The organism is Streptomyces sp. NPDC051738 (genome assembly GCF_044453205.1).
Lineage (GTDB): Bacteria > Actinomycetota > Actinomycetes > Streptomycetales > Streptomycetaceae > Streptomyces.
The window spans coordinates 57,672-115,018 of sequence record NZ_JBITCM010000027.1 but is presented as its reverse complement, the minus strand read 5'-3'; the positions used below and the strand labels follow the sequence as shown (position 1 = coordinate 115,018).

Annotated in this window: 49 protein-coding genes, 3 tRNA genes and 1 pseudogene (2 of these 53 cut by a window edge); 19 read left to right on the top strand and 34 right to left on the bottom strand. The window is 70.1% G+C overall.

Annotated elements, in window-relative coordinates; genetic code table 11:
- Both ACIA8X_RS41610 and ACIA8X_RS41605 read right to left on the bottom strand, forming a co-directional pair.
- Positions 1-617, bottom strand: partial view of an ATP-binding protein gene (locus ACIA8X_RS41610; protein WP_399460491.1) — the start only. 868 nt of this gene lie to the left of the window's left edge; 617 of the gene's 1,485 nt are visible here — the first part of the coding sequence; the start codon lies at positions 615-617; its stop codon lies off the left edge, out of view.
- The gene (locus ACIA8X_RS41605) at positions 614-1,486 is read right to left on the bottom strand and encodes a winged helix-turn-helix domain-containing protein (protein ID WP_399460490.1); all 873 of its coding nucleotides are present in this window, start codon (positions 1,484-1,486) and stop codon (positions 614-616) included. The genes ACIA8X_RS41610 and ACIA8X_RS41605 overlap by 4 nt, the downstream gene beginning before the upstream one ends.
- A gap of 209 nt (positions 1,487-1,695) precedes the next feature.
- Here ACIA8X_RS41605 and ACIA8X_RS41600 point away from each other — a divergent pair, with 209 nt between their 5' ends.
- From ACIA8X_RS41600 to ACIA8X_RS41590, 3 genes are all read left to right on the top strand, one after another.
- Positions 1,696-2,301 carry a carbonic anhydrase gene (locus ACIA8X_RS41600; RefSeq protein ID WP_393460998.1) on the top strand — a complete coding sequence of 202 codons (606 nt, stop codon included), beginning with the start codon at positions 1,696-1,698 and terminating at the stop codon, positions 2,299-2,301.
- Positions 2,298-4,049 (top strand): SulP family inorganic anion transporter, encoded by a 1,752-nt coding sequence (locus tag ACIA8X_RS41595; RefSeq protein WP_393461001.1) that lies wholly within the window; start codon positions 2,298-2,300, stop codon positions 4,047-4,049. The genes ACIA8X_RS41600 and ACIA8X_RS41595 overlap by 4 nt, the downstream gene beginning before the upstream one ends.
- Before the next feature lie 102 nt (positions 4,050-4,151).
- The gene (locus ACIA8X_RS41590) at positions 4,152-5,084 is read left to right on the top strand and encodes an oxidoreductase (RefSeq protein ID WP_393461004.1); all 933 of its coding nucleotides are present in this window, start codon (positions 4,152-4,154) and stop codon (positions 5,082-5,084) included.
- A 71-nt stretch (positions 5,085-5,155) separates the two neighbouring features.
- On the opposite strand, the gene ACIA8X_RS41585 is transcribed toward ACIA8X_RS41590, so the two are convergent.
- The 13 genes from ACIA8X_RS41585 to ACIA8X_RS41525 all read right to left on the bottom strand — a co-directional run bounded on the left by ACIA8X_RS41585 (position 5,156) and on the right by ACIA8X_RS41525 (position 19,810).
- Positions 5,156-6,130, bottom strand: a complete 975-nt coding sequence (locus ACIA8X_RS41585; protein ID WP_393461007.1) for a WXG100 family type VII secretion target — start codon at positions 6,128-6,130, stop codon at positions 5,156-5,158.
- 10 nt (positions 6,131-6,140) lie between these two features.
- Positions 6,141-6,425, bottom strand: coding sequence for a hypothetical protein (locus tag ACIA8X_RS41580; RefSeq protein ID WP_393461010.1), 285 nt, complete (start codon positions 6,423-6,425; stop codon positions 6,141-6,143).
- 84 nt (positions 6,426-6,509) lie between these two features.
- A complete protein-coding gene (locus ACIA8X_RS41575) occupies positions 6,510-9,587 on the bottom strand; it encodes an NACHT domain-containing protein (RefSeq protein WP_399460489.1) in 3,078 nt (1,025 codons plus the stop codon).
- Between the two features lie 41 nt (positions 9,588-9,628).
- Positions 9,629-9,961, bottom strand: coding sequence for a trypco2 family protein (locus tag ACIA8X_RS41570; RefSeq protein WP_399460488.1), 333 nt, complete (start codon positions 9,959-9,961; stop codon positions 9,629-9,631).
- A gap of 216 nt (positions 9,962-10,177) precedes the next feature.
- Entirely contained in the window at positions 10,178-10,528 is a 351-nt protein-coding gene (nirD, locus tag ACIA8X_RS41565; protein ID WP_393461019.1) for a nitrite reductase small subunit NirD, read from the bottom strand.
- A complete protein-coding gene (gene nirB, locus ACIA8X_RS41560) occupies positions 10,525-13,128 on the bottom strand; it encodes a nitrite reductase large subunit NirB (protein ID WP_393461022.1) in 2,604 nt (867 codons plus the stop codon). The genes nirD and nirB overlap by 4 nt, the downstream gene beginning before the upstream one ends.
- Positions 13,129-14,361, bottom strand: a complete 1,233-nt coding sequence (locus ACIA8X_RS41555) for an NAD(P)/FAD-dependent oxidoreductase (protein WP_393461025.1) — start codon at positions 14,359-14,361, stop codon at positions 13,129-13,131. It lies immediately after the preceding gene.
- Positions 14,362-15,183: 822 nt separating this feature from the next.
- Entirely contained in the window at positions 15,184-16,323 is a 1,140-nt protein-coding gene (locus ACIA8X_RS41550; protein WP_393461028.1) for a polyprenyl synthetase family protein, read from the bottom strand.
- 90 nt (positions 16,324-16,413) lie between these two features.
- Positions 16,414-17,481 carry a S1C family serine protease gene (locus ACIA8X_RS41545; RefSeq protein WP_393461031.1) on the bottom strand — a complete coding sequence of 356 codons (1,068 nt, stop codon included), beginning with the start codon at positions 17,479-17,481 and terminating at the stop codon, positions 16,414-16,416.
- Positions 17,482-17,672: 191 nt separating this feature from the next.
- Positions 17,673-17,855 (bottom strand): hypothetical protein, encoded by a 183-nt coding sequence (locus tag ACIA8X_RS41540; protein ID WP_393461034.1) that lies wholly within the window; start codon positions 17,853-17,855, stop codon positions 17,673-17,675.
- A gap of 105 nt (positions 17,856-17,960) precedes the next feature.
- Positions 17,961-18,428, bottom strand: coding sequence for a glycoside hydrolase family 97 N-terminal domain-containing protein (locus ACIA8X_RS41535; protein WP_393461037.1), 468 nt, complete (start codon positions 18,426-18,428; stop codon positions 17,961-17,963).
- A complete protein-coding gene (locus ACIA8X_RS41530) occupies positions 18,392-18,628 on the bottom strand; it encodes a hypothetical protein (protein WP_393461040.1) in 237 nt (78 codons plus the stop codon). Before ACIA8X_RS41530 ends, ACIA8X_RS41535 begins: the two co-directional genes overlap by 37 nt.
- A 237-nt stretch (positions 18,629-18,865) precedes the next feature.
- Complete coding sequence (locus ACIA8X_RS41525; protein ID WP_399460487.1) at positions 18,866-19,810, bottom strand: NAD(P)-dependent oxidoreductase; 945 nt, start codon at positions 19,808-19,810, stop codon at positions 18,866-18,868.
- A gap of 97 nt (positions 19,811-19,907) precedes the next feature.
- Between ACIA8X_RS41525 and ACIA8X_RS41520 the strand changes: the two genes are divergently transcribed.
- Positions 19,908-20,309, top strand: coding sequence for a winged helix-turn-helix transcriptional regulator (locus tag ACIA8X_RS41520; protein ID WP_393461044.1), 402 nt, complete (start codon positions 19,908-19,910; stop codon positions 20,307-20,309).
- Here the strand turns inward: ACIA8X_RS41520 and ACIA8X_RS41515 are convergent.
- The 3 genes from ACIA8X_RS41515 to ACIA8X_RS41505 all read right to left on the bottom strand — a co-directional run bounded on the left by ACIA8X_RS41515 (position 20,247) and on the right by ACIA8X_RS41505 (position 23,704).
- Entirely contained in the window at positions 20,247-20,873 is a 627-nt protein-coding gene (locus tag ACIA8X_RS41515) for a class F sortase (RefSeq protein ID WP_399460486.1), read from the bottom strand. The genes ACIA8X_RS41520 and ACIA8X_RS41515 overlap by 63 nt on opposite strands.
- Positions 20,874-20,989: 116 nt before the next feature.
- Positions 20,990-21,508, bottom strand: a complete 519-nt coding sequence (locus ACIA8X_RS41510; protein ID WP_393461048.1) for a hypothetical protein — start codon at positions 21,506-21,508, stop codon at positions 20,990-20,992.
- A 549-nt stretch (positions 21,509-22,057) separates the two neighbouring features.
- Positions 22,058-23,704, bottom strand: a complete 1,647-nt coding sequence (locus tag ACIA8X_RS41505) for a M4 family metallopeptidase (RefSeq protein ID WP_399460485.1) — start codon at positions 23,702-23,704, stop codon at positions 22,058-22,060.
- Between the two features lie 111 nt (positions 23,705-23,815).
- On the opposite strand from ACIA8X_RS41505, the gene ACIA8X_RS41500 reads away from it, so the two are divergent.
- Entirely contained in the window at positions 23,816-24,250 is a 435-nt protein-coding gene (locus ACIA8X_RS41500) for a gamma-glutamylcyclotransferase family protein (protein ID WP_399460484.1), read from the top strand.
- Positions 24,251-24,286: 36 nt separating this feature from the next.
- On the opposite strand, the gene ACIA8X_RS41495 is transcribed toward ACIA8X_RS41500, so the two are convergent.
- The 3 genes from ACIA8X_RS41495 to ACIA8X_RS41485 form a co-directional block, all read right to left on the bottom strand.
- Complete coding sequence (locus ACIA8X_RS41495) at positions 24,287-26,470, bottom strand: molybdopterin oxidoreductase family protein (RefSeq protein WP_399460483.1); 2,184 nt, start codon at positions 26,468-26,470, stop codon at positions 24,287-24,289.
- Positions 26,471-26,654: 184 nt separating this feature from the next.
- A complete protein-coding gene (locus tag ACIA8X_RS41490) occupies positions 26,655-26,951 on the bottom strand; it encodes a hypothetical protein (protein ID WP_399460482.1) in 297 nt (98 codons plus the stop codon).
- A 176-nt stretch (positions 26,952-27,127) separates the two neighbouring features.
- Entirely contained in the window at positions 27,128-27,814 is a 687-nt protein-coding gene (locus ACIA8X_RS41485; protein WP_393461058.1) for a vancomycin high temperature exclusion protein, read from the bottom strand.
- A gap of 223 nt (positions 27,815-28,037) precedes the next feature.
- Between ACIA8X_RS41485 and ACIA8X_RS41480 the strand changes: the two genes are divergently transcribed.
- On the top strand, positions 28,038-28,934 hold the full coding sequence (locus ACIA8X_RS41480; RefSeq protein ID WP_399460481.1) for a sirohydrochlorin chelatase: 897 nt from the start codon (positions 28,038-28,040) through the stop codon (positions 28,932-28,934).
- Positions 28,935-29,081: 147 nt separating this feature from the next.
- Positions 29,082-30,335, top strand: a complete 1,254-nt coding sequence (locus ACIA8X_RS41475) for a deoxyguanosinetriphosphate triphosphohydrolase (protein ID WP_399460480.1) — start codon at positions 29,082-29,084, stop codon at positions 30,333-30,335.
- A 44-nt stretch (positions 30,336-30,379) separates the two neighbouring features.
- Here the strand turns inward: ACIA8X_RS41475 and ACIA8X_RS41470 are convergent, their stop codons facing one another.
- Positions 30,380-31,366 carry an ArsR/SmtB family transcription factor gene (locus ACIA8X_RS41470; protein WP_399460479.1) on the bottom strand — a complete coding sequence of 329 codons (987 nt, stop codon included), beginning with the start codon at positions 31,364-31,366 and terminating at the stop codon, positions 30,380-30,382.
- 349 nt (positions 31,367-31,715) lie between these two features.
- Between ACIA8X_RS41470 and ACIA8X_RS41465 the strand changes: the two genes are divergently transcribed.
- The 3 genes from ACIA8X_RS41465 to ACIA8X_RS41455 all read left to right on the top strand — a co-directional run bounded on the left by ACIA8X_RS41465 (position 31,716) and on the right by ACIA8X_RS41455 (position 36,375).
- On the top strand, positions 31,716-32,981 hold the full coding sequence (locus ACIA8X_RS41465; protein WP_399460478.1) for an NAD(P)/FAD-dependent oxidoreductase: 1,266 nt from the start codon (positions 31,716-31,718) through the stop codon (positions 32,979-32,981).
- Between the two features lie 61 nt (positions 32,982-33,042).
- Complete coding sequence (gene dnaG / locus ACIA8X_RS41460) at positions 33,043-34,944, top strand: DNA primase (RefSeq protein WP_393461068.1); 1,902 nt, start codon at positions 33,043-33,045, stop codon at positions 34,942-34,944.
- Positions 34,945-35,058: 114 nt separating this feature from the next.
- Positions 35,059-36,375, top strand: a complete 1,317-nt coding sequence (locus ACIA8X_RS41455) for an RNA polymerase sigma factor (protein ID WP_393461070.1) — start codon at positions 35,059-35,061, stop codon at positions 36,373-36,375.
- Positions 36,376-36,531: 156 nt separating this feature from the next.
- On the opposite strand, the gene ACIA8X_RS41450 is transcribed toward ACIA8X_RS41455, so the two are convergent.
- The 4 genes from ACIA8X_RS41450 to ACIA8X_RS41435 form a co-directional block, all read right to left on the bottom strand.
- On the bottom strand, positions 36,532-38,460 hold the full coding sequence (locus ACIA8X_RS41450) for an ABC transporter ATP-binding protein (protein ID WP_393461072.1): 1,929 nt from the start codon (positions 38,458-38,460) through the stop codon (positions 36,532-36,534).
- Positions 38,460-40,193: an ABC transporter ATP-binding protein gene (locus ACIA8X_RS41445; protein WP_399460477.1), complete on the bottom strand. Its 1,734-nt coding sequence runs from the start codon at positions 40,191-40,193 to the stop codon at positions 38,460-38,462. The genes ACIA8X_RS41450 and ACIA8X_RS41445 overlap by 1 nt, the downstream gene beginning before the upstream one ends.
- Before the next feature lie 163 nt (positions 40,194-40,356).
- On the bottom strand, positions 40,357-41,814 hold the full coding sequence (locus tag ACIA8X_RS41440; RefSeq protein ID WP_393461076.1) for an FGGY family carbohydrate kinase: 1,458 nt from the start codon (positions 41,812-41,814) through the stop codon (positions 40,357-40,359).
- Positions 41,815-41,989: 175 nt separating this feature from the next.
- Entirely contained in the window at positions 41,990-42,298 is a 309-nt protein-coding gene (locus ACIA8X_RS41435; protein ID WP_093909530.1) for a YtxH domain-containing protein, read from the bottom strand.
- Between the two features lie 158 nt (positions 42,299-42,456).
- On the opposite strand from ACIA8X_RS41435, the gene ACIA8X_RS41430 reads away from it, so the two are divergent.
- The 5 genes from ACIA8X_RS41430 (at position 42,457) to ACIA8X_RS41410 (ending at position 47,381) form a co-directional block, all read left to right on the top strand.
- Positions 42,457-42,529, top strand: a tRNA-Asn gene (locus ACIA8X_RS41430).
- Between the two features lie 5 nt (positions 42,530-42,534).
- A tRNA-Asn gene (locus ACIA8X_RS41425) sits at positions 42,535-42,607 on the top strand.
- 181 nt (positions 42,608-42,788) lie between these two features.
- A tRNA-Ile gene (locus ACIA8X_RS41420) sits at positions 42,789-42,865 on the top strand.
- A gap of 1,021 nt (positions 42,866-43,886) precedes the next feature.
- The gene (locus tag ACIA8X_RS41415) at positions 43,887-45,329 is read left to right on the top strand and encodes a non-reducing end alpha-L-arabinofuranosidase family hydrolase (RefSeq protein ID WP_399460476.1); all 1,443 of its coding nucleotides are present in this window, start codon (positions 43,887-43,889) and stop codon (positions 45,327-45,329) included.
- A gap of 429 nt (positions 45,330-45,758) precedes the next feature.
- Positions 45,759-47,381: a glycoside hydrolase 43 family protein gene (locus ACIA8X_RS41410; protein ID WP_399460475.1), complete on the top strand. Its 1,623-nt coding sequence runs from the start codon at positions 45,759-45,761 to the stop codon at positions 47,379-47,381.
- A gap of 21 nt (positions 47,382-47,402) precedes the next feature.
- Here ACIA8X_RS41410 and ACIA8X_RS41405 read toward each other — a convergent pair whose 3' ends face one another.
- Positions 47,403-47,570 carry a hypothetical protein gene (locus ACIA8X_RS41405; RefSeq protein WP_399460474.1) on the bottom strand — a complete coding sequence of 56 codons (168 nt, stop codon included), beginning with the start codon at positions 47,568-47,570 and terminating at the stop codon, positions 47,403-47,405.
- A 29-nt stretch (positions 47,571-47,599) separates the two neighbouring features.
- Between ACIA8X_RS41405 and ACIA8X_RS41400 the strand changes: the two are divergent.
- Positions 47,600-47,728: pseudogene (locus ACIA8X_RS41400) on the top strand (IS3 family transposase); the annotation flags it as partial.
- 418 nt (positions 47,729-48,146) lie between these two features.
- Here ACIA8X_RS41400 and ACIA8X_RS41395 read toward each other — a convergent pair.
- Entirely contained in the window at positions 48,147-48,773 is a 627-nt protein-coding gene (locus ACIA8X_RS41395; RefSeq protein ID WP_399460473.1) for a hypothetical protein, read from the bottom strand.
- A gap of 180 nt (positions 48,774-48,953) precedes the next feature.
- Here ACIA8X_RS41395 and ACIA8X_RS41390 point away from each other — a divergent pair, with 180 nt between their 5' ends.
- The 3 genes from ACIA8X_RS41390 to istB are packed head-to-tail and all read left to right on the top strand — an operon-like array spanning position 48,954 to position 50,709.
- On the top strand, positions 48,954-49,814 hold the full coding sequence (locus tag ACIA8X_RS41390) for a Mu transposase domain-containing protein (RefSeq protein ID WP_399460472.1): 861 nt from the start codon (positions 48,954-48,956) through the stop codon (positions 49,812-49,814).
- Positions 49,811-49,942, top strand: coding sequence for a hypothetical protein (locus ACIA8X_RS41385; protein WP_393461087.1), 132 nt, complete (start codon positions 49,811-49,813; stop codon positions 49,940-49,942). The genes ACIA8X_RS41390 and ACIA8X_RS41385 overlap by 4 nt, the downstream gene beginning before the upstream one ends.
- Positions 49,939-50,709 (top strand): IS21-like element helper ATPase IstB, encoded by a 771-nt coding sequence (istB, locus tag ACIA8X_RS41380; RefSeq protein ID WP_393461089.1) that lies wholly within the window; start codon positions 49,939-49,941, stop codon positions 50,707-50,709. Before ACIA8X_RS41385 ends, istB begins: the two co-directional genes overlap by 4 nt.
- 356 nt (positions 50,710-51,065) lie before the next feature.
- Here the strand turns inward: istB and ACIA8X_RS41375 are convergent, their stop codons facing one another.
- From ACIA8X_RS41375 to ACIA8X_RS41350, 6 genes are all read right to left on the bottom strand, one after another.
- Positions 51,066-51,305: a hypothetical protein gene (locus ACIA8X_RS41375; protein WP_399460471.1), complete on the bottom strand. Its 240-nt coding sequence runs from the start codon at positions 51,303-51,305 to the stop codon at positions 51,066-51,068.
- Between the two features lie 62 nt (positions 51,306-51,367).
- Positions 51,368-52,651, bottom strand: a complete 1,284-nt coding sequence (locus ACIA8X_RS41370; RefSeq protein ID WP_393461093.1) for an acetyl-CoA carboxylase biotin carboxylase subunit family protein — start codon at positions 52,649-52,651, stop codon at positions 51,368-51,370.
- Positions 52,648-54,246: an aldehyde dehydrogenase family protein gene (locus tag ACIA8X_RS41365; RefSeq protein ID WP_393461095.1), complete on the bottom strand. Its 1,599-nt coding sequence runs from the start codon at positions 54,244-54,246 to the stop codon at positions 52,648-52,650. The genes ACIA8X_RS41370 and ACIA8X_RS41365 overlap by 4 nt, the downstream gene beginning before the upstream one ends.
- A 144-nt stretch (positions 54,247-54,390) precedes the next feature.
- A complete protein-coding gene (locus tag ACIA8X_RS41360; protein ID WP_399460470.1) occupies positions 54,391-55,119 on the bottom strand; it encodes a TauD/TfdA family dioxygenase in 729 nt (242 codons plus the stop codon).
- Positions 55,116-56,459 carry an L-lysine 6-transaminase gene (gene lat, locus ACIA8X_RS41355; RefSeq protein WP_399460469.1) on the bottom strand — a complete coding sequence of 448 codons (1,344 nt, stop codon included), beginning with the start codon at positions 56,457-56,459 and terminating at the stop codon, positions 55,116-55,118. The genes ACIA8X_RS41360 and lat overlap by 4 nt, the downstream gene beginning before the upstream one ends.
- Before the next feature lie 87 nt (positions 56,460-56,546).
- A protein-coding gene (locus tag ACIA8X_RS41350) for an MFS transporter (protein WP_399460468.1) crosses the window boundary here: on the bottom strand, positions 56,547-57,347 show its 3' portion. 672 nt of this gene lie beyond the right edge of the window; only the last 801 of its 1,473 coding nucleotides appear in the window; the start codon falls outside the window, past its right edge; it ends in the stop codon at positions 56,547-56,549.

Genomic DNA, 57,347 nt, shown 5'->3' with positions numbered 1-57,347 from the left:
TCCGCCAACTCGTCGGTGGCGCGCTCCAGTTCGCGGATCGGGCGGCCGGTCCAGCGGGCGATGGCGAAGCCGACCACCGCGACCGCGGTGAGGACGCCGAGCCCGCCGAGGCCGAGCAACAGCCAGACGTGATGGACGCGTTCGTGCACCGTCCGGGTCGGCAGCGTCAGCCAGACGGCACCCTGCAGCCCCGACGTGTGCCGGACGGGCGCGGCGACCGACAGATACTCCACCCCGCCGATGGTCGACGTCCGGACATCCACCGTGGAGGTGCCGTTGAGGGCGGCCGCGAGGCCGGGGCGGGAGGCGAGGTCGGCCGACATCACGGCGGCCATCGGGTGAGAGGCGGCGAGCAGGGTGCCCGCGGCGTCCACGATCACCACCTTCCCGCCGATGCGCTCGGCGCAGTGCGCCACCCGGCGGGGCAGGTCCCGCTCCGCCCGCCCCGCGCTGAGGGACAGCGAGGCGTACGCCGACACCGACTCGGCCTCGTCCTTCGCCGCGTTCACCACCCGCTCCCGCTCACTGCGCGAGTAGACGAAGCCCAGCGGGATCTCCAGGCAGGCCAGCACGAGCGCGGCGAGACTCAGATAGCTGAGCAGCAGCCGCCGGGTCATGGCGAGGACACCTGCGGTCCGCCCGGCTCGGTCTGCACCGCCAGCCGGAAGCCGACCCCGCGCAGCGTCTGGATCCACGCCGGGTCTCCCAACTTCCGCCGCAGCGAGGCGACATGGACGTCCAGGGTCTTGGTCGGACCCTCGTAGTGCGGATCCCACACCCGGTCCAGGATCTGCTGCCGGGAGCAGACCGCACCCGGATCCTCGGCCAGCAGCGCCAGCAGCTCGAACTCCTTCGGCGTGAGGCTCACCGGCACCTCGCCGACCCAGACCTGGCGGGTGCGGCGGTCGACGACGAGGGGGCCGGGGGCGTACGCGGGTTGGGGTGCGGTGTCGTCGTGCGGCGAGGGCGCCGCGGCCTCCGGCGACGGGAGCGGGGGCGGCACGGTCTCGTACGACGGTGACGGCGCGATCTCGTACGACCGGGGCGGCGCGATCTCGTACGACGGTGACGGCGCGGTCTCGTACGACCGGGGCGGCACGGCGGCCACCGGCTCCGCCACCGCCTCCGTGCGCTGGGTCCGCCTGGTCACCGCGCGCACCCGGGCCACCAACTCCCGCACGCTGAACGGCTTCGCCAGATAGTCGTCCGCCCCGAGCTCAAGCCCGAGCACCCGGTCGGCCTCCTCACCCCGCGCACTCAGGATGATGACCGGCACGTCCGAGACCTGTCGGATGCCGCGGCAGACGTCGATGCCGTCCATGTCCGGCAACCCGAGATCGAGCAGGACGACATCGCCGTACGGCCTTCTCAACCCCTCCGCGCCGGTCGTCACGTGATCCACCGTCAGACCGAAGTTGCCCAGTCCCTCGGCGAGCGGTTCGGCGATCGTCTCGTCGTCCTCTATGAGCAGCACTTGTATGCCCATGGGTCCTGTTGGGTCCTGTTCTCTCGAATTAACAATCTCTGCCCTGAAGTCAACACGCTACAGGGGACAAGCGCTTGCCCGGTCGTGCGACAAAGAATGGCCAATTTCTGGGCGCGCTCTGGCCTTCGCTTAACCTTCGTCTGGTGTGGCCCCTTCTACGGTGGGGTGACCTGGCAGAACGCAACGAACTTCCAGCCGAGGAGACACCGTTGAAGGCATTGCTGGACCGCGCCCGCTCGTTCAAACGACGGGTCGATTTCGAGAGCGGTGAATACCGGAAACTGGCCGAGGGGCAATATCCCGAGGCGCTCTTCATTACCTGCTCGGACTCACGGGTCATACCCGCGCTCATTACCGGCGCACGGCCCGGAGAGATATTCGAGCTGCGAAACGCGGGGAATATCGTGCCGCCGTACGGCAGTCCCGGCGCGTCCGGGGAGGCCGCCACCGTCGAGTACGCGTTGGAGGTGCTCGGCGTTCAGGACATCGTCGTGTGCGGTCACTCACACTGCGGCGCGATGGGCGCGCTGAAGTCCGGCGACAACCTCTCCGCGCTGCCCGGCGTGGACGCCTGGCTGCGACTGGCCCGCCCCGACCTGGCATCGGTCCTCACGGCCGCCTCCGACGACCCGTCGCTGCCCGACGTGGCGCAGGGCAACGTCGTCAACCAGCTCGCCGTACTGCGGACTTACCCCGTGGTGCGGCAGCGGCTGGAGGCGGGGCGGCTGCGGCTGCACGGCTGGTACTACGAGGTCGACACCGGGCAGGTGCACGAGCTGGAGGGCGACGGGCTGTTCCGGGTGCACGGCGGATGAGCGGGGCGCATGCGCGCGGGCGTACGCGCACCAAGGACAGTGCACGGGTCACCGGGAAGCCGCCGAAGAACGGGGCGGCCGGGGGGCCGAAACCGCCGAAGGCCGGGGGCGTCGGCGCTCCGGGGGGCAAGGTCGACCTCGCCAACGAGATCACCGCCTCCCTCGTCGTCTTCCTCGTCGCCCTGCCGCTGTGCATCGGCGTCGCCGTCGCCTCCGGTGTCCCCGCCGAGCTCGGGATCATCTCCGGGGTGATCGGCGGTCTGGTCGTCGGCGCGGTCCGGGGCAGCACGCTCCAGGTCAGCGGGCCGGCCGCCGGGCTCGCCGCGCTCGTCGCGGAGACGGTGCTGGAGCACGGCGTGGCGATGCTCGGGGTGATCGTCCTGTTCTCGGGCATCCTGCAGATCGTCCTCGGCGTCGTACGCCTCGGCCGGATGTTCCAGGCGATCTCCATCGCCGTGGTCCAGGGAATGCTGGCCGGCATCGGGCTGCCGCTGATGTTCAGCCAGGCCTACCCGATGGCCGACGCCAAGGCGCCGGGCGTGCCGATCGAGAACATGGCCGGGATACCGGGCCTGTTCGCCGACATCCTCACCGACCCGCAGGCGATGATCGCCACGTTGCTCGGCGTCGCCACGATCGTGCTGAGCTTCGTGTGGAAGAAGGTGCCGGGCCCGGTGAAGCGGATCCCGGCCGCGCTCGTCGCGGTCGGGATCGGCATCGCGGTCGCCGCGCTGCCCGGGGTGGACGTGAAGACGCTCCAGGTCGGGAACCTGCTGGCGTCGGTGCAGGTGCCGGGGGCCGAGCAGTTCGCGGGCCTCGCGGATACGGCGATCATCACCTCCGTCCTCACCTTCACGGTGATCGCCTCCGCGGAGAGCCTGTTCACCGCTGCCGCCGTGGACCGTATGCACAGCGGACCGCGTACCCGCTACAACACCGAACTCATCGCCCAGGGCGCCGGCAACACGATCGCGGGCGTCCTCGGCGCCCTCCCCATCACCGCGGTCGTCGCCCGCAGCTCGGCGAACGTCCAGGCCGGCGCGAAGACCCGGATCTCCCGCACCCTGCACGGCCTGTGGCTGCTGGCCTTCGCGCTGCTGCTGCCGCAGGTCCTGGCGCTGATCCCGATCTCGGTACTCGCGGGCGTCCTCGTGCACAGCGGCTGGAAGCTGTTCGCGCCGGAGGAGTTCCCGAAGATGTGGCGGCAGGACCGGGGCGAGTTCGCGGTGATGACGGTGACGACACTGGTCATCGTCGCGACCGCGCTGTTGGAAGGCGTCCTGATCGGCCTCGCGGCCGGAATCGTGCTGGCCGCCCTGCGCATGTCCCGGACGGTGATCCGGCAGCACGTCGAGGACGACACCGCGAAGGTCGTCATGGCGGGCAACGCGACCTTCCTGCGACTGCCGCAGGTGATCGACGCGCTGGAGTCCGCGGCGGCCTCGGGCAGGCCCCGCATCCGCCTGGACCTGACCGGCGTGACCCATCTGGACCACGCGTGCCGCAACCAGGTGGAGGAGTTCACGGCACAGCAGCGGGGGATGGGGCTGCGCGTGGAACTGCTGATGCCGGGACCTGCGAAGACGGAGGTCCCTGTCGCCACCTCACCGGCGCCCACCCCGACCCCAGCGTCGGCACCCGGCCCGGACGCCGAGTGGTTCTACCTGGACACACGGCCCCTGCCAGGCGGGTACGACGGCTATGACGGCTACGACGACTATGCGGGGCGCCCACCGCTGGTGGGCTGAGCGGGCCTGGGCCAGGGACGTACGGGGCGCACCTGCGGGCTGCGCCCGGCGGACCCCGCTCGTACGCTGAACCGGAGCCGTCCGCACCGGGAGGAGTTCGCCATGGCCGGATGGGGCGCGCACGACATCCCCGACCAGAGCGACCGGGTCGCCGTCGTCACCGGGGCCAACAGCGGGCTCGGGTACGTCACGGCTCGGGAGCTGGCGCGCAAGGGTGCGCGGATGGTGCTCGCGTGCCGGAGCGAGGCGCGGGGTGCGGCGGCCCGGGACCGGATGCTCGCCGAAGTACCGGGCGTGCACGTCGAGTTGAGGTTGCTCGATCTCGGAGACCTCGGCTCCGTGCGGGAGTTCGCCACGGCGTTCCCGTACGACCGCCTCGACCTGCTCGTGAACAACGCCGGGGTGATGGCCTTGCCGTACGGCACGACGGCGGACGGATTCGAGACACAGTTCGGCGTCAACCACCTCGGCCACTTCGCGCTCACCGGTCAGCTGCTTCCCGCGCTGCTCGGGACGCCGGGCGCGCGGGTGGTGACCGTCTCCAGCCCGCTGCACGCGATGGCCAACATCGACATCGACGACCTCAACAGCGAACACCGGTACCGGCGTTGGATCGCCTACGCCCGCTCCAAGACCGCCAACCTGCTCTTCACGCATGAGCTGGCGCGCAGGCTGGCGGCGCGGGGCTCGGAGGTCGTGGCGGCCGCGGCCCATCCGGGGTACGCGGACACCAACCTGCAGACGGAGGGGCCGCGCATGGCGGGCCGCAGGGTCGGCGTGTGGCTCATGCGCGTCGGCAACCGCGTCTTCGCCCAGCCCGCCGAGGCCGGCGCCCTGCCCACGCTCTACGCCGCCACCGCCCCGGACGTCCGCCCCGACTCCTTCACCGGCCCGTCCCTCGCCGGCTGGCGCGGCTCACCCGCCCCGTCCTGGAGGGCGCCGTGGACCCTCGACGACCGGGCGGGGACGCGGCTTTGGGCGGAATCGGAACGGCTGACGGGGGCGGATTACGACGGCCTTGACGAGCCCCTGTAGTGCGCTGCTGCACAGCAGGGGGGCGACGAACGGCCGGCCATGACGGGTGTCGTTGCTGTGTCGGCCCGATGTCAACGGCCTTGGCCGGGGCCCCGGTGCAGTCCGGAGCCGCCCTGCGAGGCCGCCGGGCCGGGGGTCGGGATGGGAAGGGCGGCGCCGAGGACGTCATTCTGTGCGGTCCGGTTCCTGCTGTGCGCGGAGTCCTGCCGCAGGACGCCGCCTGCTACGCCCGGGGCGGCATCGGCCTGTCGGCCGGTGGCGGAAGCGGCGTCGGTACTCGCCCCGAGGCCCCCCAGGACGCCACCCACCCCTGTCCGGTTCGGCGGCTCGGCGGGACGTGGGCGAGGGGGCAGCTGGGCATGGCGGGGCGACACCGAGTACGGGATCGGGCGCACCTCCGCCAGCGGTACGGTTCCGCCGGGCGTGCCTGGACAGCTTGGCGCGGTGAGCCGCTCCCGGTTCCAGGACCCCATGGCCTTGCCCTGCGAGTTGTACGCGGCCCCCAGTTGCTCCATCACAACCGCTGCTTCGAGAGCGTGCTGCTCAGTGGCGGACAGCCTGCCCCGGTCGGCGTTCAGCAGATCCTCGGCGTTCACCCTGCTCGTACGGTCCTCGCCGGTCAGCGCCCGGCTGCCCGGGGTGTCGTCGGCCGGGGTCATCGCGTCGATGTGGGTCTTGTACTCCTGCAACGCGTTCGCGGCGCCCTGCAGGGCGACGGAAATGTACCTGGCGTATTCGGCGGTGTCGGCGATCTTGTGACGGAAGCGGTCCGCCTCGCCGAGGAATGCCTCAGCCGCTTCACCCTGCCAGGTCTGCATGAGCCGGGCGACAAGGGCGTCGAGCACACCGAGGACGCCGCCGTCCTCTCCTCCGACGAGTTCTGCGCGGAACGCATCCCAGCCGTGGCCCGCGGTCCTGACCTGTTCAGGGTCGGCGTGCACGACCATTGCCTTCATCTGCGGCAGACTCCTGGCCGCGAACGCGGTGGAGTGCCTGCTCGCATAGCGCTGGCCCGGCGGCAGGTAGTCGTACTCCTTCTCTGCCATGCGGCTGTGCCTAGTAGTCCGCGTCTTGGTAGGCGTCCCGTGTCCACTTCATCTTGTGGGTGAACTCTTCGGCGAAGGCACAGAGATGGGCGGCGACATCCTCCAAGTAGGTCTTCACCAGGGCCTGTTCGGTGAAGAATTCGTACACTTCATCGAAGTCCGTGCCGAGTGATTCACGGGCCAGTCCGGTTTCGTGGCGGGCCTTCGATTCGGCGTCTTCCAAGCGTCGGATGACGCCGTACAGCTGGCGGAGTGCCAAGTCCATCTCGTCCAGATCGACTTGGTAGCGCTGCACAGCCAATGAGGCCCCTCCCCATCACTCAGGTCTCGTGTGGCGGAAGACTACTAGCCTTTTGACCATTCATTGCGGCGAGTTCACTTACGGGTCTTCGAAGATCTCCACGTCCAAGAGCCCGTCCTGGCCGGTCAGGGCGGCCGCGTTGGGGACGATCAGCTGCTTCAGAGCCGGAAACCGGGGGAAGCGGTGTACCCCGGCCGCCTCGTTGCGGATACCCCCGCCCAGGTGGAGGACGGACACATTCGGGAACTGCCACGGCATTGCCGCGAGGTGGCCGGAGGGCAGGGAGCCGACCAGGGTCAGGCGCCGGAGCCTGGTGATGGCCTGCCGCGGCGGGAGACTGGTCAGCGAATGCGCCGAAACCGTCAGGTCCTCCAGCGCCGGGTGACACTGGATCGCCGCCCAGTCCGCCATGCAGGAGGGGCTGTTGTCCTTTCCGAGAACGAGCGACCGCAACGCCGGCCACCGGCCGATGTCCTGAAGCACGGCCAGCCGGCCCGGCTCGGCCGCCGAGAAGTGCTCCAGGCCCGGCAGCAGCGCCAGAGCATCGACAGAGGTGAGGTTCGGGCAGTTCGACAGGGTGAGGCTGCGCAGCCCTGCCCACTCCTTGAGGAAGTCGAGGCTTCTGAGGGTGCTGTTCATGCTGAGCACCAGTTTGTACGGGCTGCCGGGCGGGTGCGGGCCCGCGGCGGTGAGCGAGGCTTCGTCGAAGTCGCCGCGCAGCCGGAGCTGCGGTCGGCTGCCGAGCTCCCGCAGGGCCGCCAGCTGCCCGGGAGTCCTGACGGTGATGATGTCGTCGGCCGGGAGGTGTGCGATCACCTCCTGCGCGTAGCGGGCGGCGTCGAAGGATCCCCAGGCGTCGGCGACCCGTTCCCGCACCCGGGGCCATGGTGCCTCGCAGAACCGCGCGAGCAGGGGCAGAGCCGCGTCGTGGGCGATTCCCGCGGCGGTCTCCAGTACGTATCCGGCCTCCCACTCGGTGAGCGATTCCGGGCCGGGCAGCAGTTCCAGGACGATCGGCCCGACCTTCATCAGCTCATCCGCCTCCCCGATGGTGCGGGGCGGAATGATGCGCGAGGCCCGGTCCTCCACCAACGTGCGGACGTCTTCGTCCAGTTCCGCCGCGTGCTCCAGACACGCCATGGCAAGAAGGTGGATACGGCGGTCGGGGAGCCGGTCACCGAGCTCGACCAGGTTCCTGAGCAGTGCGGCGCACTCCCGGGGACGGGCGTGGGCGACGGCCATCCGGATGACGTCCTCCCACTGGGTCTTGTCCGCGTTGTCGGCCAGCAGACCGAAGTCGCCCTCCTCCACGGCCGCCCGCGCGGCCAGGAAGTCCTGGAAGGTGCGGTGGACGAAGTCGATCGCGTCCATTGCCGGCTCGCGCAGCAGTCCACTGCGCAGCAGCAGATGGTCCAGAACCTGCCGCGCGTCGCCGAGTCGCGCCACCTGCGGTACGGAGGGCAGAGCGTCGGTGACGATCTGTTTGGCGCGGCTGCGATGGAGCTCGGTCTGCTGGTTGCGGATCATCCAGTACGCGAGCTTCTGGAGCAGCTTGATCTGCGGCTCCTTCGTCAGCTGGACGCCGATGGTCTCGGAGAGGCCCTTCTGCTGGTCCCGGCGCTCCAGCAGCATCGACAGCGCGGCGTCGTACAGCTCCTTGCGGCCGTGCGGCAGATAGCCCTGCCGGTCGCGGTGCAGGGCGCAGATCAGGGCGCACATCAGCGGATTGGTGGCCAGAGCGGCCAGGTCCTGCTTGGTGTGGACGGCGGTCAGCAGTCTGCGGGCGAGGGAGGTGTCGGCCCCCGTGGCGGTGTGCCAGCGTTCGACGAACTCCGTGACCGCGTCGCGGTTCATCGGGGCGAGGGACAGTTCGGCGAACCCGTCGCGAGCGAGCCAGTCGTCGCGTACGGCGGACGGTCGGGACGTGACCAGCCACAGGTTGTCCGGATAGGCGACGATCAGGTCACGCAACCAGTGGCGGGTGCGCTCGCGGTCCGGTTCCGGGATCTCGTCGATGCCGTCGACGAGGAGCAGGCCGCGCCCGCCGGCCAGCACGCGGTCCGTCCAGCACTTCGGCTGGGCCCCCGCGATGGTGCAGCCCACGGCGGTCAGGAAGCCCTCGGGCAGCGGCAGTTGGGCTCCACCCCGGGCGAGGTGGCGCAGGGGGAGGACGAACGGCACGCGCCCGTCGAGGTAGGCCAGGCCGCCCCTCGTCCGGCCGCCGGCGGCAGTGACCGCCAGCCACTGGACGAGGGTGGTCTTGCCGGACCCCGCGACTCCGCGCAACAGCACGCGGTCCCGGCTCGCCAGGGCCTGATCGGCCGGTAACGGGACGGCGCGGCTGGTCCAGCCGGCGGTTCCGGGGCGGCGCTGCGTCAACCTGGCCTCCAAACTCAAGTAGGAGGCGTCCAGCGGCCATTCGCGGTCGTGGTTCAGGTCGATGCCGTAGATCGTCAGGCGACTGTGCCGGGCCTGGACGTAGGCGGCATACCGCTCCTCGAACTCGGCATCCGGGTCGGGCGCCGGACCGGAGACATCGCGGATGTCCGGGGTGGGGCAGCCGTACTCGGCCAGGGCTGCGACGAAGGAGGCGTCGTCCAGTAACTCCCCGGCCGGTGTGGCCTTCATACGACTGTGCCGCCAGCCCTCAGGGTCAGCGCTGACCACCCCGGCCAGCAGGCCACGCGCGAAGAGGGCGGCACCCGAGAATCCGGCCCAGGGCGAGCCGCCGTCGGTGCGGGGTGCGGGCACCTGGTCGACGTCGATCGCGTACGCCTGGCTCAGCCACGCGGAGCCGCGCTTGACGGTGCCGGTTACGTGCTCGCTCTCCAGACGGCCTTTGCCGTCCCGTTGGACGTACGGATAGCCGATGGCCTCGCAACCGGGCAGGGGCGAGATGCCGCGGACCCTGCCCCAGCGGTTCCAGGCACGGTCAGGGTCGTCGTCGGTGAGCGGTTCCTCGGCCAGCAGCAAGGCGGCGTCGCAGGACGCGTCCTCGCGCTGCCAGACGCGCTCACAGCGCACCGGCCCACGTCCTCCGGGCACGACGACGCGGATGTCGGAGCCGTGCGCGACGACGTGAGCGGCGGTCAGGACGATGTGCGGGGAGAGCAGATAGCCACTGCCCTGGCGGCCCCCACAAAGGATCGCGGCCACCCGTTCCCTGACGGGGCCGCCCCGGTCGCCGGGCAGCACGATCAGTCGCCGACCGCGGCGGGGAAGCCGCTCACATCGCCTTCGTCATCAGCGGCGATGAGCCAGTCCTGACCCGTCGCCGTGTTCCTGGGTTTCAGAGTGAACGAGACCTTGTGCGTATGGGCCCTGGACACGCCGGCTTCCGCGCCCGCGTCGACGACCCATGCCTTGACGCCGCTTCTCGCCCGGGCGTCGCGGCGTACCTCGACCGTGAACTCCATCTGAATCTCGCCGAGTTCGAAGCGGAGCCCGTTGCCGGCGCCCCGGCTCGCGGCCGCCACCAGGCCGTCGCGCACGGACCCGACCACATCGGCAAGCTCGATCCTGTTGTCCACTGTCCCCCGTTCACCATCCGGCTCTCGCACCGCAATAAATCTATCTCGTTGCGAGACGGGGCGCAGGCGTACTGTGCCGCCGTACTTCCCGGAAGCCGGGTCGAGCAGCGGAATCGGCTACGTCGGCGTCGCCGGCCAGGGAAGGCCTGGCCCGGAGCGCCGCAGCTCCGGGCCATGAGGGAACGGGCTCGTCCCGCTATGTCCGTACGCCCGATGTCACCGCGCTCGCACCTCGTACGTAGCCACCCGCACCGCCTCATCATCCAGGCACTGCCCGGTCTCCAGGTCGAACCGCTGCTTCAGCAGGGGTGAGGCCACGAACGGGCGGCCCTGGTGGCTGCCGGTCAGGCCGCGGGAGAGGACCGCCGCGCCGCCGAAGGGGTCGCGGTTGTCGATGGCGTAGAGCTGTCCGGCGCGGTCGCGGAACAGGGCCACCTGGTTGCCGTTCGGCAGCAGGGCCGCCACGCCGCGGCCGGGGAGCAGCCGGGTCAGGTCGCAGACCGTCAGCCAGTCCTCGTCCAGCAGTACTTGGACCTTCAGGTCGGTCGTCTCGGGTGCCAGGGTCATCGCTGGGCGCTTCCTTCCAGGGGGCGGTGGCCGATGGTCAGCAGCGGCAGGTCGGGCTTGATCTGGTCGCGCTCGGGGACGAAGCCGACGACCGGGTCGGGGGTGTCGGGCGCGTTGATGAAGGAGACGAAGCGGGCCAGCTTCTCCGGGTCGTTGATGGTCTCCGCCCACTCGTCGCGGTAGTTCGCGACATGGGCCGACATCAGGGACTCCAGCTCCTCGCAGATGCCGAGGGAGTCCTCGACGACCACGTCACGGACGTGGTCCAGGCCGCCCGGGATCCGCTCCAGCCACACGCTCGTGCGCTCCAGGCGGTCGGCCGTACGGATGTAGAACATCAGGAAGCGGTCGATCAGACGGATCAGCTCGGCGTCGGACAGGTCCTGGGCGAGGAGGTCCGCGTGGCGCGGGGTGGCGCCGCCGTTGCCGCCGACGTAGAGGTTCCAGCCGCCCGCGGTGGCGATCACGCCGAAGTCCTTCGACTGGGCCTCCGCGCACTCCCGCTGGCAGCCGGAGACCGCCGACTTCAGCTTGTGCGGCGAGCGCAGGCCCCGGTAGCGCAGCTCCAGGTCGATCGCCATGCGGACCGAGTCCTGGACGCCGTAGCGGCACCAGGTCTGGCCCACGCAGGACTTCACCGTGCGCAGGGACTTGCCGTAGGCGTGCCCGGACTCGAAGCCCGCGTCCACCAACCGCGCCCAGATCAGCGGGAGTTGCTCGACGCGCGCGCCGAACATGTCGATCCGCTGGCCGCCGGTGATCTTCGTGTAGAGGCCGAAGTCGCGGGCGATCTCGCCGATCACGATCAGGCCCTCGGGGGTGATCTCACCACCGGCGATCCGCGGGACGACCGAGTACGAGCCGTTCTTCTGGATGTTGGCGAGGAAGTGGTCGTTGCTGTCCTGCAGCGACGCCTGCTCGCCGTCCAGGACATAGCCGCTCGCGCCGATCGTCGGGGCGAGGGAGGCGATGATCGAGGCGACCGCCGGCTTGCAGACCTCGCAGCCGTCGCCGCCCTTGGCGCCGTCGCGGCCGTAGCGGTCCAGCAGGTCCTGGTAGGTGTTGATGCGCAGGGCGAGGACGATCTCGTACAGCTCCTCGCGGGTCTGCGAGAAGCAGCCGCACAGGCCCTTGTCGACCTCGACGCCGGACGCCTCCAGCTCGGCGTTGATCAGCTGGCCGAGGACCTTGACGCAGCTTCCGCAGGTCGTACCGGCCTTGGTGCACTTCTTCACCTCGGGCACGGTCGTGCACTGGTGGTCGGTGACCGCGCCGCGGATCGTGCCCTTGGTGACGTTGTTGCAGGAGCAGATGATCGCCTCGTCCGGCAGTGCGGACGGGCCGAGCTGGGCGGGCGCCCCGGCACCGGCCGGCAGCACCAGCGACTCGGGCGAGACCGGCGGGACGGAGCCGGTGAACGCCTTCAGCGTGCCGTACGCCTCCGCGTCGCCGACCAGGATGCCGCCGAGCAGCGTGCCGTCGCGGCCGATGACCAGCTTCTTGTACAGGCCCGCGCGGGAGTCGGAGTACACGACGTCCAGGCAGTCCTCGGTGGCGCCGTGCGCGTCACCGAAGGACGCCACGTCGACGCCGAGGAGCTTCAGCTTGGTGGAGAGGTCGGCGCCGGTGAAGGTCAGCTGCTCCGACTCGTCGGCGGCGATCGTCGCGGCGGCCGTCTCGGCCTGCTCGTAACCCGGGGCCACCAGGCCGTACACCCGGCCGTCGGAGGCCAGTGCGCACTCGCCGATCGCGAAGACGTGCGGGTCGGCGACCGTACGGCACTGCTCGTCGACCGTGATGCCGCCGCGCTCGCCGACGGTCAGGCCGCAGTCGCGGGCCAGCTGGTCGCGGGGGCGGACACCGGCGGAGAACACCACCAGGTCGGTGGCGAGTTCGGAGCCGTCGGAAAGCCTCATGCCGGTGACGGCGTTGTCGGAGTCGACCACGATCTCCTGCGTGCCGACGCCCGTGTGCACCGTCAGGCCCATGTCCTCGATGGTGCGCAGCAGCGCGGCGCCGCCGCCCTCGTCGACCTGCACGGGCATCAGGCGCGGCGCGAACTCCACGATGTGGCTGGTGAGCCCGAGCCCCTTCAGCGCGCCCGCCGCCTCAAGGCCGAGCAGACCGCCGCCGACCACGGCACCGGTCGTGCGGGTCCTGGCGTACTCCTCGATGGCGAGGAGGTCCTCGATCGTGCGGTAGACGAAGCAGCCCTCGGCGTCCTTGTTCGGGACCGGCGGCACGAAGGGGTACGAGCCGGTGGCGAGGACGAGGGTGTCGTACTCGAAGACCTGGCCGGACCGGGCGGTGACCATCTTCGCCTCGCGGTCGACCGAGAGCGCCGGGTCACCGACGTACAGCTCGATGCCGTGCGTCTCGATGAACTCCATGTCCGTCATCGACAGGTCCTCGGGCGTCTTGCCCGAGAAGTACGAGGTCAGCGCCACGCGGTCGTACGCCGGACGCGGCTCCTCGCACAGCACGACCACGCGGTGCGTGGCGGTCAGGCCGCGCTCGGCGAGCGCTTCGAGGAAGCGCTGGCCGACCATGCCGTGGCCGACGAGCACGATCGTGGGGGTGGCCCCCAGGGTGGCGGTCATTCAGGAGCCTCCATCGTTGGTGAGCAGGTGGAGCAACGGGCCGTCGTCGGGGAGCGGCTCTGCTCCCTCCCAGGCGCGGGCGAGTGCGCCGACGGTGCCGAGTTCGCCGACGAGAACCCCGCCGACCAGGCGGTCGTCGCGGACGACGACCTTGCGGTAGGTGCCGCGGGTGGCGTCGGCGAGCTGCACGACGTCGTCGCCGGGCCGGGCCTCCGTCTCGCCGAACGCGGCGAGGTCGAAGGACCCCAGCGGGCTGTCCTGCCCGGCGAGGGTGAGCCGGGTCAGCGCCCGGGTGCCGGTGTAGCGGGCGCCCGCGTCACCGGCGTCGCCCGCCAGCAGCTCGGCCAGCACGTCCGCCTGTTCCAGCGCGGGCGCGGCCAGCCCGTAGACCGTGCCGTCGTGCTGCGCGCAGTCGCCGATGGCCCGGATGTGCGGGTCGGACGTACGGAGCTCGTCGTCGACGACGATCCCCTTGCGCACATCCAGCCCGGAGACCTGCGCGAGACCCGCACGCGGGCGGACCCCGCAGGCCAGGACCACGAGATCGGCGTCGAGCGCGTACCCGTCGGCCATCTCCACCGAGCGGACCGCCCCGCCGACGCAGCGCACGTCCCGGACGCGGAGGTGGGTGTGGATCTCGACGCCGAGGTCGCCGAGGTGGCGCCGGACCAGCTTCGAGGCGGCCGGGTCGAGCTGGCGCTCCATGAGCCGCTCGGACTGCTGGGCGAGCACGACCTGCGCGCCGCGCAACGCGAGCGCCCGGGCCGCGGAGACCCCGAGGAGCCCGCCGCCGATCACGACCGCCTTCACTCCCGGCCGGACCGCCTTGGACAGGCCGAGGCAGTCGTCCATGGTCCGGAAGGCGTGGACGCCCTCCGGCAGCACATGGTCCGGGGTGAACAGACCGCGCAGCGGCGGCAGCACCGGGTTGGAGCCGGTGGCCAGCACGAGGGTGTCGTATGCGATCTCCGAGCCGTCCGCGAGGTGTACGGCTCGCACCTCGCGGTCGATGCCGGTGACCTGGCCGCGGGTCAGCTCGGCGGGCGCCGGCAGGGCGATCACCTCGGGGCTGTACCGGCCGGCCAGCACCTCGGCGAGCAGCACCCGGTTGTACGGGCGGTGCTCCTCGTCGCCGACGAGCGTCACGGGCATGCCCAGCTCGCCGAGCCGCCGGGCGAGCCGTACGCCCGCGAGGCCGGCGCCGATCACCACCACACGCGTATTCGAGGTCATGTCCAGGAGCGTGCGGTGCGGGTGTTACCCGACCGCATCACATCTGTTTCCCGCGGGGAACGCTGCCCTCAGCGGGGGCCCGGGACCGGTGTGAGGGTTCGGCGGGGGCGGTGGGGGCGGGCTGTGAGGTCGGACGGGGAGGGAGGGGGTGGGGCCGACCTCACCTCGGGTTTCCGTGCAGCCACCATCGTCTACGACCGGGCGGGCCCAGGAGGCTGGAGGGGCCCGGTTTCAGCAGCTCATGCGCAAAGGGGCGCCATGGCCACGGCCCGGAGGATCCCGCTTCAGGACACCGCCGACACCGCAGCGGTACGGGTCTGGCAGCTCGTCCGCGAGCCCTTCACCGCGGGGACGTGGCGCCGTTTCGCCTACGCGGTTGTCGCGTTCCGGGTGGGTGTGGTGTGGGTCGCACTGGGGCTCGTCGGGGCGCCTGCGGGGCGATGGCAGCGGGGCCTGCTGCGCCGGCTGCCGGGTGCCGAGGTGATCGACGGGCCGCGCGCCGGGCTGCCTGGAGGGGACGCGGGCCTGACAGGGCCTAGGCCCTGTCGTTTGGATCAGCCCGGCGTCGCGGGCCCTGGCACGCACTCCCCCAGAGGGGGGACCCCCAGCGGCGTTGTCGTCGGTCGCCGACTCCCCCACGCTCGAACGAGCTCGCGCGGGGGGACCCCCATCGCGTCGACTCCCTCCTCCGCCTTGCAGCTGCACGCTCCCCCACGCTCGAACCGGCTTCGCTCGGCTCGCGCGGGGGCACCCCCATCGCCCCCGCTCGGGTCGGTTGCGAGGCGCCGCACCTCACAGCCGGCCTGATCCAAACGACAGGGCCTAGCCCCGCGACAGCGTCTCGTGCAGCCGGTCGATCAGGTGGCCCTTGCGGTCGATCGTCACGTCGAAGTAGGCCGCGCTGTGCGCCGACCGGCACACGCCGTGCACGGCCTCTTTCGCCGAACGCTTCAACTCGACAGCCTGGCCGGAGAGTTCGAGAAGAGTGCCGTGCAGCTTCGGGTGGTCGAGGACGTACGACTTGAGGCGCGCGCCCGTGAGTCCGGCCGGGTCCGGCGGGGGCGCCGTCGAGTCGAGCAACTCCAGGAACACCCGGTTGCCCAGCCCGTCGAAGTCCTCGTGGGCGTTGGCGCCGCCGAGCTCCGGGACGACATCCGTCAGGTCGTTGAACAGCTGGCTCGCCAGGCCGAGCCGCCGCATCGCCTCGTCCAGGGCGTGCCGCTCCTCCTCGACGACGCGCAGCCCGGCGAGGGCCGCGTCGAGCGGCATCCGGAACAGCGTGCCCGTCTTGCGGGCGGCGACGGACTCCCAGAAGCGCACCCGTTCCTCGCGCGGTGCCGCCGACAGGTCGGCTCGGACGTCCGCCGACCTCGTCGCCAGGTCGAGGGCCTGGCCGGTGAAGCCGTGGCCGACGTTGCGGAGCAGGCTGTCCACGACGGCCGGGTCCGCCGGGTGCCGCAGCGCCGCCATGATCAGCCAGGAGCCGGTGTTGAGGGCTACGGGCACCCCATGGGTGATGTGCAGCGCGGGCTCGCCGTAGCGCATGCCGCTGTCGTCCTGGATGTCGTCGAGCACGACCGCGGCCTTCAGCAGGACCCGCACCGCGACGGCGACACGCCGGACGACGGCCAGGTCGGCCGAGGCGTCCTCGTCCCCCGACTCCTCGGGAAACCCCCGGTAGTTGCGGTACGCCCAGTACACCATCGACGGCCGCAACGGAGCCATGCCCCCGGGCGCGCCCGCCCGTGGCGGCAGTGCGGGCTGGCCCACCTTGGAGCCGAGCGCGTCGGCCACCGGGACGTGCAGCGAGCGGTGCAGGGCCGCGGCGTACACCGCGGCCGTACCGGTCGACCCGGCCGTCAGCGCGTCGAGGAACGCGCGGAGGTCGTCCTCCAGCAGCGCGGCGTCGTGGCGTACGACGCTGTCCACCAGGGTCGCGGCCGCGTCCGGGTCGGCATCCATGGCCGGATCGTCCAGCGCTCAGGCGAAAACGGTCAAGATCGCTTCCCGCCATCCACGGACGGACGTCCCCGTGGCATCAACGGACGGACGTCACCGATCCAGCGTCATCTCGACTTGCCAGGCATCGCCGGGCGAGACTGTATTCCCCTCAGGGTCCGTCCCCTCGGACGTGAAGACGCCGTCGACTTTGATCTTTTCGCCCGGGGCCGCGGACTGAAGGATGTCGCACGCCTGCTGATCGGTGCCGACCGCAGTGTCCTTGAGGTGAGTGATGACGTCGCCGGTCTGCAACTTCGCCTTACTGGCCGGTGAGTCAACGGCCACGCTCGACACGTAGAGGCCGTCTATCTTCTCGGCCTGGAGCTTCTCCTTGACCGCCAGGGCATCGTCCTGGACCTCCTCGGGGAAATACTGCTCGAAATAGTCGTCGGAGAGGGCCAGCAGGTCTCCCCAACCGGGGTCGTTCTTGCTCGCTCCGTCAGCGAGCCCTTGGAGATGCGGCTTCGCGTGGTCGCTGCTGATGGCGTTGTACTGGCCCTGGGTGCCGGAGATGCTGAAGGTGTTGACACCGACAAGCTTCCCCTCGCTGTCGAGCAGTGGCCCTCCGGAATTGCCTAGATTGAGTGTTGCCGAATGCTGCACGGTGGACGGCAGTTCGGGCTCACTCGGCAAATCCGTCATGGCGACGTCCGGCGACTGGACGACGCCCGTGGTGAGGACGGCCTTCTCACGCGCGATGTCGCCGGCGCCCATCGGATAGCCGATCGCCGTCACCTCGTCCCCCGGCTCCAGTTCACCGCTGTCGCCGAACTCCACCTGTTCCAGGTCCTCTTGCGGCGTGGCGAGCTTCAGAACCGCCAGGTCCTCGCAGGGATCGCTGCCCATCAGCCGCACGGGCAAGGGCTCTTTGTCCTGGAAGCGAACCTTCAGGGCGGTCTGCCCGGCGACCACGTGCGCATTGGTCAGGATGAGGCCGTTCTCGGCGTCGTAGACGACTCCGCTGCCGAACGCCTCTCCCGCCACCACCTGCACGGTCGCGGGCGCCACCCGCTCGAAAATGTCCTTCGGATCGTCTGCCCTCGCGTCGGTCGCCGTCATGCCGAAACCCAAGGCGGCGGCGGACGCGGCGGCGACGTACGTTCTGGCTGTCGGCCGCATCTGGGCCTCCTAGCGTGCGTTCCCCATTCAGGCTAGCCCTCCGCGGAATGCCTGTCGCGCCGACGGAACACCGCAGGTCATCGACGTGCGGTGGCCCTTCTCGCGGCAGCTCTGCCGGTCCGTCAGACGACGGCGACGAAGCCGCCGAACGGCGCCGTGTCCACCGTTGAACCGGTGGCCGCGTGCGGACGTCAGGCGCCGCCCAGATCGAGCCAACGGAGCGTCTGCTCCGGGCGCTTGGGGCTGTTGGGGTCCATCATCCAGCTGAACGTGGCCGCCCCGGGGCGCACCCAGGAGGTGTCGTCCAGCGCGCAGGGCACGCCGAGGTCGGTGGCGGGGGTCGTGTCGGCGACCCGCGCGGCGGTGCGGGCCACCGCGACGAAATGCCAGGGCGTCTGCCAGGCGCCGCGGACCTGCGGGGTGCCCGGGCCGAGGGTGCCGAGCGCCTCGTCGTCGTACGCGAAGGCGATGGGTGTACGTCACCTGCCCCGCGCCCGTGTCCAGGGCGGACTGGGAGAGGCGACATGCCGGATGGGCGCCGTCCATGCCGGACTCGCTCGCCAGCACCCGCCACTGCTTTCCGTCGGCCCCGACGGCGCGGGCCGGCAGAGGAAGGAGGCGACGCGCGGGGAGGCGGTGGGGTCGCCCAGCGCGGGGATGGTGTGCTGGTCCCGGGGGACGTACCACTCCTGGTACTTCGGCTTCTGCACGGTGTATGGCAGCGTGAACTGGGCGCCGCCGTCCGCCGGGACGTTCAGCGTCAGCCCGGTGGCCTCGCTCGCCACGGTGTGCGGTACGCCGTCACCGCGGTACGGGAAGCGGTAGCGGAACGCGGCCCCTTCGGCGTCGGCGCGCAGCACGATCTCGATGGGCAGGCCCTTGCCGTTGCGCACCGTCACAACCCGCTCGGTCATCGCCTTGCGGACCCGGGAGACCTTGCCCTGCACCAGCCGTAGTCGACCGCCACCCACCTCGGCCGGCCACGGCCGGCCAGCGTGAGCCGCGCGCTGAAGTCGACGTCGTCCAGGGGCAGTTCGAGCGGACCGGCCGACAGGACCTCCACGCCGTCCACCGAGACCGCGTACGTCGCCACACCACTGTCCACCCGCAGCGTCACCCGCACCCGCCCGCACGGCGAGACGACCACGACCGGCCCGCCACCGCCACCCGGGCCGGCGGTCGGCGCGGATCCAGCCGAGAGGGGAACGGCCAGGGCGACCGCAGTCGCCCTGGCGGCTGCGGAGATGACGGCCCTTCGGGAGACTCCGCCGGGATTCTCGTGGTGCGTGGGGCGCGCACGTCCTTTGGGTCGGATGCGTCGGATGGTGGTGCCCGGCAGACGCTGTCCCGAACGGTGACGTGGCGCTGTTCCGCACCTGAATGTTCACTGAGCAAACGCCTGCCAAACGCCGGGCGTGCCCCCACTCCGCCCATCCAGCAGTTCGACCGCGCCGGTGGTGTCCTCGTCGCCGTGCCCCTCGGCCAGCCACCGCTCCAGCAGGGCCGTGTACGGCGTCAGCAGCTCCGCGCTCACACCCTGCTCCTCGGCCGTGGCCAGCAGCGTGGCGTTGCCCGAGACCTGCATGGCGAGGCTGGAGACGACGTCCTTGCCGTAGTCGCCGCTCCGCAGCTGGTCGGCGGCCTGGTGCGCGGCGGGCGCCATCGCGCCGAGCCACGACACGAGCAGCGGCGCGAAGTCCCTCGGGTCGATGTCCTCCCGGCGGATCAGCGCGAAGGCGTGCAGGACGCCCGCGAACATGCCGTTCATCGCGCTCAGCAACGCCACGTCGTGCAGCGCCGCGAAGCCCGGGTCCGCGCCGACGTACCGGGTGCCGGCCGGGACGGCGAGGGTGTCGCCGTGCTCCTCGAAGAGACCGGGCGAGCCGCTGTAGAAGACATACGCCCCCGACTCCGCGTCCCCGATCATCGGCGGTACGGCCATGATCCCGGCGTCCAGGAAACGGGCGCCCCGCGCTTCGGCCCAGGCGGCCCTGGCACGCCCCTGGGCGGGCGTTCCGGTGGTGAGGTTCACCAGGTCTCGGCCGGTCAGGTCGGCACCGTCCAGGGCCGCGCCGACCGAGGCGTCGTCGAGCAGACAGACGACGACCAGCCGGCTCGCGGCCACCGCCTCGGCGGCGCTCGCGGCGACCGTCGCGCCCTCGGCGGCGAGGGGCTCCGCCCGGGCCCGGGTGCGGTTCCAGACGGTGACCGGGTGCCCGGCGGCGAGCCAGGCGCGGGCCAGGGCCGTGCCCATGGCGCCGGTACCGAGGAGAGTGAGGGGAGTGAGGGTGGTGGGCGAGGTTCGAGGGGCAACCGGGTTGTCAGTCATGGCGTTTAGCCTCGTCGTAGGGGAACGGCCTGCTCAAGTACGTACTTCGGAGTGGGTGGTTACCTCGGGGAAAGAGTCCAGACAGGGGAGGGGCGGCATGCCGATCGGACGACGGCCGGGGGCGTACATGTGCGGGACCGACGCGGCGATGGACGTGATCGGCGGCAAGTGGAAGGTGCTGATCCTCTGGGAGCTGACCGAGCGTCCGCGCCGTTTCGGGGAACTGCGCCGCGAGCTCCCGGGCGTGACCGAGAAGGTCCTCGCCGCCCAGCTGCGGGAGCTGGAGGCCGACGGCATCGTGCACCGGGAGGCGTACGACGAGGTGCCGCCGCGCGTCGAGTACTCCCTGACGCCGCGGGGCACCTCCCTCAACGACGCCCTGGGCCCGCTCGGAGCCTGGGGCAGGGAGAACCTCCTGGGTGTTCGTGAGGGCGGGTCAGCGGCTGCCGGTGAGGTGCGCGAAGACGACGACGTTGCCCTGATACCCGGTCGTCCGTGAGTAACCGCCGCCGCAGGTGATCACCCGCAGCTCGGGGCGCCGCGCGGCGCCGTACACCTTCTCGTCCGGGAAGGCCTTCGCGTCGTACACCTCGACGGCGTCCACGGAGAAGAGCGCCGTGCCGCCGTCCCGTCGTTCCACCTCGATCGTGCTGTCCTTCTTCAGGGCTCCGAGGCGGTAGAACACGGCGGGCCCGTCGGCGTTGTCCACGTGGCCGGCGACGATCGCGGTGCCGGTCTCACCGGGCGTGGCACCGGCCTCGTACCAGCCGGCCAGGTTCTTCCGCTCGGCGGGCGGCACATCGAGGCTGCCCGTCCTCGTCAGAGCCAGGCCCATGAGGGGAGCGTCGACGCGGATCGAGGGGATGCGGATGCGGTCGGGTGGGGAGGGCGGGAGCGCGGGGGCGGCGTGGCGCGGGGCGCGCGGCCCGGTGCCCTGTGCGGCCGACGGCTGGGGCGGGGCGTCTGTCTCGGCGCCGGCGCTGAGCAGCCAGACGCCGGAGCACAGGGCGAGGACGGTGGCGGCGGATATGGCGGCGTCACCGACGCCGCGGTGACTGCGCACGCGAGCCTCCTGGGGTCTGCTGGGCCGGCCCGATCCCCCTCCGGGCCGCGAGGGGCGTCGGACCCGGAGGGAGAGGGGACGTGCGGTACCGGTGGACGGACAGCGGAGGGTGTCCGTCAGATCCCGTCGCCTCTCGCCCGGCGATGCAGGAGCCAGGTACCGCCCGCGGCGGCGACGGCGAGAGCGCCCACGCCGGCCACGGTCTGCACGGGGTCGCCGTCGCCGAGAGCGCCGCCGACCCCCGTCTTCACACTTCCTTTCGGATGCACCTGCTCATGCGGTGCCGTCAAGGTGACCACCAGGTCCCCGCTCACCCGTCGGCCCCCGCCGCCGCAGGTGGCGACGATCTCGTACGTCCCCGGCTGCGCGCTCGGCGGCACCCGGAACGTCCCGCTCGCGCCCTCGTCGTCCGTGCCCGGCGCGAGCGTGAGCTCCCCGGCGCCCACGGCGCTGGCGTCGCCCGCCGCCCCACCGTCCCGGCACGCGGTGGTACGCACCGTGACCTCCCCGCCCGGCACGACCGAGGACGGGGACACCTCCAGGCCACCGCCGTCGCCGTACGCGGGCGGGACGACGAGACCGACGGCGCCGACAGCCAGCGCGGTCCCGGTCACCAGACGGGCGGTGCGTCGCATCGATGCTCCTCCGAGCGCACGGGCGCACGACCCGCGACACCCCCATGTGCCGCCGCCTCGGCCGAGCCCCTGCCCTTCCGAGGTAAGTCGCAGCGGCGCGGGAGCGCTTCCCGAGAGAACGTCAGGATTGGGGTGAATGGGTGTCGCGGGGACGGCCCGGCGTACGGGGGATGCCGCTGTTTCAGCAGGTCATCGCCGTGCTGTGGGCATGACGCGGAAGAGAACCGGATGAGTGGGGGGCGGGGGTGTGAACGGGTGATCCGGTGGAGGTTGGGTGGGTCGAGGTTGGTCGGGCTGGAGTCTGCGGCCGGGGTCGGCGGGGCCGGGGGCTTGTGTGGTTGAGGGCAGCGGGTCGGGGGACTGGGCCGGCCAGGATGCTGGGCGGGAGCCGACCTCCTCCGCTCAAACCGGCGTCAGCCCGGCCAACCCAGGGGCGCGGGGCTGTGTCAATTTGCGGCTCCGCCGCGTGGGCGCGACCAGCCACCTACCACCCGCAGCCGGCCACGCAAGCTCACCCCAACGGCGCTGTTCCGTCTCTCTCCCGAAGCCTCAGGCCACGTTCACCGCACTCCAGGCAGCCGCCACAGCCCCGTACTCCCCACTCCCGGCCCCATACAGATCCTTCGCCGCGCTCAGCGTCGCCGTCCGCGCCCCCGCGTAGTTCGTCGAGGACGTCATGTAGACCGTCAGCGCCCGGTACCAGATCTTGCCGAGCTTCGCCCGCCCGATCCCATTCACCGAAGCTCCGTTACAGGTAGGCGAGTTGTAGCTGACCCCGTTCACGGTCTTCGCCCCGCTCCCCTCGGCGAGCAGATAGGCGAAGTGGTTGCCGATCCCGGACGAGTAGTGGACGTCGAGGTCCTTCGTCGTCGTGCTCCAGCAGTCCACCGAGGCGCCGTCCTTGGACGGCTTGTCCATGAACCGCAGGGCCTCCCGGCCCAACCCCGACCGGACGACGTTCTCGCCGATCAGATAGTCGCCCCGATCCGAGGAGTTCGCCGCGTGGAACTCCACCAGCGTGCCGAAGATGTCGGACGTCGCCTCGTTCAGGCCCCCGGACTCACCCGAGTACGTCAGCGCCGCCGTCTTCGACGTCACGCCGTGCGTCATCTCGTGCCCGGCCACGTCCAGCGACACCAGCGGCCCGAGCAGGTTGCCGTCACCGTCGCCGTACGTCATGCAGAAGCAGTTGTCGTCCCAGAAGGCGTTGTTGTAGTCGGTGCCGTAGTGCACACGGTTGAACGCCCCCTTGCCGTCACCCGCGATGCCCTTGCGGCCGTGGACGTCCTCGTAGTAGTCCCAGGTCACGTCCGTGCCGTACTGCGCGTCCACCGCGACAGTCGACCGATCGGTCGCCGCACCCGTGCCCCAGTGGTTGTCGGCGTCCGTGAACACCGTCGCCGGAGCCCGGTTGAGGCAGACGATCAGGACGCACAGGTCCGTCTTGTTCGCGGCGTCACCGGTGTAAGTGCCGCCGCGCGTCGGGTCCTTGAGCTGGTACGTCGATCCCGACTGCGTCGTCTCCAACGGCACCGTGCCGCCGTACAGCGACTTGCCGTCACCCGACGCCGTCTCGATGCTGTCCCACGCGTCGATCTGCGTACCGGTGCGGGCGTCGGTCAGCACGGTACGGGCGACCGGGTTGCCGAGGGAGTCCTGGGCGACGGCGTCGGTCCGCCAGGCCAGCTTCGGGGCGCCGTGCAGGGCGTCGACGACCAGCTCGGGCTTGGACGTCAGCCGCTTCAGCGTCTCGCCGAGGTTCACGGCACGCAGCGCGGCCGCCGCGAGGTCGGCCGCCTTGGGCGCGGAGATCTTGGGCGTCACGCCCGACAGCGAGATCGCACCCTTGGTGGCGCGGGAGGCGCTGCGGTAGGTGCCGTCCTTCGCCAGGTGGAGGACGAAGTCGCCGCCCAAGACGGGGAGTTGGCGGTAGGTGCGGTCGTAGCGCACATGCTGGGTGCCGTCCGCGTCCACGACCACGTCCCGCACGCTGGTGCCCTGCGCGGCGGTCAGCCCCAGGCTCCCCGCGACGTCCGCGAGGGCCGACGCCGCGTTCTCCAGGGCGGTGGCCCTGGTCGGTGGTTCGTCCGCGCCGGCGGTGGGGGAGAGCACGGCGACGAGGAGGGTTACGGCGGTGGCGGCGACGCCGGCCGTGGCGAGACGGGAACCCCTGAGGTGCGGCCGTATTCGGCTCATCGGTCTCCTTGAACTGGGTGACGCTGAAGCGTGACCAAGATTCAAGGGGGCGTGGACATGCCGTGGCCAGGGTGAATACGTGGAGGTGTGTGAGAGGAGAGAATCGTTTCTGTGACCCCCTCTCCCCGACTCCCGTTCTTCGTCTACGGCACCCTGCGCCCCGGCGAGCCCAACCACGACGCCTTCCTGCGCGGCCGCACGCTCGTGGAGGAACCGGCGCGGTTCGGCGGGGCGGTGCTGTACGACGGCCCGGGCTATCCGTACGCCGTCGAGGAACCGGGCGGCGCGGGCACCGTGCACGGCGACCTCGTGACCGCCCGCCCCGAGGAGTACCCCGCGCTGCTCGCCGCCCTCGACCTGCTGGAGGAGTACGCTCCCGGCGACCCCCGCAACCTCTACGAACGCGTCGCCCGCGAGGTGATCCGCGACGCCGACGGAACGGCCGTACAGGCGTGGGTGTATGTCGCCGCCCCGTCCGTCGCCGCTCGCCTGCGGGCGCGGGGCAAGCTCATCGAGGGCGGCGACTGGGCGACCCGGGCCGGCTGAGCCACGCGGCCGCCGTGCCCAACAGCCCCGGCCGGTCTACGACTTCACGGCCTCCACCCGCACCGCGCACGTCTTGAACTCCGGCATCCGCGACGTCGGGTCCAGTGCCGGGTTGGTCAGGGTGTTGGCGCGTCCCTCGCCCGGCCAGTGGAACGGCATGAAGACGGTGTCCGGGCGGATGCCGGTCGTGATGCGGGCGGGGGCGACCGCGCGGCCCCGGCGGGAGACCACGGCCACCGGATCGCCCTCGACCGCCCCGAGCCGCGCCGCCAGCCGGGGGTGCAGCTCCACGAACGGGCCCGGCGCGGCGGCGTTCAGCTCGGCGACGCGGCGGGTCTGGGCGCCGGACTGGTACTGCGCGACGACTCGTCCGGTGGTCAGCAGCACCGGGTACTCGTCGTCGGGTTCCTCGGCGGCGGCCCGGTGCGAGACGGGGGCGAACCGGGCCCGTCCGTCGGGGGTGGCGAACCGGTCGAGGAAGAGGCGGGGGGTGCCGGGGTGGTGCGGGGCGGTGTCTCCGGGGATCTCGGAGATCTCGGAATTCACGGAGATCTCGGGGGTCTTGGAATTCTCGGAGATCTCGGAGGTCTCGGAGTTGTCGACGCTTCCCGGGCACGGCCAGAACACGCCGTTCTCCTCCGCCAGCCGGCGGTAGGTGATCCCCGAGTAGTCCGCCGCGCCGCCCGCACTTGCCCGGCGCAGCTCCTCGAAGACCTCCTCGGGGTCGGTCGGGAACCCCTTCTCCAGGCCCCGTTCACCGCCCAGCCGCGCGGCCAGCTCGTGCATGACCTCCAGGTCGCTGCGGATGCCCTCGGGCGGGGTGATCGCGCGCCTGCGGAGCAGCACACGGCCCTCCAGGTTGGTCGTCGTACCCGTCTCCTCGGCCCACTGCGTGACCGGCAGGACGACGTCCGCGAGCTCGGCCGTCTCCGACAGTACGACGTCGCAAACGGCAAGGAAATCAAGGGATTTGATGCGCTCCTCGATGTGCGCGGCACGCGGCGCCGACACCACCGGGTTCGAGGCCATCAGCAGCAGGGCCTTGATGTCGCCGCCCAACGCGTCGAGCAGCTCGTACGCACTGCGCCCCGGCCCCGGCAGGCTGTCCGGGTCCACGCCCCACACCTCGGCGACATGCCGCCGCGCGTCCGGGTCGTCCAACTTCCGGTAGCCGGGCAACTGGTCGGCCTTCTGGCCGTGTTCGCGCCCGCCCTGCCCGTTGCCCTGCCCGGTGAGGCAGCCGTATCCGGACAGCGGCCGGCCCGCGCGCCCCGTCGCCAGACACAGGTTGATCCACGCGCCCACGGTGTCGGTGCCCTTGGACTGCTGCTCGGGCCCGCGCGCGGTCAGCACCATCGCGTGCTCCGGCTCGCAGAACAGCCGTACGGCCTCCCGGAGTTGGGGAACGGACACCCCCGTGATCCGCTCCACGTACTCCGGCCAGTGCGCCATCGCCGCGGCCCGAGCGTCCTCCCAGCCGACCGTGCGCTCCTGGACGTACTCCTCGTCGACCCGGCCCTCGGCGACGACCAGGTGCAGCAGGCCGAGGGCGAGGGCGAGGTCGGTGCCCGGCCGGGGTGAGAGGTGCAGGTCCGCCTGCTCGGCGGTCTTGGTGCGGCGCGGGTCGATGACGATGAGCGTGCCGCCGTTCTCGCGCAGCTCGGTGAAGTAGCGCAGCGACGGCGGCATCGTCTCCGCGAGGTTGGAGCCGACGAGGATCACGCAGCCCGTCTTGGGGATGTCCTCCAGGGGAAACGGCAGCCCCCGGTCCACCCCGAACGCCTTCATTCCGGCCGCGGCGGCCGACGACATGCAGAACCGGCCGTTGTAGTCGATCTGCGAGGTGCCGAGCACGATCCGCGCGAACTTGCCGAGGCTGTACGCCTTCTCGTTCGTGAGGCCGCCCCCGCCGAAGACCCCGCACGCGTCCGGGCCATGTTCCGTACGCGTGCGTGCCAGGCCCTCGGCGACGCGGTCCAGCGCCTCGTCCCAGGTGGCCGGCACGAGCGTGCCGCCCGACCGCACCAACGGCGAGGTCAGACGGACGTTCGACGCCAGCACCGCGGGCGCCGTACGACCCTTGCCGCACAGCGCTCCCTTGTTCACCGGGAAGTCCGGGCGCTCGACCACCGCGACACCCCCGTCCTGCAAGGGCGTGAGGTTCATTCCGCACTGCAGGGCGCAGTACGGGCAGTGCGTGGGCGTCGCGGAGTTCGGCATGTCGTTCAGCGTGCGTCGGGCGTGTTACGTGCGGGACGGCTCCCTGTTACGCGGCCGGGACGGTGACCTCCCCGTTGTCCCCGGGGCGCCGTGAGGCCCGGACCCGCATGCGAAGGGCGGGAGCAGGGCACGGGCCCCGCTCCCGCCCGGTCAGGGCCGGTCCTTGGTCAGAGGACGCCCTTGGTCAGCACTCGTAGGCGTAGTACGGGACGTCGCCCGGCTCCAGACCGATGGTCGCGACCGCGCCCGGGCCGATCTGGATGCACGGCGGGTCGAAGCCGTCGACCTCGACGGTGGCGAAGACCGTGTAGCCGCACGCGTTGTGGATGTCCGCCCATCCGGAGCCGTAGCCGAGGAGGTGGGCGCAGCCCGGCTCCCTCGCCTGTGCGGCCTCGGCCGCGGTGGCGGTACCCGCGGCGGTCCCCCCGGTGATCAGCATCGCCGCGGCGATGGCGGCGAGTACGGACCGAAGACGCGTCATCAGATGTCCTTTCCCCCAGGTCGCGGCGGGCGGCCCGATCCGCCGCCGCACACCCACGGACGCTATGGGTAGCCACCTGGTCACGGAACGTCTCCGCCGGGTAGTTCACGCGGTTGGCTGGCGTGCGCGCGTCAAAACCTGCGTGCGAGGGCATGCGCCGCACTCTTCGGGCGCCGCTATCGCTCCGCCGCCAGCGCGTTCGCCACCCCCGGCTCCCTCGGCCCGAGGAACCGCGGATCCGGCTCGAAGACGGCGTCCAGGGCCGCCTTGCTCGCCGCGAGGATCTCCCGGGCGCCGCCGTAGTACCAGGTCACGTCGTGCTTGGCGTCGACTCCCACGCCGTACGACGTCACCCCCGCCTCCTGGCACAGCGCGACCGCCCGCCGGATGTGGAAGCCCTGGCTGATGAGCACCGCCTCGTCGACGCCGAAGATCTTCTTGGCGCGGACGCAGGAGTCCCAGGTGTCAAAGCCGGCGTAGTCGCTGACGATGCGGGAGTCGGGCACACCGTGCCTGGTCAGATATGTGCGCATGGCGTCGGGCTCGTCGTAGTCCCTGCGGCTGTTGTCACCGGTGACGAGGACGACCTCGATCCGGCCCGCGCGGTACAGCTCGGCCGCCGCGTCCAGCCGGTGGGCGAGGTACGGGGAGGGCTCGCCGTCCCACAGCCCGGCGCCGAAGACGACGGCGACTTCGGTGCGCGGCACGTCGGCCGTGGTCCGCAGCCGGTCACCCGTGACGACGTACATCCAGGTGGCCGGAAGCAGCGCCAGCACGCACCCGAGCATCACCCCCTGCACGAGCCGCCGCTGCCCGGCGCGGGTGCGCGGCAGACGGGGGCGGCGCAGCTTCGGTCGGCGCATTCGGACGGTCCCTCCCGGTGGGCACACAGCCTGTTCTCGACAGTCAGGGACGTCCTGTCAGCGTCGTCGGTTCACCGCCTCGAACGTGACCAGCTTCACTTCACCCACCGAAACCCCAGGTCACGCCACCTCACACCCCCCAGGAACCCCACGGTGAACCCGGCGTAAACACCCGTTATTCACGCGCAACGGGGAGGCAACGTCCCGCCCTCACCATCGATCCATGACGGCGTCGAACCCTCCTCGCGACGAGTCCACGAAGTCCACGACCCTCCCCGGCCCGGGGGCCCACCTCGACAGTACGGCGCACATCATGAACCGGATCAGCAGCCAGCTCGCCAGCCAGCTCAGCCTCGTCTCGCTCGACGGCAGGCGGCGCCCCGAACCGCCCGCGCTGGTCGTCGTGGCCCACGGCAGCCGGGATCCGCGCGCCCTGAGCACCGTGCGCGCCCTCCTCGACAAGGTCCGCGAGCTGCGCCCCGCCCTGCCGGTCCACCTCGGCCACATCGAGCTGAACGAGCCCCTGCTCCCCGACACCCTCGCCGCCCTCGGCGACCGCGAGGTGATCCTCGTCCCGCTCCTGCTCAGCCGCGGCTACCACATCAAGCGCGACATCCCCGAGATGGCCGCCGAGTCGGCGGTACGCGCACGCGTGGCCGGCGCCCTCGGCCCGCACCCCCTGCTGGTGGAGGCCCTGTACACCCGCCTGGTGGAGGCCGGCTGGCGCACCCGCATGGACGAGCCCACCCGCCGCAGGAGCGCGGTGGTCCTGGCGGCGGCGGGCTCCCGCGACCCCGAGTCAAAGGTGGACACGTCCCGCACGGCCCAGCTCCTGGCCAACCGCCTGGGCGTCCCCGTGATCCCGGCCTACGCGACAACGGCGTCCCCCACAGTCCCCGACACCCTGCGCGCCCTGGCGTCCCGAGGCCGCACGAGGGTGGCTGTGGCCTCGTACTTCACGGCCCCGGGCCGCTTCGCAACGGAGTCCGCGCAGGCGGCCCCCTGGATAGCCTCGGCCCCCCTGGGCACCCACCCGGCGATGGCAAACCTGCTCCTTCACCGCTACGACCAGACGCTCACAACCCCGGTCACGGCAGCACCGGAACTGGCATCGGCCTAAATCGCCGGGCGGGACAGCCCACCCAGGGGCGCGGGGAACTGCGCGACCAGCCACACACAACCCGCACTCGCAGACGAACAAATCCCGGCAGACGACTAGGCGCAACACAGCCCTCCGTTTGTCAGTGTCTGCCCGTACTGTCGGACCATGTACTACGACGAGTCGGCAGTAGAACGCTGGGCCCCCGAACCCGACAAACGCCCAGGCCGCACGGCCTTCCAACGCGACCGCGCCCGCGTACTGCACTCCGCTGCCCTGCGAAGGCTCGCCGGAAAGACCCAGGTCGTCACCCCAGGAACCCACAGCAACGCCTGGGACCCCAGCCCGAGAACCCGCCTCACCCACTCCCTGGAGTGCGCCCAGGTAGGCCGAGAACTGGGCGCAGCCCTCGGTTGCGACCCCGACCTCGTGGAGGCGGCCTGCCTCTCCCACGACCTCGGCCACCCCCCGTTCGGCCACAACGGCGAGGTCGCCCTCAACGAGTTCGCCGAGGACTGCGGCGGCTTCGAGGGCAACGCCCAGTCCCTGAGACTCCTCACCCGCATCGAGCCCAAACGGTTCACCCCGGAGGGCTCCGTAGGCCTCAACCTCACCCGCGCCACCCTCGACGCCGCCACCAAGTACCCCTGGCCCCGCGGCGCCCACCCCACCGACCCTGAGTCCCCGAAGTTCGGCGTCTACGAGGACGACCGCCCCGTCTTCGACTGGGTCCGCAAGGACGCCCCCGGCGCCCGCACCACCTTCGAGGCCCAGGTCATGGACTGGTCCGACGACGTGGCGTACTCCGTGCACGACGTCGAGGACGGCCTGCACGCCGGCCACATCGACCCCAACTGCCTGCACGCCGAGCCCGAACGCCGGGCGGTCTTCGCGGTGGCCATCGGACGGTACGTCCCCGAGGACACCGACCCGGCCGAACTCGCCGCCGCCCTCGACCGGCTCCAGGACGAGGAGTGGTGGCCGCACGGCTACGACGGTTCCGCCGTCGCGCAGGCCCGCCTCAAGGACGCCACCAGCCAGCTCATCGGCCGTTTCTGCCTGGCCGCGGAGAGCGCCACGCGCGCGGCGTACGGCGACGGCCGGCTCACCCGCTACGGCGCCGAACTCGTCGTACCGCACGAGACCCGCCTGGAGTGCGCGGTGCTCAAGGCGGTCGCCGACCGGTATGTCATGCAGCGTGCCGAGCAGGAGCGGCTCCGCGCCGACCAGCGGATCGTGGTCGCCGAACTGGCCGAGGCGCTCACCACCCGCGCGCCCGACGGGCTCGACCCGCAGTTCCGTGCCCTGTTCGACGAGGCCGCCGACGACCGCGCCCGCAAGCGGGTGATCGTCGACCAGATCGCGTCCCTGACGGACGCGTCGGCACGCGCGCTGCACGCACGGCTCACCCAAAGAGCCTGAAGAGCCCAAAGAGCCTGCAGAGCCCTGACACTGTGTGTACGGGTCTAGAGCGCACCGTTCAAGAGGGCGTCACCGAGCCGGGTCCGCAGATGGAACACCCGGTTCCCCTGCCGCCGCGACTCCACCAGCCCCGCTTCCCGCAGCACCGTCGCATGCCGGCTGGCCGTCGGCGGGGTGAGCTGGAGGAGCTCGGCGAGCGCGGTCGTGGTGTGCGGATGCTCCAGCGCGTCCAGGACCATGGCCCGGGTGGGGCCGATCAGCTGGGCCACCGGCAGCTGCTCCGAGGCCACCCGCCGGGAACGGGCCAGCCAGCCGGGCGCCGGGTGCAGCGGATGGACCAGGACGGGGGCGAGATGCGGGTCGGCGAGCGTCACCGGGGTGCGGACGCAGAAGAAGGCCGGGACGATCGTCAGCGGGCGCCCGTCCAGCCGTAGCTCCCGGTGGAAGGGATAGTCGGTGACCAGCGCCTCCTCCTCCCGGCCGAGGACCGTGCGGTAGCTGTCGAGCAGGCCCTGTGGACCGGAGTCCAGAGCCGCCTCCGCCCGGACCGAGCGGTCCGCCGCCACCGCCGCGCGGATCGCCGGGAGATACGGCTCCACCGCCACCGCGTAGTAGCGGCGCAGCGCGTCGCCGAGCAGCTCCAGCGCCCGCGGGTCGCCGTCGGCCAGCCGCCGGAACCCTGGCGGCGGGGCCTTCGGGAACAGTATCGACAACTCGTGCGAGAGTCGGCGTTTCGGTGTGCCGAGCACCAGGTCGATGCCCACCTCAAGGTCGGCGACGCCCTGCCCGGGGGTCAGGAAGTCCGGGAAGTACGCGGCCCGGCGCGCGAGCAGCGTCAGCGCGGTCGCCGTCGAGGTCAGCCCCTTCCGGGCGAGCGCGGCGCGCACCTCACGCCGCCAGGGGTCGAAGACCAGCGAGGCGCTGCGGTCCTGCAGCCGCATCAGGCTCAGCACGGTCTCCCAGAGCGGGTCCGGCTCTCCCGCGACCCGTAATCGGTTCAGATCCTCCGCCGTGAAGTCGATACGCAGCATGCGTCCCCCGAAGCCTCTGCAAGCGTTTGCTCAACTCCTCCACCGTAGCCACGGAACGGGCGAGGTCCACGGAGCCCGCCGTTCTCCTTGCATTCTGGGCGAATATCCCGTCAACTCCCGGCCCTGGAGGGACGCTTGGCGCGGTGGCAGAGCGCCTGTCCCGGGGGGAGGCAGGCGCGCCGCCGGCCTTCTCCGCGGAGCGCTCACGGGCCCGCGACGGGTGAGACACATGAGGCGAACGGGTACTCGAAAGTGACCCTGCGTGGCCTGATCGGGTCACCCCCTCTTCCCGCATCACGCTGCGTGCGGGACGCTCGCATGTGGCGGCACCCTTACGAGGAGGCAACAAGTGGTCGACGCGGATCAGACATTCGTCATCGTCGGAGGCGGACTCGCCGGCGCGAAGGCGGCCGAGACGCTCCGTTCGGAGGGCTTCACCGGGCGGGTGATACTGATCTGCGACGAGCGCGACCACCCGTACGAGCGGCCGCCCCTCTCCAAGGGATACCTCCTCGGCAAGGAGGAGCGCGACAGCGTCTTCGTGCACGAGCCCGCCTGGTACGCACGCAACGACATCGAACTGCACCTCGGCCAGACCGTCGACGCGATCGACCGTACGGCGAAGACCGTGCGGTTCGGCGAGGACGGCACGCTCGTCCACTACGACAAGCTCCTGCTGGCCACCGGCGCCGAGCCGCGCCGCCTGGACATCCCGGGCACGGACCTGGCCGGCGTCCACCACCTGCGCCGCCTCGCGCACGCCGAGCGCCTCAAGGGCGTCCTGATGTCGCTGGGCCGCGACAACGGGCACATCGTGATCGCCGGCGCCGGCTGGATCGGCCTGGAGGTAGCGGCGGCCGCCCGCGAGTACGGCGCCGAGGTCACCGTCGTCGAGCCGGAGCCGACCCCGCTGCACGGCGTCCTGGGCCCGGAGCTGGGCGGCCTCTTCGGCGAGCTGCACCGCGACCACGGGGTGCGGTTCCACTTCGGCAGGCGGCTGACGGAGATCGTCGGCCAGGACGGCATGGTGCTGGCCGCGCGGACCGACGACGGCGAGGAGCACCCCGCGCACGACGTCCTGGCGGCGATCGGCGCGGCCCCCCGCATCGGCCTCGCGGAGGCGGCCGGGCTGGAGATCGCCGACCGCGCCCACGGCCACGGCGTCGTGGTCGACGAGCGGCTGCGCACCTCCGACCCCGACATCTACGCCGCCGGCGACGTGGCCTCCTTCCCGCACGGCCTGTTCGACACCCGGCTGCGGGTGGAGCACTGGGCCAACGCGCTGAACGGCGGACCGGCGGCGGCGCGGGCGATGCTCGGGCAGGACGTCGTCTACGACCGGGTGCCCTATTTCTTCTCCGACCAGTACGACTTGGGGATGGAGTACAGCGGGTGGGCGCCGCCGGGGTCGTACGACGAAGTGGTGATCCGGGGGGACGCCGGGAAGCGGGAGTTCATCGCGTTCTGGGTGAAGGGCGGCAGGGTCCTGGCCGGGATGAATGTGAATGTGTGGGACGTCACAGAGCCCATCCAGCAGCTGATCCGCTCCAAGACCCAGGTGAACACGGAGGCGCTGGCGGACCCGCACGTTCCGCTCGAAAGCCTCGCACCGTAGGTGTCAGTCCGCTCGAAAGCCTCGCACCGTAGGTGTCAGTCCGTCCCCGTAGAATTCACGCGTGGCAGGACGGATCAACGACGAGGACGTGAAGGCGGTACGGGACGCGGTCCCGATCGACGCCGTGGTGTCCGAGTACCTCCAGCTGCGTAACGCGGGCGGCGGGAACCTCAAGGGGCTGTGCCCCTTCCACGACGAGAAGTCGCCGTCCTTCCAGGTCAGCCCCAGCAAGGGACTCTTCCACTGCTTCGGCTGCCAGGAGGGCGGCGACACCATCACGTTCGTGATGAAGGTCGACCACCTCACCTTCTCGGAGTCGGTCGAGCGCCTCGCCGCCCAGGCCGGCATCACCCTGCGCTACGAGGAGGGCGGCTACAACCCCTCCCACCAGCGCGGCGAACGTATCCGCCTGGTCGAGGCCCACAAGATCGCCGCCGAGTGGTACGCCGAGCAGCTGGCGACCGGCCCCGAGGCGGAAACCGGCCGGATCTTCCTCGCCGAGCGCGGCTTCGACCAGGCCGCCGCCGTCCACTTCGGCGTCGGCTACAGCCCCCAGGGCTGGGACCACCTCACCCGCTTCCTGCGCGGCAAGGGCTTCACCGACAAGGAACTGCTCCTGTCCGGTCTGTCGCAGGAGGGTCGCCGGGGCCCCATCGACCGCTTCCGGGGCCGTCTGATGTGGCCGATCCGGGACATCGGCGGCGACGTGGTCGGCTTCGGCGCCCGCAAGCTGTACGAGGCGGACAACGGGCCCAAGTACCTCAACACCCCCGACACGGCGATCTACAGGAAATCCCAGGTCCTCTACGGCATCGACCTGGCGAAGAAGGACATCGCCAAGGCCAGCCGCGCGGTCGTGGTCGAGGGCTACACCGACGTCATGGCCTGCCACCTGGCCGGCGTCACCACCGCCATCGCCACCTGCGGTACGGCCTTCGGCGCCGACCACATCAAGATCCTCCGCCGACTGCTGATGGACAACGGCTCGGCCCGCGTGATCTTCACCTTCGACGGCGACGCGGCCGGCCAGAAGGCGGCCCTGCGCGCCTTCGAGGACGACCAGAAGTTCGCGGCGGAGACGTACATCGCGATCGCGCCGGACGGCATGGACCCCTGCGAACTGCGCCTGGCCAAGGGCGACGAGGCGGTCGCCGACCTGGCCGAACCCCGCACCCCGCTCTTCGAGTTCGCGCTCCGCCAGATCGTCGTCCGCTACGACCTCGACACCCCGGCTGGCCGAGCCGCGGCGCTGGACGAGGCGGCGCCCATCGTCGCCCGCATCAAGAACAGCGGCGCCCAGCACGAGGTGGCCGTCCAGCTCGCGGGCATGCTCGGCATCCTCGACACCCAGTTCGTGGTCAAGCGGGTGGCGCAGCTGGCGCGTTGGGCGCGGGACCGCGGCGGCAGGGGACCGGCACCGGCGAACCGGGGCCAGCAGCAGTACGACGCCGCCCCCACGGCCCGCCCGTCCGGCCCGGCCCTGACCCTCCGCAACCCCGTGTTCGCCACCGAACGCGAGTTGCTGAAACTCGCCCTGCAGCGCCCCGAGTTGGTCTCCCCGGCGGTCGACGCGTACGGCGTCGACGAGTTCACCGCCGCGCCGTACGCCGCCGTACGCCAGGCGATCCTGGACGCGGGCGGCGCCGAGTACGGCGTCCAGGACGGGCAGGAGTACCTGGTCCGCGTCCGCGAGGCGGCCCCCGACGACCAGGTCCGCGCGATGGTCACGGAACTCGCGGTCGAGGCGATCATGCGCAGGACCGTCGACGAGAACTACGCCGGCGAACAACTCGTCACCGTCCGCCGCCGCGCCGTGGAGCGCCGCATCCGCGACATCCAGAGCCAGCTGACCCGCCTCGGCGCGGGCGGCGACCCCGCCCAACTCGCCGCCGTACAGAACGAACTGTGGGTGTTGCAGCAGTACGACCAGGCATTGCGGGAGCGAGGCGCGGCCGCGCTCTGAGCGATGCGCGGCCATTTGCGTACGGCTGGGTAACCGCGCGGTCACGGACCGGACGCAAAAAGTCACCGCACGCCCCTCGTGGCGGCGATGTGTCGTACTCCACACTGGGTTCCGGTGCCTGAGTCCTCGGAGCGCGGCCGATCCGTTCCCCACGGGTCCCACACCCCCGCGGTTCCGCTCATCGCGTACGGGACGGACAGCGGCGAGGCCGCCGACTCCGCCCTCGAAGCAGCGCTGCCGTATGCCTCGACAGCGATCATCCTGGAGGTCGCCCCCGTGCAGACCCAGACCCTGAGCAAGACCGACACGAGTACCAACGGCACGGAACCGGACGCGGAGGCCGACGTTCTCGTCGCGGTGCCGCCGCAGAGCCGTGTCGCGCACCACCCCGAGACGGAACCGGAGGCCGCGCCGGAGCCGGCGGAGCCGCCCGCCGAGGCCCTGAACGGCGACGCCGACGCCGATGCCGCGGAGCCGGTCGAAGCGCCGCTGCCGAGCCGCAGCCGTCCCGACACCAGCGGTCCCTCCTCGGACCTCTTCCGCCAGTACCTGCGGGAGATCGGCCGCATCCCCCTGCTCACCGCGGCCGAGGAGGTCGAACTCGCCCGCCGCGTCGAGGCCGGCCTGTTCGCCGAGGAGAAGCTGAGCAGCACGCCCGACCTGGAGAGCCGGCTCGCCCTCGACCTCGACCGCCTGGTCGTCATGGGCCGCATGGCCAAGCGCCGTCTGATCGAGGCGAACCTGCGGCTCGTCGTGTCCGTGGCGAAGAGGTACGTCGGCCGTGGCCTGACCATGCTCGACCTCGTGCAGGAGGGCAACCTCGGCCTGATCAGGGCCGTCGAGAAGTTCGACTACGCCCGCGGCTACAAGTTCTCGACCTACGCCACCTGGTGGATCCGCCAGGCCATGTCCCGCGCCCTCGCCGACCAGGCCCGCACCATCCGAGTGCCGGTCCACGTCGTCGAGTTGATCAACCGGGTCGTCCGCGTGCAGCGCCGCATGCTGCAGGAACGCGGCTACGAACCGACGCCGGAAGAGGTCGCCGACCACCTCGACCTGCTGCCCGAGCGCGTCAGCGAGGTCCTGCGACTGGCCCAGGAACCGGTGTCGCTGCACGCGCCGGTGGGCGAGGAGGACGACGTGGCGCTCGGCGACCTCATTGAGGACGGCGACGCGACGTCACCCGTGGAGTCGGCGGCGTTTCTGCTGCTCAGGGAGCACCTGGAAGCGGTGCTGTCGACCCTTGGAGAGCGTGAACGCAAGGTCGTCCAACTCCGTTACGGGTTGGCGGACGGTCGTCCGCGCACGTTGGAGGAGATCGGCCGCATCTTCGGGGTGACGCGGGAACGCATCCGCCAGATCGAGTCGAAGACCTTGAACAAGCTGAGGGACCATGCGTTCGCGGATCAGCTGAGGGGCTATCTGGACTGACGCCGTCTGCGGGCCGGTGGGGGTCGGTCGCGCAGTTCCCCGCGCCCCTAAAAGGGGCGTCAGCTGCACGTACGTAAGGGGCGCGGGGAACTGCGCGACAAGCCCCCACCGGCCCGCAGCCGCCCCACGACCCCACGCGGCACCCCCGACCGCGCCTCAGTCCACTTCCGCCACCGCCTGAGCGAACTGCGCCTTGTACAACCGCGCATAAGCCCCGTCCGCCGCCAACAACTCCCCGTGCGCACCCTGCTCCACGATGGACCCGTTCTCCATGACGAGGATCGTGTCCGCATCCCGAATCGTCGACAACCGGTGTGCGATCACGAACGACGTCCGCCCATGCGCCAGCTTCGCCATGGCCTTCTGGATCAGGACTTCCGTACGGGTGTCGACCGACGACGTCGCCTCGTCCAGCACCAGGATCACCGGGTCGGACAGGAACGCCCGAGCGATGGTGATCAGCTGCTTCTCACCCGCGCTGACCCCGCTGCCCTCGTCGTCGATCACCGTGTCGTACCCGTCGGGCAGCGTACGGACGAACCGATCGGCGTGGGCGGCCCGCGCGGCCTCCTCGATCTCGCCCCGCGTGACGTCCCGGGACGCCCCGTACGCGATGTTCTCCGCGATCGTGCCCCCGAACAGCCACGTGTCCTGCAGCACCATCCCGATCCCGGCCCGCAGTTCGTCCCGGGACATCCGGGAGATGTCGACGCCGTCGAGGGTGATACGTCCGGACGAGACGTCGTAGAACCGCATCAGCAGGTTGACCAGGGTCGTCTTGCCGGCGCCCGTCGGGCCGACGATCGCGACCGTGTGCCCGGGTTCCACCGTCAGCGACAGGTCCTCGATCAGCGGCTTCTCGGGGTCGTACCGGAAGGACGCCCCCTCCAGCGCCACCCGCCCGCGCAGCTCCTCCGGCCGTACGCCCGGCACGGGATCCGCCTCCTGCTCCTCCGCGTCCAGGAGTTCGAAGATCCGCTCGGCGGAGGCGACACCCGACTGCACGAGGTTCGCCATCGACGCGACCTGCGTCAGCGGCATCGAGAACTGCCGCGAGTACTGGATGAAGGCCTGCACGTCACCGATGGACAGCGAGCCGGAGGCCACCCGCAGACCGCCGACCACCGCCACCAGCACGTAGTTGATGTTCGACACGAACAGCATCAGCGGCTGCATCACACCGCTGTTGAACTGCGCCTTGAAGCCCGCCTCGTACAGCGCCTCGTTCTGCTCGGCGAACTGCTTGGCCGACTCCTCCTGCCGCCCGAACACCTTCACCAGCGTGTGCCCGGTGTACATCTCCTCGACGTGCGCGTTGAGCTTGCCGGTCGAGCGCCACTGCTGCACGAAGTGCGGCTGCGACCGCTTGCCCACGCGCGTGGCGACGAAGAACGACAGCGGCACGGTCACCAGCGCGACCAGCGCCAGCAGCCACGACACCCAGAACATCATCGCCAGCACGCCGATGATGGTCAGCACCGAGTTGATGAGCTGGCCCATCGACTGCTGGAGCGTCTGCCCGATGTTGTCGATGTCGTTGGTCGCCCGGGACAGCACCTCACCGCGCCGGCTCTTGTCGAAGTACGACAGCGGCAGCCGCGACAGCTTCGCCTGCACGTCCTCGCGCATCCGGTACATCGTGCGGTTCACGGCCCGGTTCACCAGCCGCGTCGCCACCGCCATCAGCAGACCGGCGACGACGAACACGGTGAGCGCGAGCAGCAGTACGTCCCCCACCGCGCCGAAGTCGATGCCCTGGCCCGGCGTGAAGTCGGTGCTGCGCAGCATGTCGGCGATCTCGCTGTCGCCGCGCTCCCGCATGGCCGTGAGGACCTGCTCCTTGGTCATCCCGGACTCGAACTGCCGCCCGACGATGCCGGCGAAGACCAGGTCGGTGGCCTCGCCGAGGATCTTCGGCCCGGCGACCGACAGACCCACGCTCACCACCACGCAGAACAGCAGCGCGTAGATCGTGATCCGCTCGGGCTTGAACTGCGCGACGAGCCGCCTGCCCGACACCTTGAAGTCCAGCGAGTGCTGGTCGGGGCCGCCGCCGGCCATCATCCGCCCCATCGGCCCGGCCATCAGGCAGCCTCCGCTTCCGTCAGCTGGGAGAGCACGATCTCCCGGTATGTCTCGTTGTCCGCCATCAGCTCGTGGTGCCGGCCCGCGCCGACGACCCGTCCCTCGTCGAGTACGACGATCCGGTCGGCGTCCCGGATGGTCGCCACCCGCTGGGCGACGATGACGACGGTCGCCTCGGCGGTCTCACGTCCGAGCGCCGCACGCAGCGCCGCGTCCGTCGCGTAGTCGAGGGCGGAGAAGGAGTCGTCGAAGAGATAGATCTCCGGGCGCTGGACGAGCGTCCGCGCGATCGCGAGACGCTGCCGCTGACCACCGGACACGTTCGTGCCGCCCTGCGCGATGGGGGAGTCGAGCCCGCTCTCCAGACCCTCCACGAACCCCTTGGCCTGCGCCACCTCCAGCGCGTGCCACAGCTCCTCGTCCGTCGCGTCCGGGTTGCCGTAGCGCAGGTTGGTCGCCACCGTCCCCGCGAACAGGTATGGCTTCTGCGGCACGAGGCCGACCGTCTTCGCCAGCAGCTGGGGCTCGATGCCCGCCACGTCCTCGCCGTCGACGAGTACCTGTCCGTCGGTCGCGTCGAACAGCCGGGGCACGAGCCCCAGCAGCGTGGACTTGCCGCTGCCCGTCGACCCGATCACGGCGGTCACCTCACCGGGCCGGGCCACCAGGTCGATCGCCTTCAGCACCGGTTCCTCGGCACCCGGGTAGCGGAACCCGGCGCCCCGGATCTCCAGATGACCGTGCCGGCGCAGCTCCCGTACCGGCGCGACCGGCGGCACCACACTCGACGACGTGTCCAGGACCTCCTGGATGCGCTCGGCGCACACCTCCGCGCGCGGCACCATCATGAACATGAAGGTGGCCATCATCACGGACATCACGATCTGCATGAGATAGGCGAGGAACGCGGTCAGATCACCGATCTCCATCCCGCCGCTGTCGATCCGGTGGGCGCCGAACCACACCACCGCGATGGACGACAGGTTCACCACCGTCATGACGATCGGGAACATCAGCGCGAGCAGCTTGCCGGTGCCCATCGCCATGTCCGTCAGCTCGGCGTTGGCCTTCCCGAAGCGCTGCTGCTCGTACTCGTCCCGCACGAAGGCACGAATCACACGGTTGCCGGTGATCTGCTCGCGCAGCACCCGGTTCACCGTGTCCAGGCGCTCCTGCATGGTCCGGAACAGCGGCCGCAGCGCGCGCACGATCAAGGTCACGCTGATGCCGAGCACGGGCACCACGGCCACCAGCACCGCCGACAGCGGCACGTCCAGGCCGAGGGCCAGCACGATGCCGCCCACGCACATGATCGGCGCCGACACCATCAGTGTGAACGTCATCAGCGCCAGCATCTGCACCTGCTGGACGTCATTGGTCGTCCGGGTGATCAGCGAGGGCGCGCCGAAGTGCCCGACCTCACGTGCCGAGAAGGACTGCACCCGGTCGAAGACGGCCGCGCGCATGTCCCGCCCGAGCGCCGCCGCGGTCCGGGCGCCGTAGTACACGGCACCGATGTTGCACACGACCTGCGCCAGCGAGATGCCGACCATCAGGGCGCCGTAGCTCAGGATGTAGCCGGTGTCGCCGTTGACGACGCCCTTGTCGATGATGTCCGCGTTCAGCGTGGGCAGGTAGAGGGTGGCGCAGGTCTGCAGGAACTGCAGCAGCACCAGCGAGGCGATGGGTTTTCGGTAGGGCCTGAGGTAGGTCCGCAGAAGTCGTATGAGCACGCTGCTTCTCTCGGAGTCGACGACGGGGCGATTGGTTGCCCCTGGCCCCTATCGTCGAACACTCCGGTGGTGTTACCTCAACCGATTAAGCCGTCAGCGCGCCTCCGTACGGCCTTCCGGGTTCGCTTCCTACCGGTCTCTTACCTTTCGCACCTCCCGGCCGCTACGGCCGGAACGCCCCGGGATGCGTCTGATCCCGCACCGACACGAACTGCTGCCGCACCGCCTGCCCCACCGCCAGCTCCTCGCCGGGCTCCAGGACCTGCGCGGCCGCGCCCTGCCAGACCGGCGGGGTGCGCGGGTCGAGGGTGCCCTGCGACACCCCGAGCGCCCAGGCGGCCTGCCGGGCGGCGCCGATCGCCGCGTAGTCCGCGGGCTGCGGTACGACGACCTGCGCCCCGAACAGCGCGGGCGCCGCCGCCTGCACGGCCGACAGCTCGGCGACCGCCCCCAGCAGGAAGATCCGCCGCACCTCGACACCCCGGCCACGCAGCACGTCGAGCGCGTCCGCGAGCCCGCACAGCATGCCCTCGAACGCGGCCCGCGCCAGATGCTCCGGCTTCATCGACTCCCGCCGAAGCCCGGCCAGCGTGCCCGCGGTGTGCGGCAGATTCGGCGTCCGCTCACCCTCCAGATAGGGCAGCAGGACCAGCCCATGGGCCCCCGGCGTCGACTTCATCGCCAGGTCGGACAGGCCCTCCAGGTCGGGCACGCCGAGGAGTTCGGCGGTGCCGCGCAGGGTGCGTACGGCGTTCAGGGTGGTCACGACCGGGAGGTGCATGCCCGTCGCGTCGGCCAGGGAGGTGATCATCCCGCTGCTGTCGACGAGGGCCTCGGGGTGCACGGCCATCACGGACCCGGACGCGCCGAGCGACACGACGGCGTCGCCGAGCCCGATGCCGAGCCCGAAGGCGGCGGCCATGGTCTCGCCGGTCCCCGCGGAGATGAGGAGCCCTTCCGGGGTCGTACCGGCCGCTTCCGACGGCCCGATCACCTCGGGCAGCATCGCCTGGTGGCCGAGCGCCAGCTCGACGAGATCGCCGCGGTAGGCGCCGGTCGCCGCCGACCAGTAACCCGTCCCGGAGGCCCCGCCCCGGTCTGTGGTCCTTCTCACGGGCCGACCGAGCAGCTGCCACACCAGCCAGTCGTGCGCCTGCATCAGGACGGCGGCGCGTACGGCGTTCTCCGGTTCGGTCTTGGCGAGCCAGCGCAGCTTGGTGACCGGCTGCGGGGCCTGCGGCACACACCCCACCGCCTGCGCCCACGCTTCCCGCCCGCCCAGCGCGTCGATCAGATCGGCCGCCGCGACCTGCGCACGCTTGTCGCCGCCGACCATCGCGGGGCGCACGGTGTTGCCCTGCGCGTCGAGCGGCACCACCGCGTTCTGCTGCGCCGACACCCCGATGGCCTGCACCCCTTCGAGCAGCCCGCCCCCGGCCGCCTCACCGAGGGAGAGCAGCCAGGCCTGCGGATCGACATCGGAAGGGCGGGCGCCGCCGCCGTCCGGCGATTCCACCGGGTGCGGGGCATACCCCTGCCTGAGCACGGCGCCTGTGTCCGTGTCGCAGACGACGATGCGAGTGAAATCGGGCGCACTGTCCAACCCGGCGACTATCCCCATGGCCCAAATTGTGCCTGAGCGCCGCGCTGGCTTGGGCCGTGGGCGCCGTGGGGGTGCGTGTGTGTTTCGGGTGCGGGTTGTGTGGGGCTGGTCGCGCAGTTCCCCGCGCCCCTTGGCGGCGATGCAGTCCCCTGCGCCCCAGGCCTACTGCCAGCTGCTGTCCTCGGAAGAACTCCTACGTGTTGCTGGTGCCCCAGTCGTCCTCGGCGCCTCCGTTGTGGGCGCTGCGTTCGCGTAGGGAGCGGACTCGGGCCGCCACCGATTCGGGGACTCGGTCGCCCACCTTCTCGGAGACCGTGTGGTAGGCCTTGCCCGCGAAGTGGCGGCTCTGTTGGGCCGCCGACTCGGCGGTGTTGCGGACCGCGGGGTTCTGCGCGAACTCGCGGGCGGACTTCTTCAGCTGCTCGTAGCGCTCACGTCCGGCACGTGTGCCCAGGACGTAACCGACGGCGAGTCCGACGACGAACGTGAGCCGGTAGCGCATGGCGGCCACCCTTCCCTTGCGTAGGTCCCTGGTGCGGCGTCGCGGCCGGGGGGAACCGATTGGCGGAGCACCCCCCTGCTTGCGCTAATGTATGTGTCGCAGCGAGCGCACGCCCCCTGGCGAATACCCAGGTAGGTACGTTCGATGCAACGAGGCATTCCTCCGTAGCTCAATTGGCAGAGCAGCCGGCTGTTAACCGGCAGGTTACTGGTTCGAGTCCAGTCGGGGGAGCTCGGTCCTCCGTAGCTCAATTGGCAGAGCAGCCGGCTGTTAACCGGCAGGTTACTGGTTCGAGTCCAGTCGGGGGAGCATGCTGAACGAGGACCCCACGCAGGGGTCCTTTTTCATGTCCGTGTCCCTGTCGTGGGAACCGCGCAGGTCACAGCGGAGTCCTTCAGGGCAGGCGAAGTCGACCATGCGAAGCAGGAGATCGTATGAGCGGCTATGCTGCGGCAGACGGCGCGCACACTTGTACGCGACACGCCGCTATGGGGCGGTAGCTCAGCCGGTTAGAGCAGCGGACTCATAATCCGTCGGCCGTGGGTTCGAGTCCCACCCGCCCCACCAGCGGTCACCTGTGCAGAAACGTTCTGACCTCCGGAAGCGCGGTTGGGAGGGGTGTTTTGCATGAGGCGGCTGCCCGGAATCGGTGTGGCGAAAGCGCGACTTCGTGTGTTCCCCCGGACCCTGGACCTTTGTGACCTGGGCTTTTGGGGTGGGATCAGTGGTGGACGATCCCACGGCTGGTGAGTGATTCACCGGGCAGCCGTCGTTCAGGTAGGGGCTGCCGGCAACTCAAAGTAGGTTTAGGCGCCCCACGGCCACGGCCACGGCCTGGCTGGGACCATCCGCTCAGGCGCGGGGAGCAGGAGTGCTGCGCCATTGCATGTGAACGGGCACTGGAACCATCCCCGCGGGTGCGGGGAGCAGCGGCCGGGGTTTCAGCGGGCTTGGTCATCTTCGCCCGCAGCGGCTCCAGCTTGCCGGGCACCGAGGCGTCCAGGCCCAGCCGCTCGCCGACCGCCCTGACCTGCACCGGGCCGTCGGCCTCCCGCACGATCGCCAGGATCTTGCGGTAGTCGCCGGGCAGCGCGCCCTCATCGGCCGCGTCGCTGCGGTGCGGGATGAGCAGGACTGCTCGCCCGTCACTCGCACCCCGCTCGGCGAGCTCTCGACGCTCCCCGCACCGCAGACGACCGCTGCAGGCACACGTCGACGGGACCGGCGTCAGTGAGTGCCACCGGCCCCGCCGCGGGCGCGGGTCGGGCGCCGAGCCGAACCAGAGGCTCAGGTGAGCGACCTGGTCGGGGTCCGTAATGATCACCGAGCCCGCGCCTGCACCGCTAGCTGACCCTCAGTCAAAGACCCGTACAACCACGGGACTTGAAGCCGCCTGGTTTCAGCGTGCGAACGTTTCTGCCCACGAATTGTGCGAGAAGTATTGACGTCATTCATGGGATGTCTAGCATTCCCCCGATCGATACTTCGACCCCTGTTCGAAATAACGAACAAGCCGCATCACGCCGGCAGCCGGACAGCCCCCAACGGGGCAAACCGGAGTCGCTTGCTCAAGGATGACGAGGTCCTTATGCGCAGACGTAGTTTCAGCCTCAGGCGCCCGTCCGCGGTGCTCGCCGCCGCGGTCGCGGCCCTGGCCGCGTTGGCGGCGCTGCTCGTCGCCAGTCCGGCTCAGGCGGCCACCACCAGCGACGTGCGCGGTGTTGATTCCGGCCGGTGTCTCGATGTGGCGGGCTTCAGTCAGACCGACGGCGCGAACGTGCACATCTGGGACTGCCACGGCGGAATCAACCAGCAGTGGACGTCGACGGATAGCAACCAGCTGACCGTGTACGGCAACAAGTGCCTGGATGTCCGGGGCGGCGCCACCACGTCCGGGACCCCGGTGCAGATCTGGACGTGCAACGGCAGTGACAACCAGCAGTGGCGGGTGAACCCCGACGGCACGATCGTCGGCGTGCGGTCCGGACTGTGCCTGGAAGTCTCGGGCTGGGGTAAGGCCAACGGCACGGGGGTGCAGATCTGGTCGTGCCACGGCGGCACCAACCAGAAGTGGACCGGCCTGTCCGGGGCGAGCAACACGTGTGCTCTTCCGTCGACCTACCGGTGGACCTCGACCGGTCCGCTGGCGCAGCCGAAGGCGGGGTGGGCATCGCTGAAGGACTTCACCAGCGTCGTCCACAACGGCAAGCACGTCGTCTATGCCACGACGCACGACACCGTCGCCGGTGAGGATGGGCGCTGGGGATTGACGACCTTCAGCCCCTTCACGAACTGGTCCGACATGGCCACCGCCACCCAGAACACGATTCCCTTCGCTGGCATCGCGCCGACGCTGTTCTACTTCGCCCCGAAGAACCTCTGGGTGCTCGCCTACAACGGGGGTTGGCCATACAGCTTCTCCTACCGCACCTCGAGCGACCCCACCAACCCCAACGGCTGGTCCGAGCAGCAGGAGCTGTGGACGGGCACCCTTCCGAAGGGGGGCCCCCTCGACGTGACCCTCATCGGCGACGACACGAACATGTACATGTTCTTCGCCAACGACAAGGGCGACATCTACCGGTCCAGCATGCCCATCGGCAACTTCCCGGGCACCTTCGGTTCGGTCACGACGGTCATGAGCGACACCGAGGACAAGCTGTTCGAGGCGCCGGAGGTCTACAAGGTCCAGGGTCAGAACCAGTACCTCATGATCGTCGAGGCCCAGAATTACACAGGGTATGGTCGCTACTTCCGCTCGTTCACGGCCACCAGCCTCGACGGCCCCTGGACACCGCAGCCGCAGGCCGAGACCGTGACCAGCCCCTTCGCCGGCAGTGCCAACAGCGGCGCGACGGCCTGGACTAGGGACATCAGCCACGGCGATCTGGTTCGCACCAACCCCGACCAGACCAAGACCATCGACCCCTGCAACCTGCAGTTCCTCTACCAGGGGCGCGACCCCAGCACCGACGGCGGGGACTACGGCCTCCTGCCGTACCGGCCGGGGGTACTGACACTGCAGCGCTAGCCGGTGGCGTGGCGCAGGTCCTGGTGTTCCTGGCGTTCGCGGGCAACGACGTACGCCGAACCGGGTGAGCGTCACAGCGAGCGATCAGGAACGGGTGGAGTTGGAGCGGCGGGCTCGGTGCAAGGCCGAGCCCGCCCGTGCACGCGGAGAACCCGGATGGTGGCGGCCTCGTCCTGGTCGACCACGAGACGCGGAACGTGTCAAGCCTGGTGAGTCGGTCGGTTTCAGGGTTTGTCGAGTGAGCCGGGGTCGCCGGCGCCCGAGGATCACCGAACGACGACTGCTGTGGGCGAGCCGCCAACCACCCGCTGATCGCCCGGTGTTGACTCCCCTCCTGCCCCCTCCTATGTTCCCGTTCGACACTCAGAATTATGTCTGATATTTCGAACTTCGTTCTCGGTCCCCCACACGTGAGGAAGCTGATCTCGAATGTCCTGGCTCCAACACCCCCACAGTCGCCGGAGAGTCATGGCGGCCACCGTCGGCCTGGTCGCGGGCGCCACGCTGCCGGCGATGGGCGCGACGCGCGCGGCGGCGGCCACGACGGCCCAGCAGGAGCAGTTCACCAACCCGGTGATCTGGCAGGACTTCGCCGACCTCGAGGTCATCCGCGTCGGCGACACGTACTACTACACCGGCTCGACCATGCACTTCTCGCCGGGCGCGCCCGTCCTGCGCTCCTACGACCTGGTCAACTGGGAGTTCATCGGCCACTCGGTGCCGGTCCTCGACTTCGGCGACGCGTACGACCTCAACGGCGGACGGGCGTACGTCCAGGGCATCTATGCGTCCTCGATGCGCCACCGCCCCAGCGACGAGACCTTCTACTGGCTGGGCCAGATCGGCTGGCAGCGGTCGTACGTATACAGCGCCACCGACGCGGCGGGCCCCTGGACCCGGCACGCCGAGATCGGCAGCATTTACTACGACGCGGGGCTGCTCTTCGACGACGACGGCACCCCGTACGTGGCGTACGGCGCCAACGAGATCCACGTCGCGCAGCTCTCCCCGGACATGCGCACCGAGGTCAGGTCCGAGCACGTGCTCACCAAGCCCGACGACATGCACCTGATGGAGGGCTCCCGCTTCTACAAGATCAACGGGAACTACTACATCTTCGTCACCCGCCCGGCCAACGGTCAGTACATCTGGAAGTCCACCTCAGGCCCCTTCGGCCCGTACGAGATGCGGGAGGTGCTGTTGGACCTGCCCGGCCCGATCCCCGGCGGCGGCGTGCCGCACCAGGGCTCGCTGGTCGACACCCCGAACGGCGACTGGTACTACATGGGCTTCATCGACGCCTATCCCGGCGGCCGCGTCCCCGCCCTGGCCCCGGTCACCTGGAACGCCGAGGGTTGGCCCGAGCTCCAGACCGTCGACGGCACGTGGGGCGAGACATACCCTTACCCGGTCACCCCGCACCCGCTCCCGCCGATGACCGGCGCCGACACCTTCGAGGGGACGGCGCTGGCGCCGTACTGGGAGTGGAACCACAACCCCGACACCGCCGCGTTCACCGTCGACAACGGGCTCACCCTCAGGACCGCCACCGTCACCGACGACCTCTACAACGCCCGTAACACCCTTACCCGCCGCATCCAGGGCCCCGCCTCCACCGCGACCGTCGTGCTCGACTGCTCCGGGATGGCGGACGGCGACCGGGCCGGGCTGGCGATGCTGCGGGACTCCTCCGCCTGGATCGGCGTCACGCGGCAGGACGGCGTCAGCAGGCTGGTGATGTTCGACGGCCTGACCATGGACGCCAACTGGAACACCAGCGGCACCGGCACCGAGCAGGCCGGCGCCGACCTCCCCGCGTCCGGCAGCCGCGTCTGGCTGCGCGCCGCCGCCGACATCAGCCCGGGGCCGGGCCGCCAGGCGACGTTCTCCTACAGCACCGACGGCACCACCTTCACCCCGCTCGGCCCGGCCTTCACCATGAACGAGAGGCCTCATTTCTTCATGGGCTACCGCTTCGCCGTCTTCAACCACGCCACCCAGGCCCTCGGCGGCGAAGTGCTGGTGGAACGCTTCGAGTTGAGCACGCCCTGACCATCCGATGCAGTCCGGTCCTCAGCTGAACGGCGCGGTGCGCACGATGCGCTGCACGGCCATCGCGTCGTGCCGGAACTGCGCCTCGCGCAGCTCGTCCAGCGGCAGCCGCGCGGCGCGCTCCTCCAGGGCCCGCAGGGTGGCGACGCTCTCGCGGACGGCGGCGGCCGGGTCGTTCTTCGCCACCATCAAAACGGGAGTTTCTCGACACGAGCTCCTGGCCCAGTCGGGCTGCGGCCCGCACCGCGATCTTCGACTTCATCGAGGACTGGTACAACTTGCACCGACTGCACAGCAGCCTCGGCTACCGCAGTCCCGCCGAGTACGAGACCGCACTCGCGGCCTGACCACCACACCGATGGTGTCCGTCAAAGCGGAACAAGCTCAACGGGGGCCCAGGCGCCCCCGCGCGCTGCGAGCATCGCGCACCGTGCTCCCGCTCACGTCACGACGACCACACGAACGAGCGACAACCACGATCCCAACTTGCCGACACGGACATGTAGTCCATGAATCGTCGCAGTTCAGAGCCGGTATCCGAGCTCCCACGGTCGGTAAACTCTACGAGGCCCTCGCCAGCGGAGCCGACCCTCTCCACCTTGCACACGTCTTCTCGTTCGGCGCCAAGAGCAGCCTCCGCTACACGACCGCCGTCGCTCCCTCCGCCGCGGAATAGGACTTGCCGCACTTGCTGATCTTGTTCCTATGGTGGTGAGACGGGTGGCCCCGGGTGGCTCCCCGTTTCCCCGTCGGCGGGCAGGCTACTCATGATGCTCCCGTAGCCGGTCCGCTCGGCAGCGGATGTGGCGTCAGCAGGAAGCTCAACTGGGCCCAGGACGCCAGGTCTTCGGTGGAATACCTTGCGGCGAACTCTTTCAACCCGGCCACGAACCGCGTCTGATCCACGGTGATGTGCTCGCACATCACCGCCCACCACACGGCGTGGGAGGCCAGCATGCTCCGCGTCAGCTCCTGATCGAGCAGGCCACTCCGGTCGGCTTCCGCGATCCGTTCGAAGGCCCACAGGACCGAGTAGAGGTCACGTAGCGGTGTCTGTTCAGGGGGTGCCTGCATGTCCGGCGGGTAGATTGAGAGGTCGTTGCTGCCCAGGTTTTGTATGTACTGATAGCCCACCAGTTCCTGCCAGCGCGGCTGCCAGGCGACGGCTTCACCGCCGGCCTCCCTGGCGGTGCGCCACATGTGCCTGGACAGGCGGCCACGTGCGTTACCGATCTCACCAGTCGTGAGAACCTCGTGCAGCGCGATGGTCCGCTCGATCGCGCTCATCTTCCGCTGCGCCCGGAGCTGCACCAAGCCAATACCAATGGCTACCGCGATGGCGGAGATCGTACCCAAAGAACCTGTCCACGCCGCCCAGTCGGCGCTGCTCATAGAAGCCCCCACCGTGATCCTGATCCACGGGCGAGCGGATTCGATGAGTCTGCTCGAGGGCCGTCTCGACCCCAGGGAAGACGACCTACAGCCCGCCGGGCCCAAGCCTACTGACGGGCAGACCCCAGGGTCTCGGAAACAGGCTGTGAACCAGCGTGCTCATCCAGGCCAAATGCACGCATGTACACGTGGGTTCAGCCCGGGCACCCTTCAGAATTCGCGACCCCACGGAGGTTCGGCCTGGAGGTCTTCTACTGCCAGCCCGGCCTCAAGGGCGCGCACGAGAAGGGCGGCGTCGAGGGCGAGGTCGGGCGCTTCCGCCGCAACCACCTGGTCCCGGTTCCCGAGACACCGACCCTGGCCGAGCTCAATGCGCGCATCGACGAATGGGATGCGGCAGACGACCAACGTCGCATCGGCGCCAGGCCCCGGACAGTGGGCGAGTACTTCGCGGTCGAACAGCCCCTGCTCAAACCGCTACCCGACGAGCCGTTCGAGACCGGCCGCTGGTCGAGCCCGCGGGTGGACCGCTACGGACAAGTCAGCGTCCGCACCAATCGCTACTCGGTCCCGGTGCGGCTGATCGGACAGCAGGTGCGGGTTCTGCTGCACGCCTCCGAAGTGGTCATCTACGACGGCCGCACCGAAGTCGCCCGGCACGAGCGCCTGGTCGCCAAGGGGGGTGTCCGCCTTGAACTCGGCCACTACCTGGAGGCCCCGCTTCGCAAGCCGGGCGCTCTGCCCGGAGCCACCGCGCTGGACCAAGCCCGCGCCGCCGGCCGCTTCACGCCGGTGCACGACGCCTGGTGGGAGGCGGTACGCAAAGCGCACGGCGACGCCGAGGGCACGCGCACGCTGATCGAGGTCCTGCTGCTGCACCGGCACACGACCCACGAACACGTGGTGGCCGGCATCGCCGCTGCCCTGCAGGTCGGCGCCCTGACCGCGCACGCGGTCGCGCTGGAAGCCCGCAAGGCCGCCGACGCCGACCACCCGCCTGCCCACAGCAGCGGTCGGACAATCCAGAGCCCTCACCGGTGACCTCGCTGACCGCCCGCAGGCTGGCCCGCCTGCCCGCCGACACCCGGCCGCTGCCGTCGCTGACCGCCTACGACGCGCTGCTACGACACCGGCCCGCCACCGACCGTCCCAAGGGAGAAGTGCCGTGACCGCTCAACGCCACCGGGGCCTGACCGAGCAGGCCGCCGACGCCGCCATCGACAGTGCCTGCCGGATGCTGCGGCTGCCCACGATCCGGGCCCAGTTTCCCGACGTCGCCGCTGCGGCAGCCCGCGAGCAGATGACCTACCGCGGCTTCCTCGCGGAACTGCTGATGGCCGAGTGCGACGACCGGGCCCGCCGACGCTCCGAGCGCCGCATCAAGGCGGCCGGCTTCCCCCGCCAGAAGTCGCTTCGGGACTTCGACTTCGACGCCAACCCCAACATCGACGCGGCCGCCATCCACACTCTCGCCTCCTGCGAATGGATCAAGAAGGGTGAGCCGCTCTGCCTGATCGGCGACTCCGGCACCGGCAATTCGCACCTGCTGATCGCGCTGGGAACCGAGGCCGCCATGGCCGGCTTCAGGGTCCGCTACGTGCTGGCCGCCAAGCTCGTCAACGAACTCGTCGAGGCCGCCGACGAACGGCAACTGACCAAGACCATCGCCCGCTACGGCCGCGTCGATCTCCTAGCGATCGACGAACTCGGCTACATGGAACTGGACCGCCGCGGCGCTGAACTGCTGTTCCAGGTGTTAACCGAGCGGGAGGAAAAGGCGTCCGTGGCCATCGCTTCGAACGAGTCGTTCGGAGGCTGGACGAAGACCTTCACCGATCCCCGGCTCTGCGCGGCGATCGTGGACCGGCTCACTTTCGGCGGCGCGCAAGTCCCGAGACCCTTCTTACACGGTGGTGGCGGGCCGGCGGCGCCCTAACGGGGCGCCGGCAGCGCGAACGTGGTGGCCGCCGTCCTGACGGCGGCAGCCTTCCTGGAAGCCGCACTCCTTGAACTGCTGGAGTCGGCTCCTGAAGGCAACCTTGAGGTAGGTGGGGGCCATCGCTGGTGGAGCGGGCTCAGAAGGTCCTTGAGAGTCTGGACAGGGACTCATTCGATGAGGAAGGCGCACCATACGGGCCAGCCAAGACGCTGGGGCGCCTCCGCAACGCCTTGATCCACTACCGGCCGGAATGGCGCACCGCGGGACGGGCGATGCCGCTCACGCTGATCGCCGTGCCGTTGCGGGTGGCCTGAGCGAGGGCGGTTTTCACCCGCTGGTGGCGGCCTTCAATGTCAGCGCGGCGACCGTCGGCCATGGCCCTGCTCAACGGACCTCATGGTGTGGACGTCGGGCAGGGGCCGGCCGATGCGGGGCATGCCGAGCATCATGCTCCGGCTACGGCGTACGACGGCGACGGCCGCGCCGATCTGGGCCTGCTCCTCGGCCGTGAGGTCACCGAGATCGGACTTCACCCGCTCGATCAGCCGGCGTACCCTGCGGGTCTCCTCCTGCGAGGGCACGGTTCCGCGCAAGGACTCCGGCGAACCATCGGGACGATGACCTCTGTGGCGAAGGGGCATCGCCCGGCGAGGAGCTACGGGCGTGGTGCCGTCGCAACGAAATCGATGCCGAGGACCGATTCCATGGCCGCAGCGATGTCGGCGCAGTCGCGCTCGGCCTGTTCCGAATCCTGCGCGGTGACTTGGAGCGTGCCGTATCTGTCCAGATTTCCCTCCATGGCGCGCAGCTGCATTCCCGCGCGGATGGTTGAGGACCCGAATTCCAGCCTGGGCCGGAATCCCTCGAACCAGTCCTCGGGCAGGTCGGCGCGCACGGTGCGGGGGCGCTCCACGCCGAGAAAGTAGTTGGTGGCCCCGCGTCCGACCGCGAGCGGACGCGCCGGTGCCGGGCTGCCGGCGTACAGATCGACCAGGATCTCGAAGAGGTTGGTGTCGGTGGCCGCGCGGATGACGTCCGGCACCATGCCGCCCCCGATACGGGGATTGACCTCGATGAGACGGAAGCCCTCAGCGGTACGAATGGCCTCGACGTGGAAAATCCCCAGATCCAGCCCGAGTGCCTGACAGACCCGGACACAGTACGCGCCGAGCTCGTCCTCTTCCGGGCCTGGCAGGCCGGTTGGCATGGTGGAGCCAAGTTCGAGCAGCGGATTGTCCCGGCCGACCTTGCGGCGAATCGCCGCCAACGGGACGGTGGACCGTCCGTCCGTGGCCACCTCGACCGAGTACAGGGGGCCAACGGCCACTTCCTCCACGATGAAGTTCTCACCGATGTCATCGGTGAGCGCGGGCTCCAGGGCATCACGCCGCGCTGCGACCTCCGCGAAATGGAGGGTGATGTCCCGCTCCCCACGAGCCATCGTCGTGACCAGCTTGCCGGTGCCGGACACCGGTTTGATCACCACGGGATACCCCAGTGCGTCGGCGGCCTCGAGCGCCTCGCCGCAGGACGTGACGACGAAGTGGCGCAGGTTGGGGATCGCGTGCTCATCGAGGATCTGGCGGCAGCGGGACTTGTCCTTCGCGGCCTCGACGGCGGTGGGCGAGGGACCGCGTACACCGCACGCCCGAGCCAGGTGTGCAGCGGAGGTGACACAGAACTGTACGACCGTCAGGACGGCATCGAATGGCGGCACATCGGCCGACTGCATGGCCTGCCGCACAGCATCGACGTCCGACAGGTCGTCGACCTCGACGACCTGGTCAGCCAGGCTCACGGCCCTGGTGCGGACCTCGGGCGTCAGAAAGAAGTCGTACTGGGCCGACCTCAGGAGCGTGGTCCGGTGTCCCTTGTCCCGCGCGTAAGCGAGGGCGTGGTTTCCCAGGGGCGTGCTTTCCAGGAAGACCAGATGACTCATGCTTGCTGTCCCTCTGTGTCGACCAGGGTGAAGTCAAGTTCCGCTTCGGGCACCTCGACGTCGATCTGCGCCCGGCGCAGTCCGGAGCCGTAGTCCCAGTTCACCGACTGCCAGCGCGTGACCTGGTCGAGCATCCAGAATCCCGACTGGCGGCTTCCGTTGCCGGAGCGGCCGTTTCCGCCGAACGGCAGGTGTGCTTCGGCCCCCACCGTCGAGTTGTTGACGCTGAGCATGCCGCAGCCAACCTGCTCGGCGAACCGGAAGGCGGTGCCGGGGTCAGAGGTGTACACGGCGGCCGACAGGCCATACCGGTGCCCGTTGGCCAGTTGCACGGCCTCGTCGAACGTCGAGAACGTGGCTACGCCGATGAGCGGGCCGAAGGTCTCCTCGCGGTAGATCTCGTCGTCGGGCGCGACACCGTCGACGATCACCGGATGGGCGAAAACCCCTCTGTCCGGGTCACCCACGAATCCCTTACGTGGATTGGACGACTCGATACGGCCCACTCCGTCGGAACCGTACAGCGCGTGGTGGCTCTTGACCGTATCCAGCCAGTCCAGGTACCCCGAGAGGTACCGCTCATCGATGAGCGGCCCGTACAGCACCTCGCCATGCGGATCCCCGATCGGGGCTGCGCGCAGTGCGGCGTCCAGCCGGTGGAGCACTTCACCGTGTACGGACTCGTGGACGATGAGCGTGCCAAGGGAGGTGCACCGCTGACCGCCCGTCGCGAACCCGCTGAACAGGGCACCCTCGACGGCCCGGTCCAGATCGGCGTCGGGCATGACGACCATCGGATTCTTGCCACCCAGCTCCAGGCACGGGCTCTGCCGATGCCGTCCGCACAACTCGCTGATCATGGTGCCCACCGTTGTCGAACCGGTGAAGCCGACCTGGTCCACCAGGCCCTGCTCCAGTGCCCGAGTGAGTCCGGTGAACGTCGAAGGCCCGTCGGCCAGGACCAGATTGACGACTCCCGCGGGAACCCCGGCCTTGTGCAGCAGCGTGAGGAGGGCCTTGCTGATCATAGGGACGAGCTCGGACGGCTTCCACACGACGGTGTTGCCGGCCACGAGCGCCGGCACGATGTACCAGGACGGCACGGCGGCCGGGAAATTGGCCGCGGTGATGACCGCGACCACACCGAGCGGGCGCCGGAAGGTGAGCAGTTGCTTGTCGCGCATCTCGCTCGGCACCGTCTGGCCGTAAAGTCTGCGGCCCTCGCTGGCGAAGTAGGCGCAGGTGTCGATGATCTCCTGCACCTCGCCGAGGGCTTCGACCCGTGTCTTGCCCATCTCCCGGACGATGAGGTCAGCCAGGGCGGACTTGTTCCGGGTGACCAGGAGACCCAGGTTGGCTATGACCTGCCCACGCAGGGGGGCCGGCAGCCCCGCCCAGGCGGGCGCCCGTTCCTTGGCGTCCTGGCAGGCCCGCAGCATTGCTTCCGGACCAGCCAGATGTGCGACGGCCACGATGTCGTCGAGCTGGGCGGGATTGACGGAGGTCGTCGCCGTGGCTTCGGTGCGCAAGGCAGCGCCGCCCACGTCCGTCCACAAGTGCGGCGCGGAAAGCGAGGGTTCCTGGGTGGGTTGCATCAACGGGTCTTTCCAATTCTGTCTCGTGCGGGAACGGTGAGGGCGCCGCTGCGGGGACCGAAGGGCGGCCCGCCGCTCCGCCGGACGGCGCCGAAGCGTCGCCGGCGGAGCGGGGGGCGCAGCCTTCCGGTCGGATGAGGGGCGTTACGCCGCCTCGGCGAGCCAGACTCGGCGCAGGTGGCGGCGCTCGTCGGTGTAGGCGGTGCGGGAGTGCAGCACCCGGTGGTTGTTCCAGATCAGAATCGCGCCCGGCTCGATGTCCACGGCGACGTGGTTCTTCTCGAAGAACTCGACGACTCGATCCCGGATGTCGAGCAGAAACGGATCGTCGTTGTGGTTCACGTTGTTGTAGCTGAACCGGAAGATCGGTTCGCGGCCCTCACGGATCTCGTACATCGGATGGACAGCGGTGCGCCCCAGCTTCATCTCCAGCACGCCGTCCGCGGAGACGTACTCGTAGCGCCGGCTCGACAACTGCTGCCGCTCATCGTCCGTGAGGGTCGCGATGAACTTCCTGCCGTCCAGCAGGGTCGTCTGGCCGCCGCCGTCACTGGCGCGGACCACGCCCCACAGTCCGAGGTACTGCGGGGACGCCTCCGGGAACTCGTAGCACTCCGTGTGCGGGTACAGCGCACGGGTGTTGAGGGAGTGGTACATGTTCTCGAAGCGCTTCTGCGACTTCACGGACCACACCTTCTGGCCGTCGTACTGCGGCATGAACTCTCCGAACCCACGCATGAAGGACTCGTGGTCGAAGTCCGCGGGTATCTCGTTCATGTACACGTAGCCGTGTTCGTCCAGCAGGCGTTGGAACTCCTCCTGGGTGTACTCGGAGTAGCTCAGACGGCTGTCGATGGTCGTAGTGCTGCTCATGCTTCCTCCTGGATCCGTGTGGTGTGCTCGTGGATGGTGCTGAGGACGCGGTCGATCGCGCCGACCGCAGTGGTGAGTTCGTGGACTGTGATGGTGAGCGGGGGCCTGAAGCGCAGCGTGCGGTTCCCGCTCGGGAGGGCCATGACGCGTTCCTCGGACCGCAGCCGCTCCACGACCTCGTCACGCAGGGTGCCGTCGGGCAGATCGATGGCGGCCATGAGCCCGCGACCGCGTGCGTTCGTGACCAGGTCCGGGTGTCGCCTCTCGAGGTCCCTCAGCAAGTCCAGTAGGACGGCGCCGTGGGCGGCCGCGGCTGGGACGAGGCCGTCCTTCTCGATGATTTCCAGGATGCGGGTGCCCCGGACCATATCGGCGAGATTGCCGCCCCAGGTCGAGCTGATACGGGACGGAACGGCGAACACGTTGCTTTCCACCAGGTCGACGCGCCGGCCGGCCATGACACCGCAGACCTGGGTCTTCTTTCCGAAAGCCACGACATCGGGTTGCAGATCAAGTTGCTGGTACGCCCATGCTGTTCCCGTCGCTCCGCAGCCGGTCTGGACTTCATCGACGACGAAAAGGGCGTCGAACTCCCGGCACAGCTCCTGCATTCCGCGAAGAAAATCCGCGCTGAGGTGGATGTCACCCCCCTCCCCAAGAATAGGCTCGGCGATGAAGCAGGCGATCCGGCCGCCCGCCTCCTCCATCAGGGTGCGAGCCTCGCGAAGCGCCTCCTCGTCAGCACGCCGATTTTCGGCCTTCCACCGGTCTTCTGGAAAGCGCTGTTCCGGAGTGGTCAGTCGAGGCCACTCGAACTGCGGATAGTGCAGCGTTTTCGTCGGATCCGTATTGGTCATCGACATCGTGTAGCCGCTGCGTCCATGAAACGCCCTGGTCAGGTGCAGTGCCATCAACTGCCCGCCGTCGGCGGGCGCGGAGGGTCGCTGTGCCTTCCAGTCGAACGCCACTTTCAGCGCGTTCTCCACGGCCAGGGCGCCGCCGTCGATGAAGAAAAGGTGCGGCAGTTCCGGATCGCCAAGTACGCGAGCGAAGGTGTCGACGAATTCGGCGTACTCGACGGTGTACATGTCGTGGTTGCTCACCTTGTGCAGGGCGGCCCGGCCGAGTTTGGCCAGAAAAGACTCGTCCTGGGCCAATCCGCCATGGTTCATCCCCAGCGGCAGCGAAGAGAAGAAGGTGAAGAGATCAAGGTACTCCTCACCGGACCGGGCTTCTACAAGTGTCGTTCCACTACTCTTCTCCAGATCGAGAACGAAGTCGTATCCATCCACCAGGATGTGGCGCCCCAAGGAGCTCAGGACGTCTATGGGTTCGGGCATTATCTCCCCCCAGAAGGATCGTGCGTAAGCGCTTTCTACGGGCTTATTTCGAGATTTTTTGAAATTCGGCGGACTGCGGTGAGGGATTCAAGTTCCAGGTGGCGTCTCATCCACCGCCGGAAAAACCCGCGGTGCGACGAACAGCAGTACTCCGAAGGCCAGGGCCGCGGCGCCCGCAGCGGTGGCGAAGATCCGGCCCGTGGCGTCGGAGACAGCGTGCTGCAGGAACGCGGCCAGTCGCGGCGATACGGCACGCCCATGGCCCAGGGCGGAAGAGAGCGAGTCCAGGCCGGCCGGGCGACCTGGCGGGGACGAGTGTGCCGGTCCCCCCGCACGCAGCGACTCGTTGGCAATCGTGCCGAAGAGTGCCGCGCCGAAGCTCTGGCCGATCTGACGCCAGAACACGATCGACGAGGTGGCGGTCGCCCGCTCGCCCCAGGTGACCGTGGACTGGACGCCGACGATCAGGGGTGGTTGGAAGAAGCCGAGCGAGACACCCAGCACCAGCATGATGACGATCGGCTGCCAGATGGGTGGGCGCTCTGGCAGCAGCGCGAACGATGCTGCTGCCAGAGCGGCACCGCTGGTGCCGAGCAACGCGGTGTCCCGGAAACCCATCCGCAGATAGGCGCGGTTCACGAATGCCGCCGACAGGGGCCAGCTCACCATGAGCACTCCGAGCAGGAATCCCGCTCCGAGGGGGCTCAGTCCGAGTACCGTCTGCCCGTAGACCGGGAGGATGAGGGTCGGAGCAGTCGCGACCAGGCCGAGCCCAGCCATGGCGAGGTTGCCTGCGACCATCACTCGGCGACGCCACACCCACCCCGGGATCAGCGGCTGTTGCGCACCCCGTTCCACGAACACCGTTGCGACCGTGCACACTGCCGC

Excerpts from the sequence above, each read along its gene's own strand:
- ACIA8X_RS41485 (WP_393461058.1), bottom strand. The coding sequence starts at position 27,814 with ATGCGCCGACCGAAGCTGCGCCGCCCCCGTCTGCCGCGCACCCGCGCC.
- lat (WP_399460469.1), bottom strand. The coding sequence starts at position 56,459 with ATGCCCGAACCCATAGACGTCCTGAGCTCCTTGGGGCGCCACATCCTG.
- ACIA8X_RS41395 (WP_399460473.1), bottom strand. The coding sequence starts at position 48,773 with ATGAGCAGCGCCGACTGGGCGGCGTGGACAGGTTCTTTGGGTACGATC.
- nirB (WP_393461022.1), bottom strand. The coding sequence starts at position 13,128 with ATGACCGCCACCCTGGGGGCCACCCCCACGATCGTGCTCGTCGGCCAC.
- ACIA8X_RS41495 (WP_399460483.1), bottom strand. The coding sequence starts at position 26,470 with ATGCCGAACTCCGCGACGCCCACGCACTGCCCGTACTGCGCCCTGCAG.
- ACIA8X_RS41360 (WP_399460470.1), bottom strand. The coding sequence starts at position 55,119 with ATGAGCAGCACTACGACCATCGACAGCCGTCTGAGCTACTCCGAGTAC.
- ACIA8X_RS41370 (WP_393461093.1), bottom strand. The coding sequence starts at position 52,651 with ATGAGTCATCTGGTCTTCCTGGAAAGCACGCCCCTGGGAAACCACGCC.
- ACIA8X_RS41415 (WP_399460476.1), top strand. The coding sequence starts at position 43,887 with ATGCGCAGACGTAGTTTCAGCCTCAGGCGCCCGTCCGCGGTGCTCGCC.
- ACIA8X_RS41545 (WP_393461031.1), bottom strand. The coding sequence starts at position 17,481 with ATGCGGCCGACAGCCAGAACGTACGTCGCCGCCGCGTCCGCCGCCGCC.
- ACIA8X_RS41450 (WP_393461072.1), bottom strand. The coding sequence starts at position 38,460 with ATGGCCGGGCCGATGGGGCGGATGATGGCCGGCGGCGGCCCCGACCAG.
- ACIA8X_RS41490 (WP_399460482.1), bottom strand. The coding sequence starts at position 26,951 with ATGACGCGTCTTCGGTCCGTACTCGCCGCCATCGCCGCGGCGATGCTG.
- ACIA8X_RS41440 (WP_393461076.1), bottom strand. The coding sequence starts at position 41,814 with ATGGGGATAGTCGCCGGGTTGGACAGTGCGCCCGATTTCACTCGCATC.
- ACIA8X_RS41525 (WP_399460487.1), bottom strand. The coding sequence starts at position 19,810 with ATGACTGACAACCCGGTTGCCCCTCGAACCTCGCCCACCACCCTCACT.
- ACIA8X_RS41365 (WP_393461095.1), bottom strand. The coding sequence starts at position 54,246 with ATGCAACCCACCCAGGAACCCTCGCTTTCCGCGCCGCACTTGTGGACG.
- ACIA8X_RS41595 (WP_393461001.1), top strand. The coding sequence starts at position 2,298 with ATGAGCGGGGCGCATGCGCGCGGGCGTACGCGCACCAAGGACAGTGCA.
- ACIA8X_RS41590 (WP_393461004.1), top strand. The coding sequence starts at position 4,152 with ATGGCCGGATGGGGCGCGCACGACATCCCCGACCAGAGCGACCGGGTC.
- nirD (WP_393461019.1), bottom strand. The coding sequence starts at position 10,528 with ATGACCCTGGCACCCGAGACGACCGACCTGAAGGTCCAAGTACTGCTG.
- ACIA8X_RS41510 (WP_393461048.1), bottom strand. The coding sequence starts at position 21,508 with ATGCGACGCACCGCCCGTCTGGTGACCGGGACCGCGCTGGCTGTCGGC.
- ACIA8X_RS41405 (WP_399460474.1), bottom strand. The coding sequence starts at position 47,570 with ATGGTGGCGAAGAACGACCCGGCCGCCGCCGTCCGCGAGAGCGTCGCC.
- ACIA8X_RS41470 (WP_399460479.1), bottom strand. The coding sequence starts at position 31,366 with ATGCTGCGTATCGACTTCACGGCGGAGGATCTGAACCGATTACGGGTC.
- ACIA8X_RS41550 (WP_393461028.1), bottom strand. The coding sequence starts at position 16,323 with ATGGATGCCGACCCGGACGCGGCCGCGACCCTGGTGGACAGCGTCGTA.
- ACIA8X_RS41475 (WP_399460480.1), top strand. The coding sequence starts at position 29,082 with ATGTACTACGACGAGTCGGCAGTAGAACGCTGGGCCCCCGAACCCGAC.
- ACIA8X_RS41505 (WP_399460485.1), bottom strand. The coding sequence starts at position 23,704 with ATGAGCCGAATACGGCCGCACCTCAGGGGTTCCCGTCTCGCCACGGCC.
- ACIA8X_RS41410 (WP_399460475.1), top strand. The coding sequence starts at position 45,759 with ATGTCCTGGCTCCAACACCCCCACAGTCGCCGGAGAGTCATGGCGGCC.
- ACIA8X_RS41605 (WP_399460490.1), bottom strand. The coding sequence starts at position 1,486 with ATGGGCATACAAGTGCTGCTCATAGAGGACGACGAGACGATCGCCGAA.
- ACIA8X_RS41585 (WP_393461007.1), bottom strand. The coding sequence starts at position 6,130 with ATGGCAGAGAAGGAGTACGACTACCTGCCGCCGGGCCAGCGCTATGCG.
- ACIA8X_RS41480 (WP_399460481.1), top strand. The coding sequence starts at position 28,038 with ATGACGGCGTCGAACCCTCCTCGCGACGAGTCCACGAAGTCCACGACC.
- ACIA8X_RS41520 (WP_393461044.1), top strand. The coding sequence starts at position 19,908 with ATGCCGATCGGACGACGGCCGGGGGCGTACATGTGCGGGACCGACGCG.
- ACIA8X_RS41390 (WP_399460472.1), top strand. The coding sequence starts at position 48,954 with ATGTACACGTGGGTTCAGCCCGGGCACCCTTCAGAATTCGCGACCCCA.
- ACIA8X_RS41555 (WP_393461025.1), bottom strand. The coding sequence starts at position 14,361 with ATGACCTCGAATACGCGTGTGGTGGTGATCGGCGCCGGCCTCGCGGGC.
- ACIA8X_RS41435 (WP_093909530.1), bottom strand. The coding sequence starts at position 42,298 with ATGCGCTACCGGCTCACGTTCGTCGTCGGACTCGCCGTCGGTTACGTC.